This window comes from Nocardia sp. CY41 (assembly GCF_009829325.1).
Classification (GTDB): domain Bacteria; phylum Actinomycetota; class Actinomycetes; order Mycobacteriales; family Mycobacteriaceae; genus Nocardia.
The window spans coordinates 1-43014 of the sequence record NZ_VUOS01000038.1 but is presented as its reverse complement, the minus strand read 5'-3'; the positions used below and the strand labels follow the sequence as shown (position 1 = coordinate 43014).

The 43014-nt window shown below is 69.1% G+C and carries 40 protein-coding genes and 1 pseudogene; 21 read left to right on the top strand and 20 right to left on the bottom strand.

The window, feature by feature from the left end; all coding sequences use genetic code 11:
• Window positions 1-352, top strand: a 352-nt coding sequence (locus tag GVY64_RS32955) for an alpha/beta hydrolase-fold protein (protein WP_268895693.1), incomplete at its 5' end; no start/stop codon positions are given.
• Window positions 353-383: 31 nt separating this feature from the next.
• On the opposite strand, the gene GVY64_RS32950 is transcribed toward GVY64_RS32955, so the two are convergent.
• The 3 genes and pseudogenes from GVY64_RS32950 to GVY64_RS32940 all read right to left on the bottom strand — a co-directional run bounded on the left by GVY64_RS32950 (window position 384) and on the right by GVY64_RS32940 (window position 2960).
• Window positions 384-1463, bottom strand: coding sequence for an LLM class flavin-dependent oxidoreductase (locus GVY64_RS32950; RefSeq protein WP_159849990.1), 1080 nt, complete (start codon window positions 1461-1463; stop codon window positions 384-386).
• Window positions 1460-1618 (bottom strand): annotated as a pseudogene (locus tag GVY64_RS38215) (DUF1684 domain-containing protein); the annotation flags it as partial. The pseudogene GVY64_RS38215 and the gene GVY64_RS32950, both read right to left, overlap by 4 nt.
• Before the next feature lie 616 nt (window positions 1619-2234).
• Window positions 2235-2960: an SDR family NAD(P)-dependent oxidoreductase gene (locus tag GVY64_RS32940; RefSeq protein WP_159849986.1), complete on the bottom strand. Its 726-nt coding sequence runs from the start codon at window positions 2958-2960 to the stop codon at window positions 2235-2237.
• A gap of 57 nt (window positions 2961-3017) precedes the next feature.
• On the opposite strand from GVY64_RS32940, the gene GVY64_RS32935 reads away from it, so the two are divergent.
• The gene (locus tag GVY64_RS32935) at window positions 3018-3539 is read left to right on the top strand and encodes a MarR family winged helix-turn-helix transcriptional regulator (protein WP_159849984.1); all 522 of its coding nucleotides are present in this window, start codon (window positions 3018-3020) and stop codon (window positions 3537-3539) included.
• Between the two features lie 104 nt (window positions 3540-3643).
• Here GVY64_RS32935 and GVY64_RS32930 read toward each other — a convergent pair whose 3' ends face one another.
• The 3 genes from GVY64_RS32930 to GVY64_RS32920 form a co-directional block, all read right to left on the bottom strand.
• Window positions 3644-4081 (bottom strand): anti-sigma factor antagonist, encoded by a 438-nt coding sequence (locus GVY64_RS32930; RefSeq protein WP_159849982.1) that lies wholly within the window; start codon window positions 4079-4081, stop codon window positions 3644-3646.
• 362 nt (window positions 4082-4443) lie between these two features.
• A complete protein-coding gene (locus tag GVY64_RS32925; protein WP_236567440.1) occupies window positions 4444-6192 on the bottom strand; it encodes an acyl-CoA dehydrogenase family protein in 1749 nt (582 codons plus the stop codon).
• Window positions 6193-6699: 507 nt separating this feature from the next.
• Window positions 6700-7143 carry a pyridoxamine 5'-phosphate oxidase gene (locus tag GVY64_RS32920; protein ID WP_159849980.1) on the bottom strand — a complete coding sequence of 148 codons (444 nt, stop codon included), beginning with the start codon at window positions 7141-7143 and terminating at the stop codon, window positions 6700-6702.
• Window positions 7144-7467: 324 nt separating this feature from the next.
• Here GVY64_RS32920 and GVY64_RS38210 point away from each other — a divergent pair, with 324 nt between their 5' ends.
• The gene (locus GVY64_RS38210; protein ID WP_236567439.1) at window positions 7468-7821 is read left to right on the top strand and encodes a DUF2218 domain-containing protein; all 354 of its coding nucleotides are present in this window, start codon (window positions 7468-7470) and stop codon (window positions 7819-7821) included.
• 144 nt (window positions 7822-7965) lie between these two features.
• On the opposite strand, the gene GVY64_RS32910 is transcribed toward GVY64_RS38210, so the two are convergent.
• Window positions 7966-8589 carry a TetR/AcrR family transcriptional regulator gene (locus tag GVY64_RS32910; RefSeq protein WP_236567438.1) on the bottom strand — a complete coding sequence of 208 codons (624 nt, stop codon included), beginning with the start codon at window positions 8587-8589 and terminating at the stop codon, window positions 7966-7968.
• Window positions 8590-8978: 389 nt separating this feature from the next.
• Here GVY64_RS32910 and GVY64_RS32905 point away from each other — a divergent pair, with 389 nt between their 5' ends.
• A complete protein-coding gene (locus GVY64_RS32905; protein ID WP_159849976.1) occupies window positions 8979-10268 on the top strand; it encodes an oxygenase MpaB family protein in 1290 nt (429 codons plus the stop codon).
• 113 nt (window positions 10269-10381) lie between these two features.
• Here the strand turns inward: GVY64_RS32905 and GVY64_RS32900 are convergent, their stop codons facing one another.
• Window positions 10382-11629 (bottom strand): TIGR03618 family F420-dependent PPOX class oxidoreductase, encoded by a 1248-nt coding sequence (locus tag GVY64_RS32900; RefSeq protein ID WP_159849974.1) that lies wholly within the window; start codon window positions 11627-11629, stop codon window positions 10382-10384.
• A 139-nt stretch (window positions 11630-11768) separates the two neighbouring features.
• On the bottom strand, window positions 11769-12368 hold the full coding sequence (locus tag GVY64_RS32895; RefSeq protein WP_159849972.1) for an SLATT domain-containing protein: 600 nt from the start codon (window positions 12366-12368) through the stop codon (window positions 11769-11771).
• Window positions 12369-12831: 463 nt separating this feature from the next.
• Here GVY64_RS32895 and GVY64_RS32890 point away from each other — a divergent pair, with 463 nt between their 5' ends.
• Together GVY64_RS32890 and GVY64_RS32885 are read left to right on the top strand one after the other, a co-directional pair.
• Window positions 12832-13587 (top strand): hypothetical protein, encoded by a 756-nt coding sequence (locus tag GVY64_RS32890; protein ID WP_159849970.1) that lies wholly within the window; start codon window positions 12832-12834, stop codon window positions 13585-13587.
• Window positions 13588-13763: 176 nt separating this feature from the next.
• Entirely contained in the window at window positions 13764-14723 is a 960-nt protein-coding gene (locus GVY64_RS32885; RefSeq protein ID WP_159850000.1) for an acyl-ACP desaturase, read from the top strand.
• A gap of 16 nt (window positions 14724-14739) precedes the next feature.
• On the opposite strand, the gene GVY64_RS32880 is transcribed toward GVY64_RS32885, so the two are convergent.
• The 3 genes from GVY64_RS32880 to GVY64_RS32870 form a co-directional block, all read right to left on the bottom strand.
• Window positions 14740-15636: a glycosyltransferase family 2 protein gene (locus GVY64_RS32880; RefSeq protein ID WP_159849969.1), complete on the bottom strand. Its 897-nt coding sequence runs from the start codon at window positions 15634-15636 to the stop codon at window positions 14740-14742.
• 4 nt (window positions 15637-15640) lie between these two features.
• Window positions 15641-16525 carry a glycosyltransferase family 2 protein gene (locus GVY64_RS32875; protein WP_159849967.1) on the bottom strand — a complete coding sequence of 295 codons (885 nt, stop codon included), beginning with the start codon at window positions 16523-16525 and terminating at the stop codon, window positions 15641-15643.
• A 306-nt stretch (window positions 16526-16831) separates the two neighbouring features.
• Entirely contained in the window at window positions 16832-18223 is a 1392-nt protein-coding gene (locus tag GVY64_RS32870) for an aldehyde dehydrogenase family protein (RefSeq protein ID WP_159849965.1), read from the bottom strand.
• A gap of 159 nt (window positions 18224-18382) precedes the next feature.
• On the opposite strand from GVY64_RS32870, the gene GVY64_RS32865 reads away from it, so the two are divergent.
• The 12 genes from GVY64_RS32865 (at window position 18383) to GVY64_RS32810 (ending at window position 32132) form a co-directional block, all read left to right on the top strand.
• On the top strand, window positions 18383-19360 hold the full coding sequence (locus GVY64_RS32865; RefSeq protein WP_201298264.1) for a glycosyltransferase: 978 nt from the start codon (window positions 18383-18385) through the stop codon (window positions 19358-19360).
• A 31-nt stretch (window positions 19361-19391) separates the two neighbouring features.
• The gene (locus GVY64_RS32860; RefSeq protein WP_159849963.1) at window positions 19392-20699 is read left to right on the top strand and encodes a glycosyltransferase; all 1308 of its coding nucleotides are present in this window, start codon (window positions 19392-19394) and stop codon (window positions 20697-20699) included.
• A gap of 8 nt (window positions 20700-20707) precedes the next feature.
• Window positions 20708-21667 (top strand): UDP-glucuronic acid decarboxylase family protein, encoded by a 960-nt coding sequence (locus GVY64_RS32855; RefSeq protein WP_159849961.1) that lies wholly within the window; start codon window positions 20708-20710, stop codon window positions 21665-21667.
• 110 nt (window positions 21668-21777) lie between these two features.
• Window positions 21778-23400, top strand: coding sequence for a carbamoyltransferase family protein (locus tag GVY64_RS32850; RefSeq protein WP_159849959.1), 1623 nt, complete (start codon window positions 21778-21780; stop codon window positions 23398-23400).
• Window positions 23397-24896, top strand: coding sequence for an HAD-IIIA family hydrolase (locus tag GVY64_RS32845; protein ID WP_159849957.1), 1500 nt, complete (start codon window positions 23397-23399; stop codon window positions 24894-24896). The genes GVY64_RS32850 and GVY64_RS32845 overlap by 4 nt, the downstream gene beginning before the upstream one ends.
• Window positions 24893-25936: a glycosyltransferase family 9 protein gene (locus GVY64_RS32840; protein WP_159849955.1), complete on the top strand. Its 1044-nt coding sequence runs from the start codon at window positions 24893-24895 to the stop codon at window positions 25934-25936. Before GVY64_RS32845 ends, GVY64_RS32840 begins: the two co-directional genes overlap by 4 nt.
• Window positions 25933-26496, top strand: a complete 564-nt coding sequence (locus GVY64_RS32835) for a D-sedoheptulose-7-phosphate isomerase (protein ID WP_201298263.1) — start codon at window positions 25933-25935, stop codon at window positions 26494-26496. The genes GVY64_RS32840 and GVY64_RS32835 overlap by 4 nt, the downstream gene beginning before the upstream one ends.
• Window positions 26493-27875 carry a D-glycero-beta-D-manno-heptose 1-phosphate adenylyltransferase gene (gene rfaE2 / locus GVY64_RS32830; protein WP_159849953.1) on the top strand — a complete coding sequence of 461 codons (1383 nt, stop codon included), beginning with the start codon at window positions 26493-26495 and terminating at the stop codon, window positions 27873-27875. Before GVY64_RS32835 ends, rfaE2 begins: the two co-directional genes overlap by 4 nt.
• Window positions 27876-27896: 21 nt before the next feature.
• The gene (locus tag GVY64_RS32825; RefSeq protein WP_159849951.1) at window positions 27897-28586 is read left to right on the top strand and encodes an SDR family oxidoreductase; all 690 of its coding nucleotides are present in this window, start codon (window positions 27897-27899) and stop codon (window positions 28584-28586) included.
• Entirely contained in the window at window positions 28577-29527 is a 951-nt protein-coding gene (locus GVY64_RS32820; protein WP_159849949.1) for a glycosyltransferase family 9 protein, read from the top strand. Before GVY64_RS32825 ends, GVY64_RS32820 begins: the two co-directional genes overlap by 10 nt.
• Window positions 29520-30842 (top strand): UDP-glucose dehydrogenase family protein, encoded by a 1323-nt coding sequence (locus tag GVY64_RS32815; protein WP_159849947.1) that lies wholly within the window; start codon window positions 29520-29522, stop codon window positions 30840-30842. Before GVY64_RS32820 ends, GVY64_RS32815 begins: the two co-directional genes overlap by 8 nt.
• Window positions 30843-31544: 702 nt before the next feature.
• Window positions 31545-32132 carry a hypothetical protein gene (locus tag GVY64_RS32810; protein WP_236567436.1) on the top strand — a complete coding sequence of 196 codons (588 nt, stop codon included), beginning with the start codon at window positions 31545-31547 and terminating at the stop codon, window positions 32130-32132.
• A 55-nt stretch (window positions 32133-32187) separates the two neighbouring features.
• Here the strand turns inward: GVY64_RS32810 and GVY64_RS32805 are convergent, their stop codons facing one another.
• Window positions 32188-32850 carry a hypothetical protein gene (locus GVY64_RS32805; protein WP_159849945.1) on the bottom strand — a complete coding sequence of 221 codons (663 nt, stop codon included), beginning with the start codon at window positions 32848-32850 and terminating at the stop codon, window positions 32188-32190.
• Between the two features lie 270 nt (window positions 32851-33120).
• Complete coding sequence (locus GVY64_RS32800) at window positions 33121-34605, bottom strand: purine-cytosine permease family protein (RefSeq protein ID WP_159849943.1); 1485 nt, start codon at window positions 34603-34605, stop codon at window positions 33121-33123.
• Window positions 34606-34997: 392 nt separating this feature from the next.
• On the opposite strand from GVY64_RS32800, the gene GVY64_RS32795 reads away from it, so the two are divergent.
• The gene (locus tag GVY64_RS32795; protein ID WP_159849941.1) at window positions 34998-35975 is read left to right on the top strand and encodes an NAD-dependent epimerase/dehydratase family protein; all 978 of its coding nucleotides are present in this window, start codon (window positions 34998-35000) and stop codon (window positions 35973-35975) included.
• 308 nt (window positions 35976-36283) lie between these two features.
• Window positions 36284-36718 carry an RICIN domain-containing protein gene (locus GVY64_RS32790; protein ID WP_159849939.1) on the top strand — a complete coding sequence of 145 codons (435 nt, stop codon included), beginning with the start codon at window positions 36284-36286 and terminating at the stop codon, window positions 36716-36718.
• A 483-nt stretch (window positions 36719-37201) separates the two neighbouring features.
• Here the strand turns inward: GVY64_RS32790 and GVY64_RS32785 are convergent, their stop codons facing one another.
• The 4 genes from GVY64_RS32785 to GVY64_RS32770 all read right to left on the bottom strand — a co-directional run bounded on the left by GVY64_RS32785 (window position 37202) and on the right by GVY64_RS32770 (window position 40513).
• A complete protein-coding gene (locus GVY64_RS32785; protein WP_159849937.1) occupies window positions 37202-38842 on the bottom strand; it encodes a RecQ family ATP-dependent DNA helicase in 1641 nt (546 codons plus the stop codon).
• Between the two features lie 107 nt (window positions 38843-38949).
• Window positions 38950-39546, bottom strand: coding sequence for a GTP cyclohydrolase I FolE (gene folE, locus GVY64_RS32780; RefSeq protein WP_159849935.1), 597 nt, complete (start codon window positions 39544-39546; stop codon window positions 38950-38952).
• Between the two features lie 2 nt (window positions 39547-39548).
• A complete protein-coding gene (locus GVY64_RS32775) occupies window positions 39549-39965 on the bottom strand; it encodes a hypothetical protein (protein ID WP_159849933.1) in 417 nt (138 codons plus the stop codon).
• 35 nt (window positions 39966-40000) lie between these two features.
• Window positions 40001-40513 (bottom strand): DUF2231 domain-containing protein, encoded by a 513-nt coding sequence (locus tag GVY64_RS32770; protein ID WP_236567435.1) that lies wholly within the window; start codon window positions 40511-40513, stop codon window positions 40001-40003.
• A 128-nt stretch (window positions 40514-40641) separates the two neighbouring features.
• Here GVY64_RS32770 and GVY64_RS32765 point away from each other — a divergent pair, with 128 nt between their 5' ends.
• Entirely contained in the window at window positions 40642-41334 is a 693-nt protein-coding gene (locus GVY64_RS32765; RefSeq protein WP_159849931.1) for a helix-turn-helix transcriptional regulator, read from the top strand.
• A gap of 87 nt (window positions 41335-41421) precedes the next feature.
• On the opposite strand, the gene GVY64_RS32760 is transcribed toward GVY64_RS32765, so the two are convergent.
• Together GVY64_RS32760 and GVY64_RS32755 are read right to left on the bottom strand one after the other, a co-directional pair.
• Window positions 41422-42057 carry a hypothetical protein gene (locus GVY64_RS32760; RefSeq protein ID WP_159849929.1) on the bottom strand — a complete coding sequence of 212 codons (636 nt, stop codon included), beginning with the start codon at window positions 42055-42057 and terminating at the stop codon, window positions 41422-41424.
• Window positions 42058-42278: 221 nt separating this feature from the next.
• Window positions 42279-42917 (bottom strand): LysE family translocator, encoded by a 639-nt coding sequence (locus GVY64_RS32755; protein ID WP_159849927.1) that lies wholly within the window; start codon window positions 42915-42917, stop codon window positions 42279-42281.
• Window positions 42918-43014 lie beyond the last annotated feature (97 nt).

Below are 43014 nucleotides of genomic sequence, written 5' to 3'. Positions count from 1 at the left end.
GGGACCGCCGACGGACCCGGCGTGGGCGGCCAACGACCCCTACCTACACGCCGACAAGCTGCGGGGTACCGCCATCTACGTCTCCACCGGCACCGGCGCACCCGGACCACACGACACCCTCGACGGCTCCGGTATAGAGCACAGCTCCGGCAAACTGATCGACCAGCTCCTCATCGGCGGCGCGCTGGAGGCATTCGCCGACCGCTGCACCCGTCAACTCCGGGAAAGATTGGACCAGCTCGCGATTCCGGCCACCGTAGACCTGCGCGGCAACGGCACCCACTCCTGGCCCTACTGGCAGGAAGATCTGCACAAGTCGTGGCCTGTGTTCGCCGCGGCACTGGGCACCTGACGCGCAACCGCCTGCGCACATCCCTTTCGCGTCAGGCTCGCGGTGTCGCGGCCACCTCTCCGGGGTCGTGCTCGATGCCGGGCCGACCGGTCACCCGTCGGCGACCCAGCGCGGGCGCGATCAATTCCACGGTGTCGTGCAGGATCTGCTCGTAGTCGGCGCGATGGAATTCGTAGGGCAGCTCCAGTCGTAGCTCCGAGGTCTGCGCGAGCACCGGATCCGCTCGCAGCCGGTCGATGATCTCCGCGGCAGGACCCACCAGATCCGGGGCGAACAGGACGCGCCGCTCCCCCTGTGGCGCCGCGGTGCGCTCCCGCCTGCTCGCCGCGTACTGCCGGTACCGCTCGCGAGTCGTGCGGTCGGCGCTGTCGAACGGGACGATCACCCGCCCCACCGCGACACGTGCGGGCCGGGCCGGGGCGACCAGCCGGCGATAGTCGTCGATCAAACTCAGTTGGGTCGTGGTGAAATCGTCGCTGCGCTCACCGAAGACGATGTTCCCGGTCAGCAGGTTCAGTCCGTTCTCCCCGGCCCAGCGGACCGAGCGGATGCTGCCGCCGCCGTACCACAGCCGGTCGATCAAACCGGGATTGTGTGGCTGCAACCGGGGCCGCTGGGTATTGCCCGGCGAGCGGATCACCGTGTCCGCGTCACCGAGGTAGCCGCCCCGCAGATTCTCGATCAGCCGGGAGATCCGTCCGTAGGACAGGTCGTAGGTGCGCCAGTCCCCGTCGAAGACCAAGTCGCCGATCAAGTCGGCATGCGGCGGAGTGCCCGCGCTGAAACCGGCCTGCAACCGGCCCCGCGACAGCACATCGGCCAGCGACAAGTCCTCGGCCAGCCGGAACGGGCTCTCGTAGCCGATCGGAATCACGGCCGTGCCCAACTCGATCCGGCTGGTGCGCTGACCGGCGGCGGCCAGGAACACCGCAGCCGACCCGACGCCGTGCTCGAGATGACGCTGCCGGATCCACGCGCCGTCGAAACCCGAACGCTCGCCGTACTCGAACAGCCGCAGCGTGTCCTCGAGTCCCGAGTAGGGATCGTCGTCGGGGTAGTTGCCCGGAGTCAGGAACGACAGCGTGCCGATCTGCGGTGTCGTGCCGCTCATCGGGTTCGGCGATGCTCGTACGGGAGCTGCTCATCGGCTTCGATCGCGACCGGCAGCCGGTTCTCCCCCGGCGGCGACGGGCGGGTCGCCAGGTCGGTGTAGGCGCAGGGCAAGTTCGCGGCCCGGTTGAAGTCCACGCTGACGCCCTCGGCGGCGGCGGTGGACCAGGACCACGGTGCGTCCGGGAATCGCTGCGGCGCGCCGGTGAGCCAGTGCAGGTTGGTGATGGCCAGGAATCCGTGCGGATCGGCCGGTCGCGACTCGTGGGTGCGGTGTCGGCCCTCCCAGTCGGCGACGAAGGCGTCGGTCGCAGTTGCCGCGGTGGCCTGCGCTGTCATGTGGTGCTCCTCGTCTGACACTGTGTCCCGGCCGGGTTCGGCGCCGTCCCCGGCACCGGCCTCTCGGCCGCGACGCCCTCGCCGGTCCGGTCGGCACCCTCGAGGCGTCGGCGACTGCGCTCCGGACGACGACGAACGCAGGTGATACCGGATTCAACCGCACGCACCAGCCGACGAACAGGATTGCGATCAGAGCGAATACAAGTACTGCGCGCCGGCCCGCCCCACGGACTGCGGCGATGCGCGCCACGTGACTGCGGAGTGCAGCGAGCCGACAGAATCGGCTGATCCGTTTCGGGCGAGCCCGGGGATCTCGTCGCTCCGCCTCGATAGTCCGGCAGCCGATCGGGCACCGGGAGCGTTCCTCTTCGAACCGACGAGCGACGAGCCGTCCGCATTCGTCGTTCAGGCACGAATCAGCCTGCGGCGGAGATCATCTGGTCGTGTGCGCGCCGCCGTTGACATGGATCGTCTGTCCCGTGATGTGGCGGGCGTGCGGCGAAGCGAGGAACTCGATCAATCCGGCGACGTCGTCCGGATCCCCCGGACGTTTGTCATGTGTGGAGTCGATCAACCAGGTACGCCGCTGGTCGCTGAGCTGCCCCTGAAAGAAGTCGGTGTTCTCGATGTAACCGGGCGCGACGGTGTTCACCGTGACTCCCTTCGGCGCCAGCTGCGCCGACAATCCCGCCGACCATGCCGCCAGGGCGGCCTTCGCGGCGCCGTAGGAACCCGCGGCGTATTCGGCGCCGATCGAGCCGACGTTGATCACCGCTCCGCCGGGCCGCAGACGCTCCCGTAGCGCCGAGGTGGTGAGCACCGCGCTCAACAGATTCGTCGACAGGTTCGCCTGCCACTGTGCGGCCAGTTCCGCCAACGAACCCGTGCCTGCGTCGCCCACGGCGAGATCGGTGTTGCCGCCGGCCATGTTCACCAGCACATCGACTTCGGGCCCCACCGACTCGGCGAAGCGCTCCACCGCCGCCGGGTCACCGGCGTCACAGACGATTCCGCGCACTCCCAGTTCACGGGCCGCCTGTGCGACCCGCTCCGGCGAGCGCCCGGTGATCACCACCTCGGCACCGCCTTCGGCGAATCGCTGCGCCACTCGGCGGCCGATTCCCCCGCTGGCACCGGTGACGACGACCGTCCCACGCATTTCCTCTCCCTCCGTTATATTTAGCGCTAAATGTACCGACGGGAGACACTTGCGGCAATGACGCACGAAACACCGGACGAGATACCGTCGCCCGCCGAGATCGCCGCGGCGTGGCGCCGCGAACTACCCGGCGCGCGGACCGAGTCGATCGAGATCCTCACCCCGGTGTGGCGAGTCGCCAAACTCCTCACCGAGGAACGGCAGCGCACCTTGCAGCGCTTGGGCATCGACGAATCCACTCTCGATCTGCTCAGCACCCTGCGCCGGGCGGGACCGCCCTACCAGCTGACCACCCGGCAGATCGCCGCGCGCAGCCTGGTCACCGCGGGCGCCATCTCCCAGCGCCTGACCCGTGCCGAGTCGGCAGGCCTGATCACCCGCGAACCCACCGCGGCCAGCCGGCGCGGCGTGCTGGTCACCCTCACGCCGGAAGGCCACCGCCTCACCGAACGAGTCGTGCCCGCGCTGCTGGAGCACGAGACCTCGCTCACCGACCGGCTGCCCGCGGCTGAACGCGCCGTACTGACCGCGGCCCTGACCACACTCGCGGCCGCGCTCCGGCCCGCCGGGCCGGCGTAGGCCGCCGTCCCCGACTTCGGGTGCACTTTCCGCCACCGCACCGGAACCCACCTCGGCGCGTCAGGGGGATCGGCCATCACTCACATCGGCATGGCCACGCGACGCTATCCCGCCTTGCTTTGCTGGAGATGCCCGCCCGGGACCGCGCCGGCCAGCGCGTCGTCGACGGACGAGTAGATGGGTAGCAGGGCGTCGAGATCGAGCAGGTCGACGACGCGGGCCACGATCGACCGGCCGCCGACCACGCACAGTCGAACGCCCCGGCGCCGGCAGGCCTCGGATTCCTCGGCCAAGGCCAGCATGGAACGACAGGCCATGAAGTCCAGGCCGCTGGCGTCGATCACGAGCGGCCCCGGCGCCGCGGTGGCCGTCGCGGCCTCCCGTAGCACTCTGCGCCACATCGGCAGGGTGTAGGCGTCGACTTCGCCGTGAGCGTGGACGATGGCCGCGTCGCCGCGCCATTCGACGGTCGCGCGCAATCCGAAGGTAACGTCTTCCGGAGGCTGAACAAGGCCGCTGAGATCGTGCGATACTGTGCTCATATGGGCACTCGATTCGTTTCGCGCCTGAGGCGCTCAGTCGGGCCCACCCTGCATCTTCAAGACAGACCTATCCCTCCTTACTAACAGAGACAGACCTGCCTGTACAGCGAACCGGCGCTCGCCGTGTCCGATGGCGAACACTAGACCTGCACGAAAGCGGGTCCGCCTGCGCGGACGCTGCGACGAACCCCACTACACCCGAGTGGGCGCGCCGGTCTTCGGAGCATTTGCCGAGCGGGGCCAGCGGTCCGTGCCCGATACAAGGGCCCGGACCGTCGTGTTTCCCGGCACGCCTGCTCGCCGCCGATGACCCGACGCATCGCCGAGCCGTGGTTCGTGCGGTTATCGATCCGGTGGTGTGGCTACGGATTCATCTGGAATGTGCCCGCGTAGCTCATCACCTCGTCGTGCAGACGCGCGATTCGTTGCTCGTCGACGGCCGGTTTGCGCAGGACGTTCATCGCCCAGTCCTGCTGCGCCGGTGTCGAGGACGCCTTCGAGAACAAATTGAGTGCGTACGCGGAGAAATCGCGCACGAAGACTTCGAAAATGGCATCCAGCAAATCTTCAGAAGTCCCGACGAGTGCGGCCTGCTCCAGAATGAGCTGGCCGTAGGGCAGCAGCGTGAACAATTCTCCCACTGCCAGCTGGTAGTCCAAATCTTCCAGCTGAGCCGGCGTAGGTGCAGCCTCGACCGGGAACTGGGTGAATCGTTCCGCCTGCTCGATGAACAGGGCCACATTCGGTAGATGGCGGTAGGGCGCGTAGGCAGGCCGCCAATCCGCGAATCGCACCTTGCTCAACCCGGCAGCGCTCGGCTGCCGGAACAGCGCCTCGTCGTCACCGGCATCCCGCCGCACCGGCACCGGAGGCAGCTCCGCGGGATCGAACAGGAAGTTCGGCATGAATTTCAGCGTGAGCGTCATATTGACATGCGCGGTGCCCTCCAGTCGTGGCATGGAATCGATGGTGCCGCGCGCCGTGGAGAAGTAGGAGTCCTTCTCGAAACCCCTGGCGGAGATGACATCGGACAGTTCCCGGAACACCCGCTCGGCCTCGCGGGTGACTTTCATCTTGCCGATGGAATTGAACATCACGAAGCGGCGGTCCTCCGGTGTGGAGCAGCGCATGTAGTCGATCGCCCGTTCGTGGTAGAGCCGCATGGCGTTCATGCGCACGTAGCTGTCGTCGAGGATCTGCCGGACCTGCCCGAAATCGGTGACCGGATGCCCGAACAGGATCTTGGTACCGGCGTGGTCGATCGTCTCGTAGAAACAGTGCTCCACGATCCCCAGCGCGACCATGCCGATATTGAACTTGCCGCAGTTGACCGCGGCGAGTGCGGAATCGAACGCTTTGCGGCCTACGTGCAGCACGTCGTCCGCGGCGACGGGATAGTCCACCAGATCGTAGGCCGAGACGAAATTCTGACCGTGGATGACGTTCTTGACCAGCCGGTAATTGGGGTGCCGGCTGTCGGCGATGAACCAGACGTATGCGTCGGGGCCGTCCAAGTCCGTCCGCCGCCCGATGGTGGGCACGATCCTGGCCACGTTGCCGTTGCCGATGTAGTACTTGCTGCCGGTCGCGGTGAAACCGCCCGCTCCATCGGGGGTGAGCAGCATGTCGGTGGCGTAGATGTCGGCGCCGTGGTCCTTCTCCGACAGTCCGAACCCGATGATGCCGCCACGGTCGAGCTCCTCGGCGGCCCGAAGGTGCGCTTCTTCGTTGGCGCTCTGCCAGATGGTGGCGAGCCCGAGCGTCGAAACACCCCACGCGTACCAGTACTGCGATCCGTAGAAACCGGTGATCTCGTTGAACCGGGAAATGACCGCGGTGTCCCAGCGCTTGTCCGGGTCTGCGCCCGCATGCGCTCGCGGTGTCGCCATGTGGGCGATGATCCGGCTCTCGGCGAGGAATTCCATCCAGTCCTCGTACCACTCCGCCCGGTGCGCATCGCCGGTGAGCGCCTGCTTGCCCTTCTTCTCGAAGAAGTCGACCACCGACCGTAACCGCGCCCTCGTGGCGGGGTCGAACTCCTCGAACGTGTCGGTCTTCGGGTTGAACAGGGCCATGGCGATGCCGCCTTTCGAAATGATGGCAAGTGCCATCACATTAAGTCTGATGGCACCTGCCGTCAATCTCCGAACGCACTCTGAGCCGGGGCTCCCCCACGGACCGATGCCCTCGAATCTGCGGACGTGCCCGCACGGGTGCGGTCGGCACCGGCGACGCGTACCGGACGCTCGTGCGCGCGGCAGTCGTCGTGGACGCGGTCCCTGCCGACGACGCCCGGATCCGGCTTGTACCAGCAGATTACGTCGCAGCCGCCATCATGCATATGCTTCTCCGCGGAGCGGCGACACAAGTGCACCACCTGATGAATCACACGTCCATTCCGCTCGCCGCGCTGTGGAAGCGGGTCACAGCACAGGGGCACGGATTTCGTCCACTGCCCTCGCCGGATCTCGTCGCCCGGGTGACGTCCGCATCTGACGCGCACTGGTATCGAGCCAGCGGGGCGGACCCGAAACCGCGCTGTTCGACGACACCGACACCACCCGAGCGCTGGCAGGTTCCGCACCGGCTGAGCCGGTGCGGTAGGTCCGCGACGTTTCTCAGCTGTTGCCGTAGACCCGCTCCGGCAGGATCAAGACCACCGCCCTGCGCTCGGCAGCCATCACCCTGTCGTACTCGTCCCAGTCCTCGTGCACGCCACCGGCCGCGGTGAACACTTCACGCAGCAACAGCCGCAACCGCTCCGGGCCGACGCCCGCCGCCGGGTCGTCCGGACCGGCGATCCACACCGGGCCCTCGGCGGCGCACCATTGCCAACCGACGCGAGACACGATCGTCGCATGCGGCCGGGCACGTAGGTTGTCTAATTTTCGCGCACCGCCGCGCACCACCATGCCGACCACATCGGCACCGGTCTCCGGGTGCCGCAAGACGCCCGCGTTGACCAGTGACGAGTGAATGGTGTGGTCGGCTCGAAGGGTGGAGACGACGCAGAGCCCGTGATCGCCGGCGATCAACTGGGCGAAGTCCGCGAGTTCGGTCACTCCGAAAGTCTACGTATGAACGCCGGCCGGGCGGCCCGCGAACGACGGCCGGGATCGAGCCGCCGTGGGCCCACACCGGTGCCGAATAGCTACTCACCGGCTCGTGGCGCGGTGTCGGCTCTCTACGCCCTGTGTGGGAACCGCATTCGCCCGGGTAGTGCCGACGATATCGTTGCCGCATCGGCCGCGGGCCGGGTCGCGCTCATCGAAGGGCGGCTCATACCCGCGAACGCAACCCAACCCGAAGGCTGGTGCCGTCATGGTGTCGCAGGTTCCGAATGCCCCGCTCGTCTCGCCCGGCGAATCCCGGGTGGGAGTCGCGCCGTGACCGCGGGCGGTTCGTCCGCGTCGTCGCACTCGGTGGTCCGCACCGAGCGGCCGGCGCGATACGGCAAGCAGCTGGTGTCACATCTGGGACGGCGCAACGGCGGCGAGTGGTCGGCGCAGGCCGCGTCGGGCTGGATCGACCTGGACCTCGGCCGAGCGACGGTCTCCGCGCGGGAGGGCGAACTGCATCTGCGGATCGAGGCGGCCGCCGAGGACCTGCCGCGGCTCGAGGATGTGCTCGCCAGACACCTGGTGCGTTTCGGGGAACGCGACCAGCTGAGCGTGACATGGCAGCGCGATCCCGCCGCCCCGGAAGCGACCGATCTGGGCGCGCGCCCGCCGGACCACTGATGCGCCTCACCATCGCCGGTAAATCTCGCCGCGGAACCTCGGCGCGGACGTGAGCGCCGCGATGTACTGGGCAGCAGGCCACGGCAGCACAGAACGCTACGGACTCGTAGCGAGCGTGGGCTGCACGACCCGCTGCCCGTCGGTCTACGAGCGGGCTCGCTTCGGAGCGGGAATTGTCAACAGTTCGAGAATCGCTTCGGCGTCTTCCGCGGTCGGCGCGGGCAGGCTGTCGCGACCGTGGATGAAGCCGATGCCCAGATAGAGCATCGCACCGGCCCGCAGGCGCGCCGCGTCGGGCGTGAAGCCCAGTTCGAGCATCGCTTCCTGCACCGTTACGAAGATCTGCCGGTCCAGGGCGCGCACCGTCTCGGCCACCTTCTCGTCGCCGCGCGCCCATTCGCGCACGGTGGCTTCGGTGATCCAGGTGCCTCGGTCGATGAGATTGGCGGCCATATCGGCGATGCGCTGCTCGACCGGAACGGACGCTATCGTGCCGAGCGAGCGGATGATCTCGCTCTGGCGGGCGGTCCACCGGTCGGCCATCGCCGTCATGAGCTGGTGGATGTCGTCGAAATGCCAGTAGAAACTGCCTTTGGTGACGCCGAGTTCCTGGCACAGCCGGGGGATCCTGATGGCGGTGACGCCTTCTCGCGCGAGCAGCGCCAGAGCCCCGTCGACCCATGCCTCATAGGACAACCGTGGGGTGCGGCCGCGTTGCTGTGCCGCGGCTTTGCGGGAACGCCGCGGCGCGGCCTTGGTTGCGTCCACGCCGGAGGGCCGGCTGCCGGCGGCTGCCGGCGGCGGGTCCGCTGTCATCGGTGCGGCCCCGGGTCGGTGGAGATCACCACTCGATCGTAAGGGACCCCGGCGCGCGGCCGCTTCGGCGCGGTGACCGTCGACGGCTCCTCGCCCGCGCCGTACCGGCCGCGCACCGACTTCCATTCGGATCGATCCGCAATGGACCCGCACTTCCATTCGAAACGGTACCGGCGACTGTACCCAATGGTATGGTCACCGCAGCGGGGCACGACGGCGGCCCGAGAAGGGTTCGAAGATGATCGACTACTTGCGGTCGTGGCTGATCCGGCGCGAGCCGACGGCCTGAGCAGGCACGCCGACCGACCCGGGTCGCTATCGGAGAGTAGGAGAAGTCACCCATGTCAGTGGAAGTCCCGCCCGCGGGCGCGGATGTCGTCGCGACCCAATCGGTGAAGTGCCCGACAGCGTTTCGTTACTGGGAAGCGCGTCGCAGGCCCGGAGTTCGGCGCATCGAACGTATCTTCGCGAGAGTCACCGGGCAGCAGCTCTTTCCGACCGATGCACAAGCCGTCGCGCTGTGCGAGGACCTCTTCACCGGTGATCCGGTCGCGGAGCGGTTCGTCGCTGAGGTGATGCACGGCGAGATCGGCCGGCAAGCCGGGCGCAAGATGCTCGAGATCGCCCTGGCCGCAGGCATCGACGCCGTGCCGGACGCACCGGAGTCGATGCGCGCGCTGTTCGAGGAATTCGAGACGGTCCCCGCATGGGTGGTACCCGAATTGGTCGAACAAGGCGCCGCGATCTGGCGGCGGTGGGGCACCATGCTGTTCGGCTTCGCCGGCGCGGAAACCCTCGAGATGTACACCGAGGCCGCGGTCGCGACGCCGTTGTCGCTGGCCGGTGGGTACGCCGGGGACAGCGCGCTGCGCCGTTTCCTGGAGACGACCCGATTCTGGATGGATGTCTCACAGCCCGGCGCGCTGCTGACGCCGGGATCGGCGGGACGTGCCACCGCGCTGAAGGTGCGCGTCATGCACGTCTCGGTTCGCGCGAAGGTCGCGGAGCATCCGGAGTGGGACATCGACCGGTGGGGCCTGCCGATCAGCCAGACCTACCAGATGCTGACCTTGCTGGCCGGCAGCGTCACCCCGGGGCTCGGCTTGTGGGCGCTCGGTTACCAGACCACCCCCTCGGAGATCCGCGCGCTGCTGCACTTCCAGAAGTACATGGGCTATCTGCTCGGTGTTCGGCTGCGCTGGTATCCGGAGACGGTTCTCGACTCGTTGCGCGTGCTGGCCATGACCATCGCCTCCCGCTCCTACGACGCGGGACAGCACGGTGCGGAGTTGATCGAGTCCTATCCGATGGCGTTCGCTCCCCGCGACGGACACCGCGGCCTCACGCGGCTGCGCGAGGCGTACAACTTCCGCATCAACTCGGTGTACTCCGCGATGTACATGACTCCTCTCACCCGACGCCGCTACACCATGCCTGCCGCGTTTCCCTGGATCGTCATCCCCATCCTGCGCTTTCCCTTGATCACGGTGATGGAGATCCTGCGCAGGACTTTCCCGCCCTTCGCGCGGGCACACGAAAAGATCATGCTCTGGCATCGCGAGAACTGGTACCGCGCTCAGATGCGAGGGCGGGAAGCGGCTTTCGACGCAGGCGGGGCGCTACGCCGATGACCTTCGCGCCGCGACCGCCCTTCGCGCCGCCGCGACGCGCCGATTCCCGAGCCGAGGACTCGCGACAACACGGCCACAACGGAATTCGAGGACCTCACCGGATGCGGCAGCGCTCAAAGTCGGCCGACCACTCGGTCAGGAGTCACCCGGACGACGAGCATCGGGGTGTCTCCGTACCTGGCCGCGGCTTCCGGGTTGTGCTCGAGGTACGTCATGCCGGTGTACTTGCGCGCCAGACGATCCCGCAATTCGAGGCCGCCTTCGGCGGACAGGGTGGCGGTGCCGTGGATCGCGGCGTAGGTGTAAGGCTGTTCGGGTGGGTTGACCAGCACGCTCACTCGGGCGTCGCGGCGCAGGTTGCGTTCTTTGCGACTGCCCGCCCCTACCGCGAAAAGCACGTCGTCGCCGTCTCGCAGGATCCACACCACCGATTGGTGCGGACTGCCGTCGGGCTGAATCGTGCCCACCACACCGAAGACGGGCGCGTCGAGGACGTGACGCAATTCGGCCGGGGAAACGCCCGGGGCCGCTGATTGCAGCCGGCCGAGCAGTTTCGTCGTCTCGCTGTAGAGTCGCGCGGCCGCCGCGGCGTCGAATGCCGGCCCGTGCACGTCCAAGGGCCTGCCTTGCGCCAGGGCGGTCAGCGGCTCGGCCGGCGGATCGTCCAAGACGTCGAGGATGGGGCGGATGGCCTCGCCGATCGGTCGCGCGGTGCGCCGCAGCGCTTCGATCCGGGCCGCCGTCTCGGCGTCGTAGTCGCCGGAGAGGGCGGTGTCGACCACCCCCGGGTGCACCAAGACGTATCGTACCCGTGCCGACACCGGCCTGCGCGCGAACTCGATGCCGAGTAGATCGTTGAGCTGGCCGCCTTGGGCGAGGGCGCGCATCCCGTGGTAGTCGCGCTCGTGTTGCAGATCGTCCCAGCGGATTTCGCCGGTGCCGCTGCCCGGCCCTGCGACATTCACGACGACCGGGCGCTCGGCGGCGTTCAACAGGTCGATCAGCTCGTAGCCGAGCACGAATCGGCTCAGGTAGAACAGGGCGAAGGTGTACTCGAAGCCTTCGTCGGTCACCAGCCGATCGGACCGGTAGTGCCGGGCGCACAGCACCAGGGCGTCCACCGTGGCGAACCGGGCCCGGACGGCGGCGATCGCCCGGCGAGTCGCCCGGATCGAACTGAGATCCGCCGGCACGAAGTGCGCGCGGTCGACCGCGCCGATCGCCTCCGCGGCGGCGAGAAAGCCTCTGCCCTTCCCCGCGTCCCGTCCGATCACCACGACGGAGTCGCCTTCGGCCAGCCGCTCCAGCGCGACAGCCCGGCCGATTCCATCGGTTCCACCCGCGACCACAACATGCTTCATGCCCCGAATTTAACCGGCCAGTTCATTTTTGTCACCTGACTGGTTCAATTACCGCGTGGGCGCCGAATCCGCTCACCCCCGCCCACATCGCGTCGTGGATGCTTGCCTCCCGGCCATCCGGACGGGAGGCTTACCGCTGCTACCTGCGATCGAAGCTGGTCATCCGCGCGGTGACCGAGGGCTGCACTTGGCCTGCCCAGCTATCGGTCTCGTGCGCGATCACCTCGTTGACCCGATAGGAGAAATCTCGCAGCAACCCCATCCGACGGTCGATCTCCCCGTTCGAGTTGGCCGGACCACGAGACACCGAGGCCCACTCCAACTGGAAATCACACAGCATCGCGTTGATCGACTGCGCGCTGCGCAGATCGCGGATCCATGCGGTGGAGACGCCGAAGAACCGGTCGAAGGCGGCAGTTCCGGCGGCGCAGGCGAGCAGCACGAACCCCCAGCTGGGATCGATGGCGTCGACCCCGGCGGTGGTCAGTAGCGGCACCAGTATTCCGAGTAAGCCGAGAACGAGCGTGGCCCCGGTGAGGGCTAGGCTGATTCGCCGCTTCGTTAGGCCGTCGCGCGAATACCATTCGCGCGCGTCGATGGCGTAGGCCTCGACACGTTGGAACAGCCGGGCAAGGGTCTCATCGGAACTCGACCAGTCGGCGGTGCGGAGGTCCAGCGAAGGCGGCACTCCGAGGTCCTGCGAGCGATCCCCGCCGAAGGGCGATCGGTGCTCTGTCACGGCGGTACTGTATCTCCCCGACGTCTCCGGAATCATCTTTCGGCCGTTGCGCGGGTGAGCAAGCGGCACTGCAGACTTCGCAAAGCGTCCACTTCGGCCTCGACCGGGCCGAGACGAGCGCTGCGAAGTGCCGCAACGAGATTCGCAACCGCCACCGATCCCTCCGATCTCGACCGTTCTCCCTCAGCGATCGGTGGTGTCGATCGAAGCGGCGTGAGCAGGGCGGCGGATGCGGCGGCCGCATCGCAAGGCGCTGTCGATGGGAATCGCACCGGCCCGGTGCCGGCCGCGGCATGGCTGCCGGAGTCAAGATCGCGCTGATCGCAATCATTCTCCGGCGGCTCATCGGCTTCTAGTGTCCGGCTGTAGCCTCCTGCCGCGCCGCCCCCAGGACGACCGCGGTCCGGAGAACGCCATTGTCCGTCTCGGTCCTCGACACCGGACCCCTGCGATTCGGAGCGACGTGCAGCCAACCCCGTGGTCAACGAAGGGCACCCGGCCCGAACAGGTTCCGGCTACGGCGCGGCGGCTCGCCGGAATCCGCGATTATTTGTCGGCGCTCGCCGGCCACTGGGGTTACCTGGGCGCGCTGGTGGGCAGCATCGTCACGCTGTTGCTGCTGTTCCAGCCGTGGTTGAACGCCGTGGGCGCCGACGGCAGAGCCCGCGCCAATGCTTTCGGCCGGATCACCGCGACCACTTCTTTCCTGAATGCCTGGTCGTCATCACCGCCGCCCACCGTGCGGATCAGCGGTGCCATGGCGATACTCGTCGCAGGCGCGATCGTCGTCACCGTCTGCCTGGTGGCGGTGAATCTCCGTTACCGCACCGAGGCGCTGGCGCGTGCCGTGACGGTGTCCACGGTGGTCACCGCGGCGTTGGTGGTCCTCACCGTGCTCTACGTCAACAGCAAAGCCCCCGAGCTGCGCGGCATGCTCGGACGGTCGTCGGATCTGGGTGGTCAGATCGGCATGGTGACCAGCTGGGCCTTCGGCAACGGCAGCCTCCTCGTGCCGGGGGTCCGGCAGGTCTCCTACAACACCGCCGGCCTCACCCACTGGGCGCTCCTCGCGGGTGTCGTTTCGCTGGGTTCGGCTGTTGCCGCCGTCGCCCAATGGACGTATAGCCGCCCGTCGTCATCTCGCCGCCTGCCGTGGCGCCGCACCGGGACCGTAACGAGAGAACCGGTCCGCCGAGCAGACACCATCACCACCGAGTGACTCGGCGATGCTGAAAGTACTCGGCGCGGCGGACCTTCGGCCCTACGGCCGGGACAGGCGCTGCGGGCACTGTCTTGCGAGGTGAGCCGGTGGGCGCCGGCAGTGGATGATGGCGCCCGCCGCCACCGTTCACTCTCCGTTCCGAACCTGTGCGAAAGAGAAAGGCGGGCACGACGTTGGCGCGTGATCTGACCCAGCTGGAGGTCCTCACCGAACTCGAACCCTGTGCCGAGACCGCGTTGAACCGGCACCTGTCCATGGTCAAGGAATGGCATCCGCACGACTACGTGCCGTGGGACGAGGGGCGCAACTTCGCGGCGCTCGGCGGGATCGATTGGGAGCCGGAGCAATCGCGGCTGTCCGAGGTGGCGAAGGCCGCGCTGATCACGAACCTGCTCACCGAGGACAACCTCCCGTCCTATCACCGCGAGATCAGTGCGAACTTCTCCCGAGACGGCGCCTGGGGGTCGTGGGTGGGACGGTGGACCGCCGAGGAAGCCCGCCACAGCATCGTCCTGCGCGACTATCTCGTCGTCACGCGTGGCGTCGACCCGGTCGCTCTGGAGAACGACCGGGTGGCGCACATGTCCCACGGTTTCGTCCCGCCGATGGAGCAGGTGGACGCGGCAGGCGACGGCGGGTTCCTGTACTCGGTGGCGTACGTCTCCTTTCAGGAACTCGCCACCCGCATCAGCCATCGCAACACCGCCGCCGTCTGCGACGATCCGATCGCCGACCGCATGCTGCAACGCATCGCCGCCGACGAGAACCTGCACATGATCTTCTACCGCACCATGTGCGGCGCCGCCCTGGAGCTGGTGCCGGATCAGGCGATCGAAGCGATCGACCTCATCGTGCGCAACTTCCGGATGCCCGGTACCGGCATGCCCAACTTCCGGCGCAACGGCGTGCTCATGGCCAAGCACGGCATCTACGACCTGCGCCAGCACCTGGAGGAAGTGCTGCAACCGGTCATCCGGCAATGGAACGTGTTCGGTCGCGACGACTTCGGCCCTCGGGGCGAGCGAGCCCGGGAACGGCTCTCCGCTTTTCTCGACGACCTGGAACGTGTGCGGATTCCGCGGTTCGAGGAGCAACGCGACCGCGCTCTCGCCCGGGAGTCACGCCGGGCCTGATCGGCGAAACGCCTTGTCAGCCCACATAACGACGCGCGGTGGAACGACGCTGCGAGTCTTCCAACAGCACCAGACCCGCTTCCACCCGCGGCGGCAGGACTTTCCGTTCCCGCAGGACCCATGGCATGCCGCGCAGCGTCTCGAGGACGGCCGCCGCCGTCGTCCGATCCGCCGGGGCCGACCGGAGCACGGCGGCGGTCCGCCGGGCGGCGCTGCGGGCCGGGCGGCGCAACCACAGCGTCCACAACGTGTTACGGATACCGAGCCTGCGGCGATGGGTAGCATCACGCGAGGTCGACGGCTCGTGATGGATCAGCATGTCCTCGATCCAGCACATCCACCAGCCGTGTGCCGCGAGATCGAGCGCGAGCAACTCCTCCTCGCCGCCGAACCACAGACGCCGGGAGAACCCGCCGACTTCGCGGAAGGCGCTGACCCGGAACGCCGACAGGGCCGCCATCACGCCGAGCAGGGCAGGGCCCGGCAGCCAGTCGGGCCCGGAAACCGGTGAATACCGCAGTTCCGGCGTGATCGGGTCCTCGCGTAGATCAGGGGCGACCAGGCACCGTCCGGTCACGGAGCCGAGGCCGGGGTACCGGTCGAGCAGATCGGCGGCGCGGGTCAGCGCCCCCGGCCGCCACCGCGTGTCGTCGTCGCAGAACGCCACATACGGCGTGGCCGTCCGCTCCACCGCGATGTTGCGGGCCACCGCGCCCAGATTGTCCGCCGAGCGGATGAGCTCGACGGCGGGGAACGCCGCGGCGACCGCGTCGGCCGTGCCGTCGGTGGATCCGTTGTCGACGAGGATGATCGGCGCCGCGTCGGCGAGCGCGGTCATGTGCGCCAAGGTTTCCAGCAGCTGTTCGCGCCGGTTGCGGGTGATGATGACGACCGTCATCCGATCGGTACCCATCCGGTCACTTCCTTTCATGGGCGAGTTCCAGGATCCTTGCCCGGCGCTCGATCTCCGGTGGCAACCTGCGCCGCTGCGCCAACGCCTTGGGCAGGCGGCGCAGCAGCCCCGCGACCGCCAGTAACGTCCCGGGGTCGCGCATCGCGCGGCCGACCAGGCCTGCGGACTCGGCCGCGCATCGCCGCAGCGGCCGTCGCATCCAGACGATCAGCGCGTTGTTGCGCTGTTCGGCCCGCCTGCGCCACGCCCGCGGCGGTCGACGCGCGGAGGGATGGTGATGGGCCCGCACTGCCGCCACGTAGCAGAGATCCCAGCCACACGCCGCCATGTCGAGCGACAGCAACCGTTCTTCGGCGCCGAAATGCAGCAGCGGACTGAACCCGGCGGCCTGCAGGTACGCCTCCTTCCGCACGATCGCCGCGCAAGCCAGGAAGCCGAGAACCGCAGGCCCCGGCAGGCCGGGCGGGTGGCCGAGCGGGCTGGTGGCCATCAGTTCGTTGACCGGATCGTCACGGTGGTCCGCGCCGACGAGCGTGCGTCCCGCCAGCAGGCCCAGCCGGGGGCAGGCGTCCAGCACCCGCTCGGCTTCGGAAAGCGCGTCACCGGCCCACCACGAGTCGTCGTCGCTGAAGGCGATGTACGGCGTGCGGGAGAGCGCGACGCCGAGGTTGCGCGCGGCCGCGCCGAGATTGCGCGACAGCGGGACGACCCGCACGTCGGGGAACGCTCGCGCCCGCGCCACGGTGTCGTCGGTGGAAGCGTTGTCCAGCACCACGATCTCGGGGCGCGGGCGCAGGGCGTGCAACTCGGTCAAGGTGCGGACCAATTCGGGGGCCCGGTTCCGGGTGGCGATGACGACAGTCGTCTTCGCCCCGTTCTGCCCGCTCACGCCGACCGCCCCGCGAGCAACTCCGGCCTCTCGGCGGCGGCCGCGGGCAACGCACGCCGCCGGGCAGCCGGCGAGCGCGCAACGACCGGACGAACTCCGTGCCGGGTCACGTGGTGCCCAGCGGATGCCAGAGCCGCGTTCGGCTCATCCTCGACACGTCCGCGGCCGCCGCTTCCCCGTGCGCGAAGCCGGGCCATCCGGTGACAAGTACCCGCATGTGCGGGCGCATACCCGGGCGCAGCTCAGATCAATCAAGCCGGGTCGGGGAGTTCGCGCTCGCGATTCGGCCGGAGCGCGTGCGCGGTGCTAACCGGGCGCCGGGCGCAGGTGCACGACCTTCGTCTGGGTCATCTCGTCCAGCAACTCGGGCCCGTAACCGAAGCCGGACCCGCTGGCCCGGCGCGGGTGCGCCGCCCCGCCGGGCGCGCCGCCGAACACCGCGTTGATCTTCACCGTGCCGACGGGCAGTTCCCGCCAAGCACGCTGGGCGTGAGCCATAGACGGCGTGAGCACGGTCGCCGCGAGCCCGTAGTCGTCGGTCGCGGCCTCCGCGATGCCTCGGTCGAACGAATCCACCACCCGCACCGGCGCGACCGGACCGAAGGTCTCTTCCCGCATGATCCGCATGGCCGGATCGCACTGTGCCAGCACGGTGGCCGGGTAGTGCGCGCCGGCGCCGTCCGGCACCACTCCGCCCGTCAGCAGTTCGGCGCCGTGGTCCACGGCATCGCGCACATGGGCGTGCACCTGCTCGCGGTGGCGCCGGTCGACCAACGGCGCCACCTTCCTGGCCTCGGCTTCGGCCACCAGCGCCGCCAGGAAGGGCTCGGCGACTTCCCGATGCGCGAAGATCCGTTCGACGGACACGCAGATCTGACCGGCGTTCGCGAACGCGCCGAGCGCGGCTTGACCGGCGGCCCAGACGGGATCCACACCGGCGTCGACGATCAGCGCGTCGTTGCCGCCGTTCTCCAGCAGCGCCTTGGCGCCCGTCGCCGCGGCGCTGCGGGCGATCGACCGCCCGGTGGCCGTGCTGCCGACATGCGCGACGACGTCCACGTCGGGCCGTGCGGCGAGCAGCGCGCCGACCCTGCCATCGCCTTGTACCGTCTGCAGCACCCCCTCCGGGAGGCCACGGGCGAGCAGATCGCCGAGCAGAGCGCCGGTATGCGGTGCGCGCTCGCTCGGCTTGTACACGACCGTGTTTCCGGTGACCAGCCCCGCGCCGAGCAGGCCGCAGGACACGGCCACGGGATCGTTCCACGGCGTCAGCGCTACGACGACGCCGCGTGGTTCCCACACCATGAGGTCGGTCGCGTCGAAACCGCCCTGCAAGCTTCGTCCCCGGTGCAGCGGGCCGAGTTCGGCGTATTGCGCCAAGGTCGCGGCGCCGGCCAGCACTCCTTCCCTGCTCTCGGACTGCGGACGTCCGGTTTCGGCATGGTTGAGTTCGGCGAGTTCATCGGCCCGCTCACGCAGCAGGGCGGCCCCGGCACGGAGCGCTGCGGCCCGCTCGGCCGCCGGTGTCCGCGCCCACCCCGGCTGAACCCGGTTGGCCGCCTCCATCTTCTGATCGATTTCCGCGGAATCGGCCATGGGAACCGTGCCGACGGCGGCACCGGTGGCGGGATCGAAGATCTCGATCGTTTCCGAAGCCCGGAGCCCGGTGACGGACGGGACAGCGTTCGGTGCGCTCATACCGCGGCCATTGCCGCGCATCCCCGGTTCAAACCCGCCGGGCCGCAGCCGGATCGGCGCCGCCGCCCAGCAGCGCCGGGACGTTCGCCGCCTTCGGCCGGATCGCTGCCGGGCACGTGACCAGGTTTGATCCGGAAATAATAGGCAAGAGCTACCGGCATGGCCGCAATGACCGAGGGGCTCACGGTGCTGTTGTGGCACGTGCACGGCTCGTGGACGACATCGTTCGTGCAGGGACCGCACCGATACCTCGTGCCCGTGGTCGAGGGCGGCGGGCCGTGGGGGCGCGGCCGGTGCGGCCGCGACTGGCCGTCGGTGCAGGAGGTGCCGGCGGGTGCGTTGCGCGCGGCGGAGCCGGACGTCGTCGTGCTCCAGCGTCCGGAGGAGATCGAACTCGCCGAACGATGGCTCGGTCGGCGCCCCGGCGCCGATATCCCGGCGATCTACGTCGAGCACAACACTCCGCGTCCCAGCGCGGCCACCACCACGCATCCACTGGCGGATCGCGCCGACATCCCGATCGTGCACGTCACCCATTTCAACGATCTGATGTGGGACAGCGGACGCGCACCCACCCGTGTCGTGCCGCACGGCATCGTCGACCCCGGCGCGCGCTACACCGGCGAACTGCCGCACGGCGTAGCACTGATCAACGAGCCGACGCGGCGCGGGAGGATCACGGGTAGTGATCTGTTGCCGGAATTCGCGATGGCCGGGCCGATCGATTTGTACGGCATCGGAGCCGAGGAATTCACCGCGCACCGGCCTACCGGACACCCCATTCGCGGAATCGGAGACTTCCCGCAGTCGGCGTTGCATCCGGAAATGGCGCGCAGGCGGGTGTATCTGCACACCGCGCGCTGGACCTCGCTGGGATTGTCTCTCCTGGAAGCCATGCACCTGGCCATGCCGGTGATAGTCCTGGCCACCACCGAGGCCGTCGCCGCCGTGCCGCCGGAAGCGGGCGCCATCTCCACCGACATCGCGGTGCTCACCGCGAAATTCCGGGAATTCCTCCACGAACCCGACCTGGCAGTGCTCGCGGGCAAGTCGGGACGGCAGTTCGCGCTGGAGCACTACGGCCTCGAGGTCTTCCTGCGCCGGTGGGATTCCCTGCTCGCCGAGGTCACCGAATGAAGGCAGGGTCCCGGAGAGAGAAGGCGGAATCATGAAGATCGCGATGGTGTCCGAACACGCCAGTCCGCTGGCCGTGCTCGGCGGCGTGGATGCCGGGGGGCAGAACGTCCATGTCGCGGAGCTGTCCGCGGCTCTGTGCCGGATGGGGCACGAGGTCACCGTCTACACGCGCCGCGAAGATGCGCACGCGCCGCATGCTGTCACCGCCGCAGAAGGTTATCGCGTGATCCATGTCCCGGCCGGCCCTGCCGAACCGATGCCGAAGGACGAATTGCTGCCGCATATGGGCGAGTTCGGCGCTTTCCTGCGACAGCAATGGCATGAGTGCCGCCCCGATGTGGTGCACGCGCACTTCTGGATGTCCGGCCTGGCCGCCCTCCAGGCCGCGGGGCCGGCGAGCATCCCGGTGGTGCAGACCTTTCACGCGCTGGGCGTGGTGAAACGTCGCCACCAAGGAGCCGACGACACCAGCCCGGCCGACCGCGTGCGTCTCGAGCAGTCGATCGCCGAACGGGCCGATCGCATCGTCGCCACCTGTACCGACGAGGTCTTCGAACTGGCCAGAATGGGCGTGCCCCGGTCCAGGACGTCGGTGATTCCCTGCGGCGTCGACCTCGAGCGGTTCACACCCCACGGGGCGCGCGCACCGAGGTCGGCCGACCACCGGATGGTCAGTGTGGGCCGGTTGGTGCCCCGCAAGGGTTTCGACACCGCGATCACCGCGCTGACCGGTCTGCCGGACACCGAGCTGGTGTTGGTCGGTGGCCCGGACGACGGCGACGTCGCCGACGACCCGGAAGGCAGGCGGCTGCTGGAGCTGGCCGACCGCCTCGGCGTGCGAGACCGGCTCCACATGCTGGGGCAGGTCCCGAGGACACGAATGGCGCCGCTGCTCAGGTCGGCCGACGTCGTCGTGTGCACGCCATGGTACGAACCGTTCGGCATCACACCGCTGGAAGCGATGGCCTGCGCCGTTCCGGTGGTGGCCGCCGCGGTCGGGGGCCTCATCGACACCGTCGTCGACGGTGTGACCGGCAGGCTCGTCCCACCGCACGAGCCCGCACGACTGGCCGACGCCGTCCGGGATCTGCTGGCCGCCCCGGAGATCAGGCGGAAGTACGGTCAGGCCGGACGAGAGCGGGTCGAGGCGCGCTACTCCTGGGACCGGATCGCCGCCGAGACCCTGCACGCGTACCGCAGGGTGACCGCCCCGGCCGTGCGCATGGGGAACGGAAGCGGACCCACGGATGGCCGCACGGTCGGCTCTACCACGAACGACCGCCTTTCCACCGGGTCACCGGCGATGGGTCGCGGCGCTCGCGCGAACGGCCACGGGTAGGCGGCGCCGTGTCCGAACCTTGTGAACGCGCGTTGGTCACCGGCGGTTGCGGGTTCGTCGGCTCGCACCTGTGTGAACAACTGCTCGACGCGGGCACCGCCGTCGTCGCCCTCGACAATTTCGCCACGTCCACTCCGGACAACGTCGCTCGTTTGCTCGACCGGCCCGGTTTCGATCTCCGGCGGCACGACGTCACCGAGCCGCTGCCCGCGGTGGGCGCCTTCGACGTGGTCTTCCATCTCGCGTCGGCCGCGTCGCCTCCCGATTACCTCCGGCTGCCGATCGAGACGCTGCGAGCCGGTTCGCTCGGGACCGCGAATGCCCTCGATCTGGCGGAGCGCCACGGCGCCCGTTTCGTGCTCGCGTCGACCAGCGAGGTCTACGGTGACCCCGCCGTCCATCCGCAGACCGAGAATTATTGGGGTCATGTCAATCCCGTCGGTCCGCGCAGCGTCTACGACGAGGCGAAGCGGTATGCCGAAGCTTTGACCATGGCATTTCACCGGGAAAAAGGCGTGAACACCGGAATTGCCCGAATTTTCAACACCTACGGTCCGTGCATGCGCACCGACGACGGCCGTATGGTGCCCACCTTCATCGCACAGGCGTTGTCGGACGCGCCGCTGACCATCGCCGGAACCGGCGAGCAGACGCGCTCACTGTGTTATGTCGACGACACGGTGCGCGGCCTGCTCGCACTGGCGGCCGCCGATTATCCGGGACCGGTGAATATCGGCAATCCGCACGAACTCTCCGTGCGCTGCCTCGCGGCGGAAATCCTTTCGCTGACCGGCAGCCGGTCCGTCGTGACGTACGTCGAGGGGGCGATCGACGACCCGAAACGACGGTGCCCGGACATCTCGCTGGCCCGGCGGGAATTGGGCTGGTGGCCGGTGATCACCAGGGTGGAAGGGCTGCGCCGCACGATCGACTGGTTCGCCGGACGCGCGGCGGAACCGGCGCGGTAGTCCCCGTGCTGATCGGCACATCGGTTTAGTCGCGACTTCAGCGGGTAGCGCCAGCACATATGTCAGCGGGTAGACCGACAGGTCCCGCGTCTCGAACAGAAAGGCGGCCCGTGCGCATTCTCGGAATAAACGCGATATTTCATGACCCTGCTGCGGCTCTGATCGTGGACGGCGAAATCGTCGCGGCCGCCGAGGAAGAGCGGTTCACACGGCGCAAGCACGGCAAGCGGCCGGTGCCGTTCTCCTCGTGGGAGCTCCCCGAGCAAGCGGCCGCGTGGTGCCTGGAACGAGCGGGATTGCGTCCCGAGGAGCTCGACGCGGTGGGCTATTCCTATGATCCACGCCTGGTCGATCATTCGCTCGGCGGCCTCGATCAGAAAAGCGAAAATACCAGAACTGATTACGCTTTCCGCGCACCCGCGTTCCTCACGGCCGCACTGCCCGGTCTCGATCCATCGATCGTGCGTTTCGTGCGGCATCATCTGGCGCATGCCGCGTCCGCGGCGCTCGCCGCCCCGTCGGGCGATTCCGCGGTCCTGGTGGCCGACGGCCGCGGCGAGAGCCAGTCCTATCTGGCCGGGGAATACCGGGACGGCAAGTTCGTGGAACTGGCCGCACAGCAGCTGCCGCACTCGCTCGGGCTGATGTACGAGGACCTCACCGAACATCTCGGCTTCACCCGGTCGAGTGACGAATACAAGGTGATGGCTCTCGCCTCCTACGGCACGCCCCGGTTCCTCGACCGGTTCCGCGAACTCGTGTACGCCACCGGTGACGGTGGTTTCCGCACCGAACCCGTGGACTGGGCGGGATTCGCACCCGCGGTGGTCGGCGGTGCGCCCGGCCCGGACCATGCCGACCTCGCCGCGAGCGTCCAGCGCCGGCTCGAGGACGTGCTGCTCGAATTGACCTCGTGGCTGCATCGCCAGACCGGTCAGCGGAACCTCACGCTGGCCGGTGGCATCGCGCTGAACTGTGTGGCAAACACCCGGCTGCACGCCGAAGGCCCCTACGACCGGGTCTGGGTCCAGCCGGCCTCGGGTGACGCGGGCACCGCGCTCGGCGCCGCGCTGCAATTGGCGGCCGAATTCGGCGAGCGGGTCATTCCGATGCGCGGAGCCGATCTCGGCCGCGAATGGACCGACACGGAGCTGGAGAACGTGCTGCGCACGGCCAAGGTCCGATACACGAAATCCGCGGACATCGCGGCCGAGGTGGCCGAAGCGCTCGCGGAAGACCAGGTGGTGGCCTGGTTCCAGGGCCGGGCCGAATTCGGCCCGCGTGCGCTCGGGCATCGCTCGCTGCTCGCCCATCCCGGCCGGTCGGCGAATCTCGAGCGTCTCAACGACGTGAAAGGGCGCGAGCAGTTCCGGCCGCTCGCGCCGATGGTGCTGGCCGACCGGGCATCCGAGATCTTCGAACGCGGACCGTTGCCGAGCCCGTACATGCTGTTCGTCCACGACGTCGCGCCGCACTGGCGCGCGCGGATCCCCGCCGTGACCCATGTGGACGGCACCGCACGGGTGCAGACCGTCGATCCCGCCGAGGATCCCGTCCTGGCGCGAATGTTGTCGGAGTTCGACCGGCGCACCGGCTTGCCCGTGGTGGTCAACACGAGCTTGAACACCGCGGGCAGGCCGATGGTGGATTCGCCCCGCGATGCCCTCGAGTGCTTCGGCTCCGCGCCGATCGATCTGCTCGCCCTCGGTCCGTTCGCGGTTCGCCGCTCGTGAACGGCCACACCGTCGACTACAGCGTCGTCATCCCGACCACCGGCCGGGAAAGTCTTCGGACGCTGCTCGAGTCACTGCAGGCCGCGACGGGTCCGAGGCCACGGGAGATCATCGTGGTCGACGACCGGCCCGGCGCCGGCGATCTGCCGCTGCCCGAGACCGTGCCGCCGGTGCGGGTGATCCGCTCGGGTGGCCGCGGGCCCGCGGCGGCGCGGAACGCGGGGTGGCAGGCCGCCTCGGGCGCGTGGATCGCGTTCCTGGACGACGACGTGCTCACTCCGCCGGATTGGCCTGCCCGCTTGGCCGACGACTTGCGGGACCTCGACGAGAACACGGCGGCGTCCACGGCCAGGATCGAGGTGCCGCTGCCGGAGCACCGCAAGCCGACCGACGCGGAACGGGGCATCGCGCGGCTGGCCACGGCGCGGTGGATCACCGCGGACATGGCCTACCGCCGGTCCGCGCTGGTCGCGGTCGGCGGGTTCGACGAACGGTTTCCGCGGGCGTTCCGCGAGGATGCCGACCTGGCGCTGCGAGTTTGCCTCGCGGGGTACGTCATCGCGGCCGGACGACGCAGCACGAGCCATCCGCTGCGCGCATCGGGGCTCATGGCGAGTGTGCGCGCACAGCGCGGGAACGCCGACAACGCGTTGCTGCGGCGGAAGTACGGCGCTCGATGGCGGCAGCGCATCGGGGAGGACAAGGGGCTGCTGCCCCGGCACGCGCTCACCACGGCGGCAGGTGCGTCGGCCGCGGCACTCGGCCTCGCGGGCCGCGTACGCCCCGCCCTGGCGTTCGCGGCGGTCTGGCTGGCGTCGACCGGTGAATTCGCCGCGCGCAGAATCGCGCCCGGGCCGCGCACGCCCCGTGAGATCGGCCGGATGACGCTGAGCAGCGCACTGATCCCACCCGCTGCGTGCTGGCATCGCCTGCGCGGCGAACTGCGCCACCGCCACGCCTCGCACGGCTCACCGCTGGCGTTGTTGTTCGACCGCGACGACACCCTCATCGTCGATGTCCCCTACCTCGCCGATCCCACCAAGGTGCAGCCGGTGCCCGGGGCGGTCGACGCGCTCCGGAGGGTCCGCGCGGCCGGCGTGCAGCTCGGCATCGTGAGCAACCAATCCGGCGTGGCGCGCGGATTGATCAGCCGCGAACAGCTCGCCGCGGTGAATTCCCGGGTCGAGGAGTTGCTCGGACCGTTCGCGACGTGGCAGGTGTGTGTGCACGGCGAAGGCGACGGCTGCGGGTGCCGCAAACCCGAGCCGGGCCTGATCCGGCGAGCCGCGGCGGAGCTCGGCGTCGACGTGGGCAGGTGCGTGGTGATCGGCGACACCGGCGCCGACGTCGCCGCCGCGCAATCCGCGGGCGCCCGCGCGATTCTGGTACCGACGGCGCGAACCCTGCCCGACGAGGTGCAGCACGCACGGCGTGAAGCGACCGTGGCGCAGGACCTGCCCGAAGCCGTACGGCTGGCGATGGCGGGCGTACCATGACACGCCGGGCGCTGGTGGCACGCATGGACAATTTCGGCGATGTGCTGCTGGCCGGGCCGTGCGTGCGGGCGGTGGCAGCGCACGTCGATTCGGTGACGCTGTTGTCCGGGCCGCGCGGCCGGGCCGCCGCCGACCTGTTGCCGGGTGTGGACCAGGTCGTGACCTGGTGCGCGCCGTGGATCGACCTCGAGCCCCCCGCGGTCGCCGCGGCAGACATCGACGGCTTCCTCGACCGGATTCGCGCCCTCGACCTGGATCTGGCGTTGATCCTCACGTCCTTCCACCAGTCGCCGTTGCCGCTGGCGCTGTTGCTCCGGATGGCCGGCGTCCCCTGGATCGGCGCCATCTCGGAGGACTACCCCGGTTCGCTGCTAGATCTGCGCCATCGCGTCGAAGGCGATCCGCCCGAAGCCGAGCGCGCGCTGTCGCTCGCCGAGGCGGCCGGTTTCCGGCTACCGCCCGGGGACGACGGGAAACTCGCCGTCCGCCAGCCGTTGCCGAAGGTCGGCGCGCTCACCGGCGAACCGGGCTACGTGGTGGTGCATCCCGCCGCGTCGGTACCGGCGCGACAGCCCTCCTCGTCCCGTTCGGCGGCCATCGTCGCCGCGTTGACCGGCGCCGGGCACCGCGTGGTCGTCACCGGCGCACCCGCCGACCGGCCGCTGACCGGCGCCGTCGCCGGCAGGCACGCCGTCGACCTCGGCGGAGCCACCACGCTGCCCGAGCTGGCCGCCGTACTGCGCGACGCGAGTGTCGTGGTGGCGCCGAACACCGGGCCAGCGCACCTGGCCGCGGCCGTCGGGACGCCCGTGGTCTCCCTCTTCGCACCAGTCGTGCCCGCCGCGCGGTGGGCGCCCTACGGCGTGCCGGTGGCCATGCTCGGCGACCAGCACGCGCCCTGCCGCGGTAGCAGGGCCAGGGAGTGCCCGGTCGTGGGGCACCCGTGCCTCGACTCGATCTCCCCAGATCAGGTCGTCGCGGTGGCGGAAGAACTCGGCGCGGGCAGGCGCGCGCGTCTGCGGACAGGAGGTGTGCGGTGATCGAGGAGCATTTCGCGGCTTTGCACGCGGCGCTGGAACGCACCAGTTGCTTCGCACCGAGCATCCGCAGATGGGGGCGAGAACTGGCGGTGGTACTGGACAACGGCGGCAGATTGCTCGCCTGCGGCAACGGGGGCAGCGCGGCCGAAGCGCAGCACCTGACCGGGGAACTGGTCGGCCGCTTCCGCAACGATCGCCGTCCGCTGTCGGCGATCGCCCTGCACGCCGACACCTCGGCGGGCACCGCCATAGTGAACGACTACGGCGAAACCGAGCTGTTCGCGCGCCAGGTCCGCGCGCACGGCAGACCCGATGACGTCCTCATCCTGTTGTCCACCAGCGGCAGCAGCCAGAACGTGGTGGCCGCGGCGAAAGCGGCGCACGACATCGGCGTCACCACATGGGCCATGACCGGCCCCGCGCCCAATCCGCTCGCGGCGCTGTGCGACGACGCGGTGGCCGTGGAAGCACACAGCACCGCCACCGTGCAGGAAGTGCATCTGGTCTTGGTGCACGCCCTGTGCACGGCGCTCGACGACGCACTGGGGGTACCGACATGAAGCCATTGGTCGTGATCGGCGACAGCATGCTCGACGTCGACATCGAGGGCGTCGCCGACCGGTTGTCGCCCGAGGCTCCCGTGCCCGTGGTGGACGTGGAACGCCGGTGGATGCGTCCGGGCGGCGCCGGGCTGGCCGCCGCGCTCGCCGCGCGATCGGTCGCCGAAGTCTTGCTCGTCACAGCGACCGCCGACGACCACGACGGCCGGCTCCTCACCCGGCTGCTGGACCAGTACGTGCAGGTCGTTCCGATGCCGCTGCGCGGCGAGACGGTACGCAAGACGCGCGTCCGCGCCGCCGGTCAGTCGTTGTTGCGGCTGGACACCGGCGACGGGACCGCCGACGGCGGCTCGGTGAGCGCGTCGGTCACCAGGGCACTGCGGGCGGCAGGCGCGGTCCTCGTGGCGGACTACGGCCGGGGCGTCGCCGCACATCCGGAGATCCGCAGCCTGCTGACCGAACTGGCGCGGTCCGTACCGGTGGTGTGGGATCCGCACCCGCGCGGCCCGGCGCCGACGCCGGGCGCGTCGCTCGTCTCACCGAATCTGAAGGAGGCACGCCAGTTCGCACCCGGATACGTCGAACCGGACGAGTTGGCGAAGGTGCTCCGCGACGAGTGGTCCGCGGATTCCGTCGCGGTCACGACGGGCCCGAACGGGGCGGTGCTGGCCAATGGGAAACGGCTCACCGTAGTGCCTGTGCCCGCCGAGATACGGCTCGCGGGCCACGTCGGTTCCGACACCTGCGGCGCGGGTGACCGATTCGCCTCCGCCGCGGCCGCCGCACTCTTCGACGGGTCGACAGTGGCCGACGCGGTGTCACACGCCGTGGACGCGGCGGCCAGATTCGTGGCCGCGGGCGGCGCGGCCACGTTGTCCGCGTGCGACGGCGCCGCCGTCGCGGAGGAGGACACGACGGAAGGGGGTGGGTCGGCGTTCGAGGTGGCGGCGCGGGTCAGGGCCCGCGGCGGCAGGCTCGTGGCCACCGGCGGCTGTTTCGATCTGCTGCATCCCGGACACGTGAGCTTGCTGCGCCAGGCTCGCGCCATGGGCGACGCGCTGGTGGTGTGCCTGAATTCCGATGCGTCGGTGCGGCGTTTGAAGGGGCCGCGCCGTCCGATCGTCACCGCACGCGACCGAGCCCGCCTGCTCATCGCGCTGTCGTCGGTGGACGCCGTCGTCGTGTTCGACGAATCCTCCCCGAGCGCACTGCTGGAACGCCTTCGCCCCGACATCTGGGTCAAGGGCGGCGACTACACCGGCGTGGACCTCCCGGAGGCCACGGTCGTTCGCGGGTACGGCGGCGAGATCGCGCTGATTCCCACTGTTCGCGGTTACTCGACAACCCAGCTGGTCGCCGCGACCCAGGCCTGCGGCTGACCCGAGAACGTAAGGAGCACGATGCGAACCCTCGGCAATATCCTGATCACCGGCGGCGCTTCCGGACTCGGCGCTGCGGTCACCGCCGCGGTCCGCGAGAACGGCGGACGCCCCTTCGTGATCGACCGGGTGGAGCCCGAGACGCCCGTCGACTTCGTGCGGGCCGACCTGGCCGATACCGTCGCGGCCGAGCAAGCCGTGCACGAGCTCGCCGAGCGGGCGGGCGGCCGGATCGACGGCGTGTTCACCGCCGCCGGAACCGATGCGTGCGGCCCGTTGGACAAGGTGCCCGCGAAGAAGTGGGAATACGTGGTTCAGGTCAATCTGTTCGGCACAGCCGCCGTCGTGCGTGCCGCGCTTCCGTTCCTGCGGGAAAGTAAGGGAACGGTGGTGACCTGTGCTTCCACCCTCGGCATCAAGGCGGTCGGTGACGCCACCGCCTATTGCGCGTCGAAATTCGGCGTGGTCGGCTTCACCAGAGCGCTCGCCGCCGAGACAGCGGGCAGCGTCGGCGTGACGTTGCTGATTCCGGGCGGAATGCACACCGCGTTCTTCGACGACCGCGACGAGCAGTACAAGCCGCCGCCCGACGCGAAACTCAACCAGCCCGAAGACGTCGCCGCCGCGGTGGTGTTCGCGCTGCGCCAGCCGCCGGGCTGCGAAGTCAGGGAGATGGTCGTGTGCGCGTCGGAAGAGGGATCGTGGCCTTGAGCGACACGATCCTCGTGTTGCGCGCGCTCGGGCTCGGCGATCTGCTGACCGCCGTGCCCGCCTTGCGCGGGCTTCGAAACGCCTACCCCGACGCCCGGGTGGTGCTGGCCGCGCCGGAATCGCTGCGCGATCTGGTCGATCTCATCGATGCGGTCGACGAACTGCTGCCGACCACAGGACTGGGCGCGCTGCGATGGCACGCGGCGCCCCCGAGACTGGCGGTCAACCTGCACGGCAGCGGACCGGAGAGCATCCGTGACCTGTTGGCGGCGCGCCCAGAAGCGCTACTGACGCACCGCCATTCGGACTACCCCGGACTGCCCGGCCCCGAGTGGCGCGAGGAAGTGCACGAGGTCGAGCGCTGGTGCCTGCTGCTCGAGCACGGCCGGATCGACGCCGATCGCACCGCGCTGCGGCTGCCGGCTCCCTCGGCGCCCGCCGCCGAGTCGGATGTGGTCGTGATCCATCCCGGCGCGGCGTCTCCCGCTCGCCGCTGGCCCTCCGAACGATTCGCTCGCGTGGCGCGCGAACTCGGCGCCGACGGCTACCGCGTGGTGATCACCGGCACGCGCGAGGAGATCCGATTGGCGAACGCGGTCGCCCAGCAAGCCGGCCTGCCGCCCACCGCGGTGTACGCCGGGCGCACCACCCTGATCGAACTCGCCGCGCTGGTGGCCGACGCGGCGCTGGTCGTCTGCGGCGACACCGGTGTCGGCCACCTCGCCACCGCCTTCGGCACACCATCGGTCCTGCTGTTCGGCCCCACACCGCCGCAGTGGTGGGGGCCGCCCGCCGACGCGGAACAGCACGTGACGCTGTGGGCCGGGATCGCCGGTGATCCGCATGCCGACCATCCGGATCCCGGGCTCCTCATGCTGCGGCCCGAGCATGTACGCACGGCCGCAACCGGTTTGCTCGGGGCGAAGGTGCGCCATGGGTAGCCGCGTCGGGGTGGTCGGCGCCGGTTACGTGGGGCTGACCAGCGCCGCTTGCCTCGCCCACTTGGGCCACCATGTGGTCTGTGTCGACAACGACGAGGCCAAGGTAGCGGCGCTGCGCGCGGGTACGGTCGCGATCGTCGAGCCCGGCCTACCGGAACTGGTACACGAAGGGCTCGCGGAGAACCGGCTCGTGTTCACGTCGGACCCGGAAGCGCTCCACGAATGCGAAGTGGTCTTGTTGTGCCTTCCCACCCCCATGGGCACCGGCGGCTCGGCAGATCTCGGCGTGCTCGAGGACGCGCTGGAGACGTTGTCCACGGTGCTACCGCCGGATTGCGTGCTGGTCACCAAGTCCACCGTCCCAGTGGGGACGGCGGCGCGGATCCCCGCCCTGTCCGGTCTCGCGAGCACCGCGGTCGTCAGCAATCCCGAATTCCTCCGGGAGGGACACGCGGTCGAGGACTTCCTGCACCCTGACCGTGTTCTCGTCGGCGCGGCCGAGCACGATCAGGATTCGGCCGAGCGGGTCGCGGCGTTGTACGCGGGAACGGGCGCGCCGGTCCTGCGATCGGATCCGGCCAGCGCGGAACTCGCCAAGTACGCCAGCAATGCTTTTCTCGCGATGAAACTGTCGTTCGTGAACACGCTGGCCGAACTGTGCGAACGGGTCGGCGCCGACATCACGAAGGTCACCGGCGCGATGGGCATGGACGACCGGATCGGACCTGCTTTCCTGGCTCCCGGCCCCGGCTGGGGCGGCTCGTGCCTGCCCAAGGACACGCGCGCGCTCCTGCGCGCCGCGGAGGCGTCCGGGGTGGACTTCGCCCTGGTCCGAGATACCCTGCGCGCCAACGATCATCAGCAGGCGATGGTGTTGCGCAAGATCCGCCGAGCGGTGACCGGCGCGGTCGACGGCTCCCTATCGGGGACTCGGATCGGCGTGTTCGGCCTCGCGTTCAAAGCCGGGACGGGCGACCTGCGCGACTCCCCCGCCGTCGCGGTCGCCAGGCAGCTCTCCCGGCACGACGCCACGGTCACCGCGTACGACCCATGCGTCCCGGCGGGCACCCCCTATCTCGACGACATCCGAGTGGTGGACGACCCGTACCTGGTGGCGAAGGATGCGGGCGCGCTCGTGGTACTCACCGAGTGGCCCGAATTCCGTACGCTCGACTGGGCGAAGCTCGCGACCGACGTGGACCGCCCCGTGATCGTCGACACCAGGAACCTGCTCGACGAGCAACTGCTCAGCGGTACCGGTTTCACCTTGCTGAGCAACGGCACCACCGGCGCCTCGGAAAGCGGCCGAGCCTGACCGGTGGCATCTCGGCGACCGATCACCGCTACCGGTCGCACGGCTGGCATCTCCCCCTCATAGCACGGCCGGGATCTGCCCACCAAGATTGTCGGCGCCCGTGGCGACATATTCTTTGATACGCATATCTCGTATTCGAATATTATCGCACTCGGTCGAGGCACGCCGATCGCTGCCGTGCAGTACGACGATCCCACTCGCGCCGACCGATTCCGCGATGGTCGCCCCCGGCTCCCTGCTGTAAGTCCTTCGACCGACTGGGCCATCATCGCGCCCTCTGCGAAAATCGCAGGCGACGACCCCGGCCCCCGAAGCGCGCTCCCCTCACGGCTGCACAGCGCGCAGTGACAACTCGCCGAGACGGTTCACCTCGGCCACGCTCGACGCGGCCGGGAATCGAACAGTGGCGGGCCACTGAGCCGCACCGCCTTGCGGCCTCCGTTCCGCTGGGGTCCATGCCGGGCCTCGGCGCCTCCGTTCCCAGCGGCTTCGCCGACATCTTCCCGACCGCGAGCCTGCGACCACTGTCGGCCCTGCCAGGCCGTGAGCATCTGTGACGACCCCGAATGGACCCGCGGTCGGTCACACAGCACCGGCCCGACCTACCGCACGGACCTAGCGCTGCTCGCTGGAGCTGGTCGGAGTCGTCGCGGGTCTCCACCGCGGACGTCGGCACCCGTGGACTGCGGATAGTCTGTGCCGGTGCCTATTTCATTCGACCCCGGGGAAATGCAGCAGGTCGACAGCGCGACCTGGCGAGATCCTCGGACCGGTGACATGGTGAACGTGTCGTATTTCGACCTCGTCCCGGATCTGCCCGCGCCGTTGGAGGATCTGGAAACCTTGCGCCGTCGTCTGACCGAGAGAAGCGCGCAGAACGGCTGCCTCATCGAAGCTTTCGTGGTGTGGCTGGACGCACAGCCTGCGCTGCTGCGCATGGAGAAGCTGCCGCTGCCGAACCAGCCACAGGGCTTGGTGTTCGCCGCGTCCGTGATCGTCCCGAAGGCCCGCAGCAGTGCGGTCCTGCAGATCCTCTGCCCCGAGACCGGCACCACCGGGGTGCGCGAGGCCCTACTCGCCACCAAGATCGGTTTCGACCACATGTTCCCGCCGCATCCCTACGCGCCCGAGGTGCGGGGTCGGCTGCCGTACAACGCGGCCGACGACATCCGATGGGACGCCGAGTTTCCCGAGCACCCGCTCAGCCGTGCCCGTCGCTGGATCGCGCATACCGTCCCGGCCGCCCGGCTCGCGCCGGAATTCGCGGCACTCCCCGCGTTCGCCGGCTGACGCGACCCGGTGTGAACACGGCCTGACGCCGATGGACAGTGCCGGCCGCGTTCGCTCACACCCGCGCCGCGCGCCCTCGTGCGTACGCGATGACGTCCGCCGCGTAGGCCGCGGTGTCCTCGTCCGCGCAGCACGCCCGGAATCGGTCGAACGCATCCTCCAGTTGCGGACCCGTCCCCTGGTCCGCGAGCAGGACGACAATCGCCTCCCACGTGCCGATCGCCGGGTCCGGCAGCGCCATCAGTTCCTCGAGGTACCTGCCCGGCTCCAACAGCCGCAGCGCCCGGCGGGCGTAGGCGTGCACCCGCCGGGGCAGTTCGGCGCGGATGGCGTCGACGTCTGCCTGCAGTGCCCGGCCAGGGTGCGCCGGGTCGACCCGCAGGGACCACAACTCCGTCAGGTCCTCCGGCAGCGGGTGGTCGTCGATCAGCCCCGGTCCGGTCGCCTCTTCGAGCGGCACGAGCGGCAGACCGCGCCGCTCGTTGCGCCGATTGCAGAACTCCCACCAGGCGGTGGGCGTAGCACTCAGGGTCAACCCGAACTTCAACTCCTGTTGCCCATCGGTCCAGGTACGCACGGTCCGGGCACGGCCGACGCAGGCCACGCCACCCGGTACCACCCGCACCCATACGGCCTCCTGGCCGTCGAAGCCATAGGGTTGCAGCAACTTCCGCGCATCGCGGGTCAGTCGGCGCAGCGCCGAGTCCGGTCCGACCATGCGAGCAGATTAGCGGCACGTACCGACACAAACGAAAAGGTCACCGGCTCAGTATGATTCGCCCGAGGACTCGGTCCCGCTCCGCGATCGCGCCCGCCCGACCCCCTGCTGCAGCATCACCGGATTCGTCAGCGCCGAATGTCGGAAAGGGTAGCCGGCGGGTGTGAGCATGCGCCGCGCTGCGCGAGCGCAGCGCGGCGGTGGAGATCAGGCCCACCGCCGCGCTCGATGCGCTCAGTCGCTCATCACGATCCAGCCCAGAGGTTCCGACTACGCCGGGACTCGAACCGGTTCGGAATCCCGACTCTCCATCGACTCGGTCGTGCGCCCCGGTGCGAGCGGACGCACGCGGTGCAGAGCGGCATATCCGACAGTCGCGACAACCAAGGCGACGAACACACCGAGGTTGCTGCTGCCCAGACCGCCCGCGCGGGCAGCCGGCGTGAACAAGTAGCCCAGCAGCGGACCGATATGCGGATCGGGGGACGTGACCAAGCCCAGCCCGACGAGGGTCGCGACAATCAGGCAACCGACCCCGGCACGGTTCACTTTTCCGTAGCCGCCGACCGGGCTGTACAGGGCTGTCCGGTCGTACCCGATGCTGCGACGCTGCCACAGGTCGACCACGAAGATTCCGGTCCATGCGGCCATCACGACACCGGTCGTGGTCAGGAACGCCTGGAACGGAGCGAAGAACCCGGGCGCGGCGAAGGCCACATAGCCACCGGCAACGGCGATCAGAACGGCGTCGATCAGGACGGTGTAGTGCCGCGGGATCCGGACCCCCACTGTTTGCAACGCCAGTCCTGAGGAGTAGAGGCCGATGATGGAGCCCGACACGAAGCCGACCAGCGCGAGGATCAGATAGGGCACCAGAAACCAGGTCGGCAGATGAGCCGACAGCGCACTGATCGGATCGGTCGCGGCCAGTGCCGCGACCTCCGGGTCCCCGACCGCCAGGACTGTCCCGAGTCCCATCAGCACGAGTGCCGGGGCGGTGCCGCCGAAGGTGATCCAGCCGACCAGCGCACGCTTGTCGGCGTCGCGGGGAAGGTAGCGGGTGTAGTCCGCGGCGCAGTTGACCCAGCTCAAACCGAGCATGTTGGCGACCAGCATCACCCCGCCCACGAACGCGCCCAGGCTCGCCTGGCCATGCGCCGCGAACGAGATCCTCGGCAGCGTCAGCACGACGTAGACCACGGACAACGCGGTGAATGCCAGGGCGAACCACTTCTGGATCCGCAGGATCACGTGGCAACCGTAGATGCCGATCACCGTGGTCACCACGATGACGGTGAGAAGGGTGACGACCATGAGCGGTCCGGTATCCATCTCCGGGTCGAGTCGATGTGCCACGGTGCGAGCCGCAAGGGTCGCCAAGACCGCGGAGAAGGTCTCCCACCCCACCAACGCGAGATAACTCAGCAGCGCCGGAATCTTGTTGCCGTGGAACCCGAATGCCGCGCGGCCGGCCACCATGGTCGCCGCCCCGCCCTGCTGCCCGGCCAACGACACCAAGGCGAGCAGCAGAAAGGACAGGACCGCTCCCACCGCGGCAGCGAGCGCTGCCAGATGCCAGTCGAGGCCGAGCGCGGTGACATACGGACCGAAGGACACCAAGACCACATTGCAACTGGTGCCCGCCCACGGCCAGAACAGGGCGCGCGGCTTACCTCGACGTTCCGCATCGGCGACCCATTCGGCGCCTTTCCGCTCGAAGGACCAGTCCGAAGACTTCGTTGATCGCACAGCCATGGGGGCATCCGTTCGTCGACGGCGGCGGGGCCAGACGGCCCGCCACGCACACCTGCATATTGAGCCGTTGTTTATTGGCACATCGTACGGGGCTAATCGTTTTCACGGAACCGAAGTTGACAGGACAACTTTGGCTATGGCGGGAGGACCGAGAACCCCTGGGGGAATATCCCTCGACTCCGAGCCGGCGCTGCTGTCCTTGCGCCATGGATGACGCCGGAGAGGAGCACACAGCCATATCGATCGCTTTCTAACGGCTCACTATCCAGCGGCAGATTCTGTCTCCGAGCGCCCAGCGCGAACGGGTCTCCGCCTGATCGATCGGGTGCGGTACCCGGCGACGAGCATCCGGCGAGCCGTTTCACGCACTGCCGCCGGGGAATTCCGGCCACATGGGTATCACCGTCGCCGTCACCGGGCCTACCGGCGAGATCGGCATCTCCGCCGTCACCGCACTCGAACAGGATCCCGCCGTGGACCGGATCGTCGGAATGGCCCGCCGTCCGTTCGACCCCGCCGCGCACGGCTGGACGAAGACCGAGTACCGGCGCGGCGACATCCTCGACCGCGCCGCCGTCGACGCCCTCGTCGCGGACGCCGACGTGGTGATCCACTTGGCGTTCGTGATCATGGGCTCGCGGGAGGAGAGCGCGCGGGTGAACCTGGCGGGCACCCGCCACGTCTTCGAGGCGACGGCGGCCGCCGAGCGGCCCCGCCGCCTGGTCTACACGTCCTCGGTCGCCGCCTACGGCTACCACCCGGAGCATCCCAGCCCCATCACCGAGGACGTGCTGCCCGAGGGCTCGCCCGAGCACTACTACTCCGAGCAGAAGGCCGCGTGCGAGGCGGCGCTCGCGGAGATCACCGCGGACTCCGGCCTCGAGGTGTTCGTGCTGCGCCCGTGCATCGTGGCCGGTCCGAAGGCGCCGGCCCTGCACGACCTGCCGTGGGAGAAGCTCCCCGGCCCGCTGCGTACGCTGGCCCGGTCCCATTCCTTGTTCAAGCCGGTGGTCCCCGATCCCGGCCACCCACTGCAACTCGTCCACCACGACGACGTGGCCGCGGCCATTGCGCTGGCCGCCACCGCGGAGGCGCCGCCCGGCGCCTACAACATCGCGGGCGACGGCACGCTCACCCTGTCCGACGTGGTCTCCGCACTGGGCGGCAGGCCGGTGCGCGTCCCCGCGGTCGCCGCCACCGCCGCATCCGCTGCCCTCGCCCGCCTGCCCTTCGTGCCGGCAACTCTCGAGTGGTTGCACATCGTCCGCACGCCCGTCGTCATGGACACCAGCCGCGCGAAGCGGAACCTCGGCTGGAAGCCGGCCCATACCTCCGCCGAGACCCTCGCCGCGCTCGCCGCCGCCCGCTGATCTGCCCGAGCCGCCGCGGCGACCCGTTGCTCGGCGACCACATCGCCGAGGAGCGCCGGGACGGAGTCACCGGGACCACACATCGGCGATCCGGACATCGCCGATATGGGCCGGACTCGGATCACGATGCCCGCCGCGCGACCGCACGATTCCGGCTGGTTCGCCGGATCGACGTGATTCACCCATCGCCGTCCGGGTAGTTCGGTAGTGCACGAATTCTCCCGGACCACAGGCGCAGCCGCGAGATGCCGACTTCCCCCGGCAGCCCCGCGGGTGACGAGGATCCGGGCACACAGTGAGGACGGCGGATGGTGGCTGGGCTGGACGAGGGTGTGTATCGCATCGTCAACGTCGGCACGGGGCAGGTGCTGTCGCTCGACAGCGGCGACCAGGTCAGGGTCGTAGGTGAACCGAGTGTCGAGAACGGCTGGCAGCACTGGCTGTTGTCGAGCGCGCCGGAATTCGGTGAAGGGATCTGGTTCATCGCCAACGGCCGCACCGGCACCCGGCTCGGACTCGACAACCTGGTGTGCGAAGGGGCGCATGTCGAATGCAGCGGGACTCCGATGGGATGGCAGATCATGACCGATGAAACCCAGCCCGACTGCTACCGCATCGCGGTCTGGCCCGCCAGTGACCTGGTTCTCGCCCTCTCCGCACCCGACGTCGGAACCGAACAGATCGGTTTGACCCGCTACATGCCCACCAGCGAAATTCAGCAATGGCACTTCCAGCGCCCGTGACGCGGACCGCGCACGGCTCACCCGGCGCAGACGGCGACGACTTCGCAGACCGTCATGGGCGTTCACGGGCTTTATCCGGCTGACCGTCCGCGTCATGTACACACCGTGCCCCCGTGCACGGCGCCGGGGACCAAAGGCTCATCGCGACCCTTGCCGAGGCCCCCACCGGACGGCCCCCGAGAACACCCGGGGACCATCTCGGGTGGATCAGTGCCTTCTTCGCGATGGACCTCGCCCCGGCCGGCGCCGCGACCCGGGAGTTGCCGGACTGGACGCCCGCCGGACCGACCCTCGTCGAGGATCTGGAAGGCGGCGCATACTCGGCGCGCACCGATCGCGCTGGACACACCATCGCCGACGACTCCTCCGCAACACGCCACACGCGTGCACCTCGGCGGCTCGTGCCGAGCCGCGGTGCGGACCGGCTCCGTACCGCCACGACCGGTCTCGGACGATCAAGGACACCCTGCGGCGCGGAATGCCTCAGGCTCGGCTGAGCAGATGGCGCTCGCGCACCTCAGGCAAGGACAGGGTCTTGTAACCGACCTCGTCGAACAGCACGGTGATGCGATCGGCCTCTGCGGACATGATCGTCCCTGCCCCCCAATCACGATGCCGCACAGTGGCATTCGCAGGAAACTCGGTGGCGTGCGGTGCGCGCCGCGCGGCGGTTCCCGCAGCACAGGTATCGCAATTGCCACACGGGTCGAGCAACTGTTCACCGAAGTAACCGAGGAGGTGTTGCCGCCGGCAGCCGGTCGTCTCCGCGTAGCCGCGCATCATCTCGATGCGCGAGCGGGTCAGTTCTTCGTATGCCCGCGCGGCGTCCGCCGCCTGCTCGACCGCCCGGCCGGGTATGCGCCCGGAATCGGGCTGCAGGAGACCGGTTGCGGTGGTCGTGATCGCGCCGACCTGTTCGAGCAGGTTGATCGCCCGGGTGCGCCGAGCGGGAGCGGCGTCGACCTCGAGCTGGGACGGCCGGACGGGACGATCGTGCCGGTACAAGGCGTGGGCGACCTCCGCGATGGTGTCCTCCGGGACCGCTCGCGCGGTGAGGAACTTCTGCAAACTCAGATCCTCCGGCCGGTAGCACAACACGATCTGGGCGCGCTCGCCGTCCCGTCCGGCCCGGCCGATCTGCTGGTAGTAGGAGTCCAGCGAATCCGGCGCCGACGCGTGGACGACGAAACGGACGTCGGGCTTGTCGATGCCCATCCCGAACGCCGAGGTGGCCACGACCACATCGACCTCGCCGGAAAGGAAGTGCTGGTGCACCTCGTCGCGGAGGGCGGCCTTCATGCCCGCGTGGTAGGCCGCGACCCGGATACCGGCCGCGGCCGACGCCTCGGCATAGAACTCGCTGTCCTTGCGGCTGGCCACGTACACGAGTCCGCGGCCGGTCGCCGGATCGGCGGTCAGGGTCCGGATGCGGGCGATCACCGCGTCACGCTTCTCCGAGTCGCCGGTATATCGGTCGACAGCGAGCGACAGGTTGGGCCGATCGAAACCGGCGACCACTTCGCGATGGTCGTGCATGCCCAACCGGTGCACGATCTCGTGGCGCACCGGTGGCGCGGCGGTCGCCGTCAAGGCGATCACCCTCGGATGCCGGAGTCGGTCGATCACCGGCGCGAGCCGCAGGTAGTCCGGCCGGAAGTCGTGACCCCACGCCGAAACACAATGCGCCTCGTCCACCACGAACAGGGAAGCGCGCAGACCGGCGAGCTCGTCGACCAGATCGTCGTCGGCCAGCTGCTCCGGCGAGAGGAAGATGTATTCGGCAGCGCCGCGGCGCAGAGCAGCCCACGCCGCTCGGCGCTCGGTTCTGCTCTGCGTGGAATTCAGCGCGACCGCGCCCGGGGCCTTGCTGTCACCGATGCTCTCGATCTGATCGTGCTGCAACGCGATGAGCGGCGACACCACCACGGCCGGACCGTCCAGCAACAACGCGGGCACCTGATAGATGGCCGACTTGCCCGCACCGGTCGGCAGCACGACCAGCACGTCCTTACCGGCCATGATGTGTTCCATGGCGGTCAGCTGCTCGTCGTGCAGGTGCGCCCAGCCGAACTTCTCGGCGGCCAGACTCCGCAGGCGACGTTCGTATTCGGACGAGGTCGGCATCGATGCGGGCATACCACCACCGGCGCGGCGGAAACGTCGCCTAATCCCTCCGCCGGGAGCGGGAACCAGCGGTCCGACTCGACCCGCATCCCACGGCACTCGATCGATCAGGGCGCGATTCGGGTGAGCGAGAAGAACTCCTGCCGCGAGCGGGCGTCTTCACGCAGCGTGCCGAGCAGCGTCGACGTGACAGTGGTCGTGCCTGCGGCCTGGACACCACGCAGGGTCATACAGGTGTGTTCGGCTTCGATGACGACGCCGACACCGATCGGTTGCAGGTTCTCCGCCAACCAGTCGGCGATCTGCTTGGTCAGCCGTTCCTGCACTTGGGGGCGATGGGAGAAATGCTCGACGATACGGGCGAGTTTGGACAATCCGAGAATGCGCTCGCCCGGCAGATAGCCGACGTGGGCGACGCCGACGAACGGCAGCAGATGGTGTTCGCACACCGACCGCAGCGGGATGCGGCGAGCCAGCACGAGTTCGTCGTAGCCCTCGTCGTTGGGAAACGTGGTGAGGTCGAACGGGCGGGGCGTGAATAGTTCGGCATAGGCGCGGGCCATGCGCCGCGGGGTGGCGTGCAGGTGTTCGTCTTCGAGGCCGACGCCGAGCGCGGTCAGGAATTGCCGGGCCGCATGCTCGGCGGCGGTCAGATCCACCTCGGCGGCCGGCTCGTGGACGACCCGGAGCGCGGGCTGTAGCACGGCTAGCTCCCGCCCACGCCGAGAGCGGTCAGCAGCACCAGCACGACGGTGGCGACGGCCGAGACGCCGTGGCCACCGACGACCGCGACCGGAAAAAGTCGTTCCGCCGGTTCTGGCGTTTCGGTCGCCGTACGCGCCCGGTACACGGGCAGCCACCGCACCACCATGGCGAATCCGAGCAGCGCCACCGGCATCAGGAGCGCGAACGCGACCCATGCCAACGCGTGCTCGTCGACGACGAGGTAGCTGATCCACACGATCAGTCCGACCACGGCGAGTAGGAAGTGCCCGAACACGACCGGTGCGGGCAGATGACTGCTGTTGGGTTGCCGCGCGCCGCCTTCGGCGATCCAGGTACCCAGCAGAACGAAGCCGCCTACAGCGGTGAGCAGCCAGAGAAGCAAGGCAGCGATGCCCATGAATGTCTCCTGAGGGAAAGGGAATCGGAGGAGGTTCAGGGGTGGTAGCCGGTGGCCTGCGTGGTTTCGTCGGCCACCCGGACGCCGTACTGGTAGGCGAGCTTCCCGCCGAGGTAACCGGACACGGCCACCGTCAGGAGGCCGACGATCGACAACGACAGCGGCCCGGCCGGGACGGCACCGTGGGGTCCGGTGCCGGTGGTGCGCCACCAGAAGTTGATCGCGTACGCCGCGGTGACGATCAGGTTGAGGGTCATGTGCACCAGCCCGGTGCGAAACGCCGGAGTCCCGGTGGGAATGGCGAACAAGTCCAGCAAGCCGATCGCCGCCGCGGCGAGCGCACCCAGTACGCCCACCGCGATCAGCCAGACCGCACCGCGAGCGAGAAAGACCGGGTCGTCGACCACGTGCGAGCCGATGTCGAACACCGAACTCGCCACCCATGCACCGATCGGCACGGTGACCAGGATCGGATGGAACGGATGACCATACGGGCCGGCCAGCGCAGCGCTGACCGGGGTCTTGGCCTGCTGCATGGGACTGCTCACGACGACCTCCCAACCTGGCGTTATTTACACCAAAGATTATTGGCGTTATTCGCTCCGCCGGTCAAGTCCGCACCTTGCCGGGGTCGCCGCTTCATTGCGACCAACACGGTCGGCGTTATCCTGGTCTGGTGACCAGCGAATCGGCGATCGGCGCCGTCGCCGCGCTCGAGGACGAGCTGCGGCGCGGCATGTACTGGTTCATCCGCCGCGCCGGCCGGCCGGTCACCCGAGACGAAGCCGCCGAACAGGTCGGCATCTCACGGAAGCTCGCGGCGTTTCATCTGGACAAACTCGTCGCCGCCGGACTTCTTCGAGCGAGTTACCAGCAGGTCGGCGGCATCCGGAAGGTCGGGCGCGCGCCGAAGGTGTATCAGCCCGCCGACACCGAGGTGCGGGTGAGCATCCCCGAACGCCGCCACGAAGTTCTGGCCGAGATTCTGATGGGTGCGGTGCTCACACACGGTGCAGGCGAGACCGCTCGCGACGCGGCGCACCGGGTCGCGACCGATCGCGGCGAAGCTCTCGGCCGGGCCGCACGCGAACAGGCACGGCCCGGGCGACTCGGCGCCGAGCGCGCCCTCACGGTCCTGCAATCGCTGCTCGCCGAACAGGGCTTCGAGCCGGCCCGTCCCACGCCGGATTGCCTCCGCTTGCGCAACTGCCCATTTCATCCGCTCGCCGCGGACGAACCCGAACTCGTATGCGGGCTCAATCACGCCTATCTCGCGGGTGTGCTCACCGGGCTCGAAGCGGAAACCCTCCACGCGGCGCTCTCCCCCAAGGCCGGGGAATGCTGCGTGGAACTCCGCTCGGCCACCTGATGCGCCGCGCCCGCACGGCCAGGTGTGACGGTTGCGGTCGGCGGCGGGTTGCTCGGCCGGTGAGGTGGACGGGGCGGCCCGCGCGGGTCACGCGCTGTGGGTCATCGGCCGTGCTGCCGGGGCGATGACCAGACCTGCCTCCCACGCGCGTTCGATGACCTGCGCGATATCGATGCGCCGCAGCTCGCGCACCTGCGGGCTCGACAGCAGCTCCCCGATGTAGGCGACGATGTGTTCGGCGACCATGCAGCGCACATCGCCGACGCGGCCCAGCAACCGTGCCGGGCGATCGACCGCGCGGAGCCGGACCTCCACGTGCTCCTCGGTCACTTCCTCGGTGCGGACGAACACCGCGCACGGGTCCTGCGGCACCAACTGGACGCGCATGCGCACCCGGACGGCGGCGGCGAACCGTGCGAGGACACCGGCGAAGTCGACTTGCAGTCGAAGGCTCAGTGGCACCTCCACGGCGATGTCCCACTCCTCGCCGTCATAGACTTCGGCCCGAACATCGCCTGGCCGTCCGGTCGCGGTGACGCATACCAGCGCACCAGGACCGGCCTGCACCGGTCCCACCTCGATACGGTCCCCGACGATCTCCGCGATGACCTCCGCGATGCGCTCCGGCCTAGCCGCGGACCGCAGCAGCTGCTGGGCGAATCGCGCCCGCGCCGGCTCCGTCGCGAGCCGATCCGGTTCGGCACGGCTATCGATCCCTGGCATGAGCCACCTCCGTTCACCCAGCCTGCGAATACCCCGCAAGCCGGACATAATCACGCCGGAAACGGTCTCCTAGACCTCCGCACCGGCTCCGGGCCGACACCCGACCGGTTCGCCGAGAACACATCGGCGCGGCCCCGCATGCGCCGAGTAACCGGATCGTCGTTTCGCCCGGCCCTCGATGTGCCGGCCCTCGAAGGCCTTCCGTGGACACCGAGGCGCGGCTATACCCGCGCGCGGTCGGTGAATGCGAGTGCACCGCCGAGACCGGTCAGCGCGACGCCGGCGAGGGTGTCGACGGCGATCTGGGCCCGTCGACGTCGCAGCAGAGAATGGAACCGCGTGGCCGCGAGCACGAAAAGTAGCCACCAGGCGCAGCCGATGGCTATGTCGAGTACGCCGAGAAGCAGCGCTTGCGGGATCACCGGGTTTGCCGGGGCCAGGAACTGGGGCAACACCGCGACGAAGAACAGCGCCGCTTTGGGATTCAAGACGTTGGCGAGGAACGCCTGAGCGAACACCCGCGAACCCGTCACCGGAGTCGGTGACGGCACGCCGGGGACTCGCTCGGCGTGCCGGCGCCGCCAACCGCGATAGCCATCACACAGGGCGCGCGCACCAAGCGCGACAAGATAGGCCGCGCCGGCGAGTTTCACCACGGTGAACGCCTCGGCGCTGGTCAACAGGATCGCCGACACACCGACCGCAGCGGCTGTCATGTGCACGATCAAGCCGCATTGCACGCCGATGGCCGCACACATTCCCGCAGCCCGCGAGCGGGATGCCTGGCGCAGGACAACGAACCAATCCGGACCGGGGACCACATAGGCCACTAGGTCGTGTCTCCCAATGATTTGAGCCATTCAACGACGAGGGCCAGGACGAATCCGGCCCGGTAGGTGATCGCGAGTTTGTCGTAGCGAGTGGCCACCGCCCGCCAGTGCTTGGCCCTGTTGAAGG

Bases quoted from the DNA above. Each gene is read 5' to 3' on its own strand.
- GVY64_RS32950 (WP_159849990.1), bottom strand. From the start codon at position 1,463: ATGAGCGGCACGACACCGCAGATCGGCACGCTGTCGTTCCTGACTCCG.
- GVY64_RS32940 (WP_159849986.1), bottom strand. From the start codon at position 2,960: ATGCGTGGGACGGTCGTCGTCACCGGTGCCAGCGGGGGAATCGGCCGC.
- GVY64_RS32935 (WP_159849984.1), top strand. From the start codon at position 3,018: ATGACGCACGAAACACCGGACGAGATACCGTCGCCCGCCGAGATCGCC.
- GVY64_RS32930 (WP_159849982.1), bottom strand. From the start codon at position 4,081: ATGAGCACAGTATCGCACGATCTCAGCGGCCTTGTTCAGCCTCCGGAA.
- GVY64_RS32925 (WP_236567440.1), bottom strand. From the start codon at position 6,192: ATGGCACTTGCCATCATTTCGAAAGGCGGCATCGCCATGGCCCTGTTC.
- GVY64_RS32905 (WP_159849976.1), top strand. From the start codon at position 8,979: ATGTCAGTGGAAGTCCCGCCCGCGGGCGCGGATGTCGTCGCGACCCAA.
- GVY64_RS32900 (WP_159849974.1), bottom strand. From the start codon at position 11,629: ATGAAGCATGTTGTGGTCGCGGGTGGAACCGATGGAATCGGCCGGGCT.
- GVY64_RS32880 (WP_159849969.1), bottom strand. From the start codon at position 15,636: ATGGGTACCGATCGGATGACGGTCGTCATCATCACCCGCAACCGGCGC.
- GVY64_RS32870 (WP_159849965.1), bottom strand. From the start codon at position 18,223: ATGAGCGCACCGAACGCTGTCCCGTCCGTCACCGGGCTCCGGGCTTCG.
- GVY64_RS32865 (WP_201298264.1), top strand. From the start codon at position 18,383: ATGGCCGCAATGACCGAGGGGCTCACGGTGCTGTTGTGGCACGTGCAC.
- GVY64_RS32860 (WP_159849963.1), top strand. From the start codon at position 19,392: ATGAAGATCGCGATGGTGTCCGAACACGCCAGTCCGCTGGCCGTGCTC.
- GVY64_RS32840 (WP_159849955.1), top strand. From the start codon at position 24,893: ATGACACGCCGGGCGCTGGTGGCACGCATGGACAATTTCGGCGATGTG.
- rfaE2 (WP_159849953.1), top strand. From the start codon at position 26,493: ATGAAGCCATTGGTCGTGATCGGCGACAGCATGCTCGACGTCGACATC.
- GVY64_RS32825 (WP_159849951.1), top strand. From the start codon at position 27,897: ATGCGAACCCTCGGCAATATCCTGATCACCGGCGGCGCTTCCGGACTC.
- GVY64_RS32815 (WP_159849947.1), top strand. From the start codon at position 29,520: ATGGGTAGCCGCGTCGGGGTGGTCGGCGCCGGTTACGTGGGGCTGACC.
- GVY64_RS32805 (WP_159849945.1), bottom strand. From the start codon at position 32,850: ATGGTCGGACCGGACTCGGCGCTGCGCCGACTGACCCGCGATGCGCGG.
- GVY64_RS32800 (WP_159849943.1), bottom strand. From the start codon at position 34,605: ATGGCTGTGCGATCAACGAAGTCTTCGGACTGGTCCTTCGAGCGGAAA.
- GVY64_RS32795 (WP_159849941.1), top strand. From the start codon at position 34,998: ATGGGTATCACCGTCGCCGTCACCGGGCCTACCGGCGAGATCGGCATC.
- GVY64_RS32790 (WP_159849939.1), top strand. From the start codon at position 36,284: ATGGTGGCTGGGCTGGACGAGGGTGTGTATCGCATCGTCAACGTCGGC.
- GVY64_RS32785 (WP_159849937.1), bottom strand. From the start codon at position 38,842: ATGCCGACCTCGTCCGAATACGAACGTCGCCTGCGGAGTCTGGCCGCC.
- GVY64_RS32775 (WP_159849933.1), bottom strand. From the start codon at position 39,965: ATGGGCATCGCTGCCTTGCTTCTCTGGCTGCTCACCGCTGTAGGCGGC.
- GVY64_RS32760 (WP_159849929.1), bottom strand. From the start codon at position 42,057: ATGCCAGGGATCGATAGCCGTGCCGAACCGGATCGGCTCGCGACGGAG.
- GVY64_RS32755 (WP_159849927.1), bottom strand. From the start codon at position 42,917: ATGGCTCAAATCATTGGGAGACACGACCTAGTGGCCTATGTGGTCCCC.